The following is a 57,671-nucleotide window of genomic DNA, read 5'->3' on the forward strand; positions in this document are numbered from 1 at the left end:
TCACTCAGATCAAGGATGGCATTATCAAATGAAGAAATACCAACAAGCACTAAAAAAATACAAGGTTATCCAAAGTATGTCCCGTAAGGGAAACTGTTTGGACAATGCAGTCATAGAAAATTTCTTTGGCTTATTAAAGTCTGAATTACTCTACCTTAAAGAATTTGAAAGTATGGAACATTTTAAGGTAGAATTAGAGGATTATATTCATTATTACAACCACAAAAGAATTAAAGTAAAGTTAAATGGAATGAGTCCAGTACAATACCGGACTCATATCCAATCAGCCGCTTAATTTTTCTGTCTAACTTTTTGGGTTCATTTCAGTTTACAGTCGTCTTTTAGTTTGTCATAGACTGAACAATTGGTGATCCAACAATTATACTTTTTTCGTAATTAAAATTAACACATAAGTTTTTGTCTATGAAGAGAAACAAGAATAGAACTTTCTTCCTTGTTTATTCTCACTTCTTTATCACTCACAAAAACTCTTTTTGTTATGAAAACTGAATTTAAAATTTTCTTTTTTCGACCTACCGATAATTCAGGTTATGGTACGTTTGGCAAGTTATTTACTTCATGTGCAACCCGTATTCCCGATTCAATCGCCCCTTGCATCCATCCGTGGGTAAGTGTAGTATGTTCACCAGCAAAGTGCACTTTTCCTTCAGGCATAGTCATATATGGGTATAATTCTAATTCCTGCCCCGGTTCGAAAGCCGTGAAAGCTCCACAAGAGTAAGGATTTTGTCCCCAACTAAAGGAAGAACCTGATACGAATTCAAAATAGACTTGATTCCCGTAAATTTCCGCCAAATTCATCAAGGCGTATTGAATTCGCTCTTTTTCGGATAAGCTGTCCCATGTTAAAGCCTCATCTGCCCATGTATAACTTACCAAGACCATCGCATGCCCTTTTGTACCAATCCCATAACTTGGATAATAGGTAAATCGAATGGGTAGATCAGTGATAGATTTACCACCATATTGGCCTTCTCTTTCCCAAAACCTGCTCTTAAACTCGATTGCAATTTTTGTTGAGGCTATATAGTTAAGTTCCCGAATTGCTTTTCGCTTATTATAGGAAAAAGAATCAAACGGTTCGACTTTCACAAATCGTAAAGCTGAAAAAGGAATGGTTATGATGGCGAGATCACCTGTTATTGTGAAATACTCTGAGGTTTGTTTATGAATAGAATGGATGGTTACACTGTTTTTCTCCTGAACGATTTGTGTCATTTTTTGATGGAACCGTATATTTTCTTTTAATTGCGGTAGAAATGCTTGAGGTAATTGATCCGTGCCGCCCGTTATCTCATAAAAATGAGTTGTTGATGTGAAAAATATAGATTCCCGTAAAACTTCAATAAAGGACATTCCCATATACGCCTCCATATCAAGGAGTACACCAATCATATCAATTGCACCATCTGAAAAATAAGTGTTTAACACAAAACCCAACGAATAGGTTCTAAATTGTTTTTCTAAAAGAGACCAATTTTTCTCCGGATTTTGTTTAATAAAATCAATAAGGGGTTGCATGACTAAAAGCAACAGTTCCTCAGCTGTCTTCCCTCTTTCATTAGGGGCAACTGGATATTTTAAAATACTTGGACTGCGTTCAAATATGCCCAGGCGTGTTTGAATGCCATTTACGTAAATGATATCCATTGGAGTTCGATTAATAAATACATTTGTCGGCAACATAAACTTTTTAATATACTCTAAAGTTAAAGTATGTGTATTAGGAATTCGCATTGGTCCTGCGTTAAAGTATAACCCATCACTAAAGGGAGAGCGCAAGGTGTAAACACGCCCACCTATCCTATCATTCGCTTCAAGAATTGTGACTTTATGCCCAGTTCCTTTTAATAAAGAGGCAGCAACAAAACCAGCCATTCCCGCCCCAACAACAAGAATATGTTTAGGAGATTGCGAATTTACAAGACCATTTCTAATAATACGAATCATTCGCTCCGTTGTTAATGGATTGTTCACATTCTCAGGCATCTCTTCGCTCCTCTGCAAAAGTATTCCTTGCATTATATTCCTCCGTAGAGATGCCTATGTATTTTTAACATTTAATGTATATAATTCCTATTCATAGAACAAGAAATTCTTCTCACTATTCCAAAACAAAAGACGACCGAAAAAAATCAGTCGCCTTTTCTATTTATTATAGACACATATAGCAGTTTCAATTTGAGAATACAATCAAGAATCTTATTACTTCGCAGGTTTTCCTACATACGCCGAAATATCAACGTTTAATGCTTGCGCTAAGCGCATACCGTAATCACGGTCTGCACGGAAGAAGTTACAGATTGCAAGTAACTTCGTTTGTTCATGCACATCTTTTAAATCATTTGTTAAGTTTGCAAGTAAGTTATCTTGTTCTTCTTTAGAGAATGAACGGTAGCGCTCACCCGCTTGCTGGAAGTCGTTTGGTTTGTCAATTTTTTCACGAGATACATAACCTTCAAGCTTCATAGTTGAATCACGGTATGCCGGATCCTCAACTGGGTTTTCCACATGACGACTTGGCTCATAGTTAATTGTTGAAGGTTGTTGATTCATTTGCATTGCACCATCGCGTTGTTGATTGTGAACAGCTGCATATGGACAGTTTACAGGAATTTGTAAGTAGTTCGCACCAAGACGATAGCGCTGTGTATCTGGGTAAGAGAATAAACGCCCTTGTAATAATTTATCTTCAGACGGTTCAATACCAGGTACAGTTGCACTTGGTGAGAATGCTGCTTGTTCTACTTCTGCGAAGAAGTTTTGTGGATTACGATTCAACGTCATTGTCCCTACTTCCATTAGCGGGAAGCTATCTTCTGGCCATACTTTCGTTGGATCTAACGGATCAAAGTCTAAAGAATCCATTTCATCAAGTTGCATGACTTGTACGTGAAGATCCCATTTCGGATAATTTCCGTGCTTGATTGCATCAAATAAATCACGAGTAGCATGGTTGAAGTCTTTTCCTTGCACTTGTTCTACTTCTTTTGTATTTAAGTTACGCACGCCTTGCTGTGGTTTCCAGTGATATTTAATATAAACAATTTTGCCTTCTGCATTAATCCACTTAAACGAATGAACACCAAACCCTTCCATTTGACGGTAGTTTGCAGGAGTACCGTAATCAGAGAATACCCAAGTTAACATATGAGTAGATTCTGGTGATAACGTCATGAAATCCCAGTAACGATCTGGCGTTTGAATATTTGTATCCGGTGCTGGTTTTAAAGAGTGTACCATGTCAGGGAATTTAATTGCATCACGAATGAAGAAAACAGGTAAATGGTTACCAACGATATCATAGTTTCCTTCTTCTGTATAAAATTTCACAGCGAACCCACGTGGATCACGCGCTGTTTCTGGAGAACCTTGCCCATGAATAACCGTTGAGAAGCGAACGAATACAGGTGTTTCTGTTGCCGCATTTTGCAAAAATGCTGCTTTTGTATATTTTTTCATGCTATTTTTCGTTACGAAAACACCATGAGCACCCGCGCCACGCGCATGTACCACACGCTCTGGAATACGTTCACGATCAAAATGAGCAAGCTTTTCTACTAAATGATAATCTTCTAATAATACCGGCCCACGGCGACCAGCTGTACGAGAATTTTGGTTATCTCCTACTGGAGCACCTTGGTTTGTTGTTAAGCGATTATTTGGATTCATCAAAGGGGACCTCCTGTTTTTCATGATAATAATTACTTATTTAAAATTATTACAATCTAATTATTATTCAAATTTACTTTTTTGTCAATTATTTTATTCGCTATTTTGGAAACAATTTCTACTAGGCAATCAATAAATGAATCTTGCGCATTCGGCATAGATGCTCCGAAATAACGTACACCTAGTTCCTTTCTTCCACCGCATCTTCAATAAATGGAGCGATGCGCTTTAAGCCTAGATAGCATACAAATTCATATTCTAAAAAACGTCTATTCACTTCCTACGTTAATTTATCAGCTTGTTCCTTTGGAATTTTCGCAAGTGGCGAAATACCACTAATTACTTTATAGCCGTCAATTAGATCATCAAGCGCTCCTTGAAATCGCTTACGTCGGTAATGGATATGCGTATCATATGCTTCCACATCTGTTAATGACTCTGGGTCCTGTATACCATCACAAGTAAACCTATTTTCTTCTTAGTCATCTATATGCATTTCAATTTCGGAAATGAGAATCTTTTTCAAGAATATTCGTTTCCAGTATACCAATTGATAATAAGTTCGTCAAAATAATAATTATAAATAAGTATTATTTATAATATGATTTTTAATTTTATTTGATAATTTTTTCTACCATTGCTTTATATTCAGCGGTTCTGTTGCAAAATTGATTAAAGAATAAAAGAGTTCCGCCAAAAGCGCTTCCTTTTATGCCATCGTTAATAAATTTTGTAATTCATCGTAAATCAAAAAACCGAAATCTGGGTTCAGATTTCGGTTCCGTTTGTGTAAAATGTGCACCCTTCTTTATCGATTGCACGATATAGGTAACATCATTCTCCTTTAAATTTGATATAAGTCTCATCCAATTTCCAAGATAAATATACATGCTTATTTTCACAAAAGCTTAGGTTACCTTTAAAAAACTTCACAACGGGATCGTTGTCTGTTTAATCCATTGTAAGATGATTAAAGGTATCATTATTTTCTTGAAATCAAATGATAACTGAATTTGCTCTTCTAACTCTCCATGTATGCGCAATTGCTTTTGTAAGGCTAACATACACTCTGTAGTTTGGTCCTGTAACTTTTGATGCATAAATTCTTTTGAATGCTGAATGCTTTCGTTTTGGTTTATCATATATCCAATAGCTATAGATCCTTTTTTTTCACCTATTCCTGCTGTAAATTCTTGAATATTGATGTCTTTTAAATGAACAAAATAATCATTGTACAAATCTATTGAATAAGCACCCGGGTTAGATATACCGGTTACAATATTCGGTTGAAAAACAAATAAAATAGGTACCAAAGCTGTAAATGTTTGATCATGAAATGCTTCATATAGAATTTGCGCTAAGGTATTAATATGAATAAATGGTTGAGCTAGACTCATCGATTCTTTTTGCGATGCTTGTTTATTCAATGGGTGTTTGTAAACATGATATGGTAATACGCCATGTTCATTTGAAAAGGTTTTTAAATGATGATTGTTGTACCTACCAAGATCCAAATGATAATTTATATTGTTTATCATATCTATAGAATTTTTTGTCTCTAGCATCAGACTAACTCCCTCCTTGCGGTTTGGCTTTCTGTACCTAAAATATACTCGTTAATTTATGTTAATAACAATCAGTAAAATTCCATTAAAAATATCGTGAATTATTGTTTATTTTTTCTTCTTTTTTTACTAATAGAATAGCCAGTAATCTAATAACCCGTCTCACTGTATAGAGACAGTTCATTTTTTGTTCACCTATTTTGTTATATATGTATGTTTTTGATCCTAGTTTAGGCACACACTTTATTATTTTCCAGGAGGTAGAATATCATTATAGAAGATCGGAGTATCGTCGGCATTAGATTGGGAGATTGAATATTGCGGAGTAGTATCTGCATGAACTGCATTACCAAATAAAGAGAAACCAAAAAATGCCGTAGCCATAACCATAATTGAAAAGAATTTTTTAATGTTCATCATTGAACCTCCATTAATAGTTGTTTTGTTAATTCAAATACTACTAGAGGTTCAATGTTAAAAAATAGAAGTAAAAATTTTAGATTTATCAGTTAATTTTCCAAAGAAAAACAGTCAAAAATTTAACTAATCACATTAAACTTTTGATTTTTATAGATGGTTAGTGTAGTTAAATTGATATTTGAGGTATCAGTTATGAAACCTTAACATAAAAACAGGTGAATAATAAAATTCACCTGTTTTGTTATATATGTATTTTTTAATCCTAGTTTAGGCGCACACTTTATTATTTTCCAGGAGGTAGAATATCATTATAGAAGATTGGAGTATCGTCGGCATTAGATTGAGAGATTGAATATTGCGGAGTAGTATCTGCATGAACTGCATTACCAAATAAAGAGAAACCAGAAAATACAGTAGCCATAACCATAATTGAAAAGAATTTTTTAATGTTCATCATTGAACCTCCATTAATAGTTGTTTTGTTAATTCAAATACTACTAGAGGTTCAATGTTAAAAAATAGAAGTAAAAAATTCGAATTTATCAGTCAATTTTCCAAAGAGAAACAGTCAAAAATTTAACTAATCACATTAAACTTTTGATTTTTATAGATAATCAGTGTAGTTAAATTGATATTTGGGATATCAGTTATAAAATCTTATCCAAACAGAAACACTACTGACTAGAAATTTATATTAACAGCAAAATGATAGCTGCGCTACAGGTTGAGTTTTTGTAATTTGATAGAAATGATAATAAATTATGGGCTGTTTATATAGCGAATTTTCAAGTTTAATTTAGAGAATTTTCAACTGATATTTTTAAATACTTTGCTGACATTTTATAAGCACGATTATCATAAAAATGGTTCCCTAGTTCAGTAGAAAGTTCTCGAACTAACGTATATTGTTTTTTTTCTAACCCCATTTCAATAGCTTTTTGCATTTCTTTCTCATATCCATAATAATCACCACGTAATTTGAATATAGTCGCTTTGAAGCTATATAGCTGAACATGTGCGTAAGGGACATCTTGAACTGCTAAGATTTTAAATGCGTCATCCATAAGTCTATTAACCGTTTCCCAGTCTTTAAATTCTATGTAAATTTCTATTAAGCTACGTAATGTATAAACTTTGTCTGCTTCGTTAGGAAGAAACTCGCTAAGTTGTAAGCTTTTTTCATAATATTTTATCGCATTGGTATAGTCTTTTAAACCTTGATATATTTTCGCATAATTATATAAAATTATAGGGAAATACATGGAATTATTAATAGCTTCCGCTCCAAGTTCTGCCTGTTTCAAAGTTTCAAGTGCTTTATCATGTAGCTTATCTAAATGATATTGCAAGGCCAGAATTATTAGAACATCTATAACTCGGTCTTCCATATTTAATTTTTTATACAATTTGTATGCTTTGGTAGAGTACAAACGACTAATATTTTGATCTTGATAAAGACGTTGTTTTATTATACTTAAATTATAATATACATCAGCGTGTTGTACACTTTCTTCTCCACCTAGTAAACTCTCTATTTGAACATAAATTTCTTGGGCTGTAATATTATCTTGTTTGTTATAGTAATAAAGACCACGGGCCATTAAGTAGTATATGAAATCATCACTATGTTTGGTTTCGACTTGATTGGGAATTAATTGTGAAGCCCGTTCTACAATGGATTCTATATATGTTAAGTTATTATTTCGAGCATGATAGTATATTAAAGTACCATAAGCCTTAAGCAGTAAGGGAATTGAGGTTGTTTCACGAACATAAAGTTCTAATAATGATAAATCTTTTTCAGATATAATTTTTTCATTTTTATACTTTTCACATATATGAAGAAGTTTAGGTTCTACATCCTCATGATCCGCATCTACAAGAAATTTATAATCAACATCTAGCTTTTGAGCAATCTTTTCTAAAAAAGAAGTTGAAGGTTTAATTTGTCCATTTTCAATTCTACTTAAATAAGTTATAGAACATATCCCTGATACTAATTCTCCCTGCGTGAATTTTTTATGTATACGTATTTGTCTAATACGTTCACCTATGTTCATATCTATATCTTCACTCCTCTTTTCGCATAACCTGATCTGATTCTTTTCGGGCGCTATTATATGTGTCATTCATTATAATATATGCAGTGTTTTATCTGCAGATAGAGAAATAACATTATATATTTCCTTATACTTATCAGTCTAACTATGAAGGAAAGCTTGAATACAACGCAACTGTAACTAATTACTTTAATTATTAATACCTATTTGGATGTATATAGAATTCACATGCCCTATTTACTACCATCATTTCTCTCCCCCACTCATATTACTATATTATACCAATTTACTGATGCTCACGCCTAACAAAATTCATCTTCCACCAATCTAATTTTATATAATCATTGTTTTACTTGTTTAGGTTCTGTTGCAAAATTCCTTAACATCAAACTAGACGAGGAATTTGTGACTAACTATTATGCAACTATAAATATTTTTTCAATTCATTTAGCATCCTAAAATTACAATAAAATGAATAACAAATGAATAAAACTAATTTGTATTATATAAATTCATCGCAATATTCGACTTCACAAAGACCGCTTAAATGTTGATATACAATTAATGACGATACTCATTCAATTTGTTAGTATATAGAGGACTTAACCATGGATAAATAATAAATAATCTCATTTTTGAATTTATATTCATAACTAAGTATATCTCAACTATTTTCAGGAGGTTTTTTCGAATGAAGTTACATAAGGTGAAAAATTTGCTACCTATATCTGCTGCAACAATTACACTAGTATCTAATCAAGGAACGGCTGATGCCGCAACGATTTATACTGTTAAAAAAAATGACACTCTCTCGGATATTAGCATCCGCTATGGAGTTTCAGTTCAAGCAATTAAACAAGCTAATAATAAGATGAATGATCAAATTTATATTGGTGAACATTTAACTATCCCAGTCTCATCTCCATCAAGCGAGCCTACACCTCAAAAAGAGTTAGCAGCTTCAAATCATTCAGCTCAAGCTGTTTATCAGGTTCAACGGGGGGATACATTAGAAGCTATCGCAAAACGATACAATGTATCCGTACAATCAATTAGACAAGCTAACAATACAAACGGTGACCGAATTTATGCGGGTCAACACTTAATCATTACAACGGGCATTTCAGAACAAGAAGTAGACTTAATGGCTCGTTTAGTGACTGCAGAAGCAGGAGGGGAACCTTACGCTGGAAAAGTTGCAGTAGCAAAAGTTGTATTAAATCGTGTTGGTGCCACAGGATTTCCAAATACAATTACAGATGTTATTTATGAACCAATTAAATATGGCTATGCATTTACACCTGTTACAGATGGAAGAATTAATCAACCCGCAACTCACGAAGCGAAGATGGCGGTTGAAGAAGCAATTTCTACTAAAGGAACTAATTCTGATTGGCTTTATTTTTATAATCCAAAAACCTCTACTGATAAATGGATTACCACACGCCAAACTGTTGCAGTGATCGGTAATCATGTGTTTGCTAAGTAAAGAAATTTATTTTTCTAGATTTGGCGCAACAAATACATCATTTTAAATAGGAAATAGAAACTTCGTGCTGTGCATCACCAACATTCATCCCCTTCCTACCGCATGGACTATGTCCTGCATGCGCCCTAGGAAGGGGATTTCTGTTGGATTTCTGTTAAATTATTTTACCTCTACTGTATAATTCCCTGATCCACCACCAGATTTATATACACTTAAATAATATTTGCCTGGCTTCGCATTATAATTCCCGAGCAATTTATTTCCGTCACGTTTTGTTGGATAAGCGGCATAATTATTAAGATCTGACTCAGAATATAATACCCAGTTTAGCCCAATGTTTTGTTCATTCGTAACAGTAATCTGCAAGTCTTTCGGATCCTTTACATCAATAACAAACCGATCCGCTTGATCTTGATCACTTAGGCTACCTCGTAATACTGTGTTCAAAGATAGTGGATTCGCTGTATTAAATTCATTATTCGGTTCTTTTTCTACAGTAGTATCTTCTTCTGTATTCACTCCGCTAAACACAACGTCATATTCAAATTGTCCAGCGCTATTAACGCGGTAATTCACGAAATAAGCAGTCAATGTTTTGTATCCGCTCCACTCTTTTTCAGAAAGATGTTTCAGCATATCATTCGTTGCTTGATTCATCGTTTTCCAGTCCTCTATTTCTCCTTTTGACGCACTTCCTGTATATGTTCCTTGCAGTGTAAATGTATTAAAGAATTGTGATTTATTCTTTGTTACCTTCACATCTTTTAACTTCGCTTCATTTGTGATATCCGCTGTGACATCAGAAAGCGCTTTCGTTTTATGCTCCGCTAAATAATCATCTGATACTTGTGGAATTGTATACTTATCACGATTATCAATCAGCATTTGCATATAAGATTGGTAGTCTTCATTTAATTTACTATCTTTACTTAATGCAGAGCGGTACGCATCGTAATTTGTTACATCATTTGCACGAATTAAATCATGCACTTTATCGAACATCTCAGGGCGATTATTGTACATATAAGATTGCAATGCAAATGAATAGTTATAAAAATCCCATGTTCCATACTTCGCATTTAATGTTTGCTCTGCTGTGTATCGCTTAGCTGGATCATTAGATAATCCGCCAATTATACTTTTTCGTGGTACAACGCTATCTAATCGAGTTGAGCCTGCAAAGAACTCCGCATTTCCTTCTTCAAACCAAGTTAAGCGTTCATTTTGATACATATCACCTTGTCCCCATAATCCAGGAACTTCGTATCTTCCCTGTAAATAGTGTGTAAATTCATGACGGAATAATTCTTCTAAACTATAAATACTTTGCTGTGGTGTACGTTCATATGTAAAGAACGTTCCTGTTCCTTCAATGTAAATTCCACCATTATTCGTTTCATAGCCGTACAATTGACGGTTAAATTGATATTCGTCCGGACTATTGTAAATGACCATCGTTAACACATCATCAGCATGTCCGTTTTCAAGCGGCTTATCGCTACCAACTGTACGATAAAATTGAGAGCGTACTTCTTTTGCCGCCCAGTATAAACGTTTAATTTTCTCTTCACTAACTTTATCTCCCGCCTTAAAAACGATTGCCCCATCATCAAACGTATACGTTTTCGGTAAATATTTCTTCTTGCCATCTTCTCGAATTTGATCTAAATTTACTGTTTTTCCGTTCGCATCGACTCCGCCGTAATTTGTAGTAATTTGTTCTGCCGCAACAAAATATTGCTCCCCTAAATATGGATAAATCCGCATCGCTTCTGTAACAACTTGCTGTCCTTTTGCCTGTGTACTATGAAACTTTCCAAGCCGGCCAGCATAGTAAATTCCATTATTAATTAACCATCCGTTTTTGTCTGTTACCGTACCAATCAGTGCAAAGCGATTGATTTCATTAATAAAGTTATCGATGTTTCGATACCACATCGTATCTTTTGGTTCCTTGCCCGTAGCATACATATACGACTGAACTTCATAATCAATCCCTTTCATCAACTCATATACAGCATCGCCTTTTGTTCTATCTTCAATGAAAGTTGTAAGATTATCGTTATATTGTTTGAAGATTTCACCCGCATATTGAATAACTTCAACATCAGCTGATGCATTTCCAATCAGCTTTCCATACGATGAAATAACTTTGTTTTGTTCTGGTGTACCAAGTTTAAAATTCGGATTTTTTGCAATCGCTTTTAAAGCTGGTAAACATTTATCGTGATAGCTGCGCTCGTTTAGTTTGCTTAATTCATCATTATAAAAACCTAAATAAAATGCCGCACGTAGAGCTTCTGATAATGTCTCAATTCCTTTTGAATCATCTTTCGTATAAGCTTGTCCTTGTTCTGCTAGTTTATCAATGATCGCTTGCATCCGGCTATCATCTTGATAGAATTTCAAACTATCATTATTAAACTGAAATAATTCCGGAATTTGATACCATTTGATTGTCACAAGAAGGTCCGTTAATTCTTTGTTGCTTAATTGATTCAATTCAGCCATTGAATATTTTTTTTCTTCAACTAGTTGTTTAGCATTCTCTTTTGGCGCTGGCGGACGCTGCGATAAGTCTGCTGACTTTAATCGCTTTGTGAAAGATGCATTTTCCTGTATGTTCGAAGGATGTGCCAACTCATCAACGGATTTCTGTATTCCTACCGGCTCCATTTGTAATACATTCTTCATATTATTCTCTTTTGTTTCTGCTTGAATTTGCATTCCATTACAGGATATCGTAACAATCCCAACCCCAAGCATCAGTTTATAAAATTTCGAGTTTTTCGCCATACTATTGCCCCCTTTAATATTTTAAAAATTCAGTTTTTTTAGGATGAATCATTCAATCTGTCTATATTAAACAGTTTCCTATTAATACTAGTAAAAGTAGTGAGATAATGGTAAGTCACTTTTTTACTGTTAATAATACACCCTACTTATTTCTTAGAGCCCTTCCCCCTTCCTTACATTTAATACAAGCAAAAACTGTGCCAATGTTGTATCTTATGATTAGGAAACAATCCTTTATTAAGACTGTATAATAAATTATACACAAACAATTTAGTAATGTATAAATTGTTTGACATGAAATCCCCCTTTATAAGAACGCTTCTGATAAAAGATTCATTTTGTTTATATTCAAGTGAAATAATAGTGAAAAGCAGCTCACAAATTGTAAGCCGCTTTTCACTATTCCTTCATATTCCTGACTAAAAATCGGATCAATTCGTTATACTTCCCCTTGGATAGACTTCTTCTTTTAGAGGGCCTGTCCTCTATTAATTTGAATATAAATAACTCTATAGGGATATATCAAAAAGTAAGTGGTAATGAATCCTACAATAAAAATCACGCACTCTTATATTCTTCAACAATTTTATTTAGTTTTTCTATATCATTTATTAATTGATCTCTCAAGCCAGATTCCGCTGATTGCATAACGAGTTTTGATTGTACAGTTAGATCTTTTAATACTTCGCGGTCCTTTTCTTTTATGTTTTTGTTTCTGTATAATTCTTGTTTAATAGATTCCATTTTCTTATAGTATGCTTTCATACTATTAGATTCAGGAAACATTGAAGTAGCCTCTTTTAAAAGTCCTTGCATTTCAGCATCGAAAGCGTTAATTTGTTTTGATGTTTTTGAACATCCAGTAACAAATAAAATAGTAAACATGATTAACAATATTTTCTTCATTGTCATACCTCCGAAATTAACTAAAATAGTCTACTATACCCTTTTTGAAGAAATCATCTTCCAGTAATATGAACGACTAGTATTTAGTTATTGTTTACTCTTAACTTATATAACATGTTAGAAAAGTTGATTTTATATAAAGTAGATGCGAAAAAATGACCTTTCCAATCTATTGTACAAATCATTATGTTTGTTATCATTTTTTATCTGTATGCATGTCGATTTTTTCATAGCAGCCATGCTTGACAACTTGACGAGATTCTATTTCTTCATATCCTTTAAGTTGCAAATCCTCTGAGATATCGACAATAATTGTATTGTTCAGAACACTAACTACATATCCAGTAAATTTTAAAGAAGCATCATCGCGATACGAAAAATGAACAAACTCCCCTTTTTTTACTGTTACTACTTTATCCATAATAAAGCCTCCTTACTACCCTTCATCTATTGCATTAACATGAATCGTTTCATTTGTTATGTTATATACTACATGAAACTTACTCATATCTTCTACTACAAAGCCCCACCAAATTACTCTAGTTCTTTTTGCTATTTTTACATAATAAAACTCCCATATAATAGCACGTGAAAATTACTTTCCTGTAAGTATTATATTTTATTACTATAAAATTTATGGTATATTCTAAAGAAAAATAGTATTTTTAGAAAAAAATTCTATTTTTTAACTTTTATAAAAGAGGCGATCATTACAATATGGCATTCACAAATCGAGTAGATTTAGAATATATTTGCAATCTTATTTTCAATCTATATGAATTACCCGTTTTATTTATAGATAGCAAAAAAAAGCTAAAATTAGAATTCTCCACAAATTCATTAAGTCATCCGCTTTATTCTAGGAAAGAAGAATTATTGAATCAATTCTTCTCTGATCATGCTCCACACCAATTTCCAATTTTCCAAACCACAACTTCTCTGGAAAACTTCTTTTCAATAAACCTTTACACAGATAAGGGATTTAGCGGTGTAATCATTGTTGGTCCTTTCCTTTATTTCGAACTAACAGATAAATCAATTCATGGAATTCTTAATGACTTTAATATTTATAAAGGGAGAAACAAAATCGTTCAATACTATCATTCTTTACCTGTAGTAAGTAGAGTGAAGATGATAAATATGAGTGCAATCTTTTATTACATGCTTTATCATCAAAAATTAGACATAGTCGATATCCTACAACAAAATACATTACTTAAAGAAAGAAAAATTAGCCCTGAATCACCTGATATACGTATATCAGAAAATCAACAAAATAATGAAATGCCTGCTACTCCTTTACTAGAGAAAAAACTTCTGCAATTTATTAAGGAAGGAAAAAAAGATGAATTCATAAAAAATGCACAGGCACTATTTGAAAAAGGAGAACCGAGAATACTATCTAAAACGAGTCATTTAAGAAGTCGAAAAAACCTTGCCATCGCTGCTATATCACTTGGAGCAAGAGCCGCTATAGAAGGGGGTATTCCTCCCGAAACTGCCCACACCCTCAGCGATTTGTATATTCAAAACCTTGAAGAGCTGAAAGAGAGCACAGTTATTTATCAATTTGTGATACATGCTTTATGTGATCTAATAGAAAAGGTCGAAAAAGAGAATAAGCTCAAATACTCAAAAACAATCAATGCTTGCCGAAACTATATTTTCACACATCTTTATGAGGAAATTACTCTCTCACAATTAGCAGAGTTCGTCTCTATGCATCCCAACTATTTATCCGTCCTTTTTAAAAAAGAAGTTGGAGTATCACTACGTGAATATATCCAGCGTGAAAAGATTGAAGAAGCAAAAAAGTTAATATTCTATACAAAACATTCCATGTCCGAAATCTATACCTTATTACATTTTTATGATCAAAGTTATTTTATAAAAGTATTCAAAAAGTTCACAGGCATGACACCGAGACAGTTTAAAAACAAGGGAGTTAAAATGTAAACAAAACTTAAAATTCCTCATATCACAATATCCCACACAATTAGTCCATATAGACTGTAATAAGGTGCATATCCATTTCAAAAAAGAGAAACACATTTATTAAAAAGCGGCTCACAAGTTGTAAGCCGCTTTTCCCCTATTCTTTAATATTTACCCCATATTCCTTAAACCACACATGAATTTGCGCTAAATGTGCCAATAGCTGCGGTCCCGTCATCAGCTGGCCAAACCATGGTGTTTGAAATGCACTACCTCCTGATTGAGTTAATCCTTGCAGTTGTTCTTTATCAAATAACTCATGTAAAATAGAATTTCTATCTGTTAGTAAATCCTCCAACCACACAGTTATCGCTTTTGTATAATACGGGTTATGTGTTTTCGGATACGGACTTTTCTTTCGATATAATATGTCGTTTGGTAAGACTCCCTCTAACGCTTTACGCAATAGACCTTTTTCACGTTTTTTATACATTTTCATTTCCCAAGGAATATTCCACGCATATTCGACAAGACGGTGATCTGCAAATGGAACACGTACTTCTAGGCTTGCTCCCATACTCATCCGATCTTTTCTGTCTAATAATGTTGTCATAAACCAAACCATATTCAGATAAAATAATTGTCGTCTTTTTGCTTCAATTGCACTTTCTCCTTCTAAAATTGGTACTTCCTGTATAGACTCTTCATAGCGCTGCTGTACATATTCCCCTAGTTTCAACTTATTACGCCATTCTTTCTTCAGAAGTTGTTCACGTGCCTCTGTCGAACGCATCCACGGAAATGCACTTGATTGCAAATCATCCTCTCGATAAAACCACGGATAACCGCCAAAGATTTCATCAGCACATTCGCCTGACAAACCAACGACGAAATCTTGTTTAATTTCTCGGCAAAACCATAATAATGAAGAGTCGATATCAGCCATACCAGGTAAATCGCGAACGAGTACCGCTTCTGTTAAATATTCTGCTAACTGTTCATTGGAAATTATACAACGGTGATGAATCGTACCAAATGTTTCTGTCATCAAATCAATAAACGGTGCATCTGAGTTTGGTTGAAATGCATTTGCTTTAAAATATTTCTCATTATCTTCGTAATCAATCGAATACGTGTGTAGCTTCCCTTTTCCTTCTCTTTCATATGCTTTTGCTGCAAATGCGGTAATCGCGCTTGAATCTACCCCACCCGACAAAAATGTACATAACGGTACATCCGAAACCAATTGTCTTGTAATTGCATCCTTAAGCAAAAAACGCACTTGTTCTACTGTTTCTTCAAATGAGTGTTCATGTTTTTTACTCTCAACATTCCAATAGCGCCATATGCATAATCCATCTTTTGAAAATGTAAGAGCATGCCCCGGGCGAAGTTCTTGAATTCCCGCATAAATGCCATGCCCAGGCGTTCGAGATGGGCCTAATCCAAATACTTCTGACAGACCTTCTGTCGTTACTTCTGTCTTTACACCAGGATGGGCTAAAATAGCTTTTAACTCTGAAGCAAACAATAATCTTCCATTATCATATTTATAAAATAATGGTTTTACACCTAAGCGATCTCGCGCAATAAACACTTGTTCTTTTTTCTCATCCCAAACCGCAAAAGCATATATCCCATTTAAATGATTGACACATTCTTCTTTCCATTCAATATAAGACGCTAACAGTACTTCCGTATCAGAATGTCCTTTAAATGTATAACCTCTTTGCAGTAATTCTTTACGAATATCTTCTGTATTATAGAGTTCCCCATTATAACAAATGGTGTAGTTCCCTTCCTCTTTCATACATGTACATGTCATTGGCTGTTTCCCGCCTTCAGGATCAACTACAATTAAGCGTTTATGCCCGAAAGCAACGTGCCTTTTCACCCAAACATTTGTATCATCTGGCCCCCTCTTTGCAAGCGTTTCTGCCATCTTCGTAACCGTTTCTCTTTCATTTTCTAACGACCGCTTATAATCAATCCATCCTGTAATCCCGCACATACAAATCATCCTTCCTATCCTATATCCGTATAACTTTACTCCGTTCAAAACCCAAATAGAACCAAAAAGGCTGAGCTGAAACAACTGCGCGTAAAATCCTAATTGGTGAGCGCTAACGATCCAGACAGTCTTTCTCCTTCGGGATAAAAAATTCACTGTATGAAGCATGTGCTTATTCTATGCCCAACTTTCTTTAGGTGTTCCATAGTTATAAAGAACGACTGAACTGTCCATAACAATAATAACCACTTTGATAAAAGGAGAGGTCACGAATGAAACAACGCAAACATATTTTGTATAATCAACCACGTGCTCATACAATTGGGAATGTGGAATATATAAACAGTGAATGGGTATTCTTTGACGATGAAAATGATGAAGCATTTTTATTAGAGGATATCATTGAAGACGGATTTGAAGTTTTATATAACAATAATTGGCTACCGGCAAGATTCTACGAACAAAATATATTACAAATTGCCGATGAGCATCATCCACTTCAAAATGGTGAGATAATACGAATTCGTAAAAAATTGCTACTCAGTTATCATGAATGGTTAGAAGAACTACCTGATTCCGCTTTTGCATTCTTTGCGGAAACATTGCAGTCATTTAATTATTCTTTATATGACTGTATCTATTGTCATAATTTCTTATCGTTTCAGCCGAAAGACGGGCCTTGTGAAGGCGTAAACCTTCTATTATTTGATAACGAAGAAATGATTTGCTCATTGCATCATCATTATGTTCGTTTTTCTACTTGTAATAAAAATATATTTAAGTTTATAAAAGCAAATGGCGAAGAATTACATGTAGAATCTATGTGAATACAAATAGAAAAGCCACCTTATTTTTACTAAAAAAATAAGGTGGCTTTTCTTTACTAAAATAGGTCAAATCCCATCGGTAAACGTAATCCAAGATACAATACAATAACAAGCGCAATAATGAATTGACCCCAAAACGCCCCTGCTGGTTTATTCTTGCTTGTTTTTACAAGAACCATTTCCATTGCAGCAATAACCCAAACACCAACTAACATTTTTAGGCCATACCACATGTGAATGTTTCCTGTCGCAGTTTTCATAATGCTTTGATACAATAAGAAACCTGTTACAATAATGATAATATACACAAGACGAAGCCCCATATGTACGCCTTTACCTTTTCTTCCTGCCGTATACATGGAATACGCCACAAAGAATAAAATGAGCCCTAGTGCCCACGCTGTAATATGCATGTGTGTTGTCATGTTATCCCCCCTCTTCTTTTCACACTTTTTCACTTTATATGATACCATGTCTATTTCTTTTCAGGAAATGTTTCGCTTTTTCCAATTTAAATGATATAATATTTAGAGTATTTATAAACTTCTTGTAATAACAAAAGGGGGAACAATCATGATTCAAACAAAAGATATTATCGAACTAACAGACACATACGGTGCAAATAACTATCATCCACTTCCAATCGTTATTTCTAAAGCAGAAGGTGTTTGGGTAGAAGATCCTGAAGGAAATCGCTATATGGACTTACTTAGTGCATATTCTGCGGTAAACCAAGGACATCGCCATCCGAAAATTATTAATGCGTTAATCGATCAAGCAAACCGTGTTACGTTAACTTCTCGTGCTTTCCATAGCGATCAATTAGGTCCTTGGTACGAAAAAGTTGCGAAATTAACACATAAAAATATGGTACTCCCAATGAATACAGGTGCGGAAGCTGTTGAGACCGCAATCAAAACAGCTCGTCGCTGGGCATATGACGTGAAAAAGGTAGAAGAAAATAGAGCTGAAATTATCGTTTGTGAAGATAACTTCCATGGTCGTACAATGGGTGCTGTTTCTATGTCATCCAACGAAGAATACAAACGTGGATTCGGACCAATGCTTCCTGGTATTGTTGTGATTCCTTACGGTGATTTAGAAGCATTAAAAGCAGCGATTACACCAAATACAGCTGCATTTATTTTAGAGCCAATTCAAGGAGAAGCAGGTATTAACATTCCACCAGCTGGATTCTTAGAAGAAGCTTACAATGTATGTAAAAAAGAAAACGTTTTATTTGTAGCTGATGAAATCCAGACTGGTTTAGGTCGTACAGGTAAATTATTTGCATGTGATTGGGATAACGTAATTCCTGACATGTACATACTTGGTAAAGCACTTGGCGGCGGTGTATTCCCAATCTCTTGCGTTGCTGCAAACAGCGACATTTTAGGCGTATTCGAGCCAGGTTCTCACGGTTCTACGTTCGGTGGTAATCCACTTGCATGTGCTGTTTCTATCGCATCTCTTGACGTATTACTAGATGAGAAACTAACAGAGCGTTCTCTTCAATTAGGTGAAAAATTAGTAGGACAATTAAAAGAAATTGATAATCCGATGATCACAGAAATTCGAGGCAGAGGATTATTTATCGGAATCGAATTGAACGAGCCTGCTCGTCCATATTGCGAAAAGTTAAAAGCAGCTGGCCTTTTATGTAAAGAAACACATGAAAATGTAATCCGTATTGCACCACCTCTTGTAATCTCTGAAGAAGATTTAGAGTGGGCATTCCAAAAAATTAAAGCGGTATTATCTTAATCAAAACAAGCTGCCTTTTACGAGGCAGCTTGTTTTATGAAACAATCACTCTTGAGAAAAGTAATATCCCGACGATAACTGGAAATAGAAGCAACATACCTGCTATACAGGAGACAATCACATGTTTTAATTTCCACCAATCACTTCTTATCCCTTTCCGAAACCAAAACAATGAAAACGGTATAATGAATATTACTGCCGTTACCAATCCTGGAACATATCTTTCTGCCAAGATTGTTCCGCCAATGTGAAACAATCCATTCATAAATATCATTTCTTGTATAACGAGCAATGTATAAAGCGTAAATTTCTTTCTAACTATCAAATGAGCATATGCACATAAAAAAACAATACTTGTTAGTAAACATACTGCTATCAAAAAATGTTGTTTCTGCATCATATTTTCTTCCATATGAATCGGTTGGACATATTTCATTTCCGGGAAAAAATAATATTCCTCAGCATTATGAAATGCAAATAATATAGGGATGGGCCAAATGGATAAACGGTTATTTAACTTCGTTTTGAAGTGTTCCAATATGTTGTACTGTAACCGTTACTTCATCACCAGCATGTAAAAACTTGGGTGGTGTAAACCCCTTCCCAACTCCCGCTGGTGTTCCAGTCGCGATTATGTCCCCAGGCTCTAACGTCATCCCTTTACTTACAATAGAAATAATATCTTCTATTGTAAATATCATATTTGCTGTATTTGAAATTTGGCGAAATTCCCCGTTCACTTTTGTTTCAATGTTTAATTTGTTTGGATTTTCAATTGCATCCTTATGAACTAGATACGGCCCCATTGGGCAAAATGTATCAAAACTTTTCCCTAAGAAAAATTGTTTATGTTTTCTTTGAATATCTCGAGCAGTTACATCATTTACAATTGTATAACCAAAAACATGTTCAAGCGCCTTCTCTTTTGCGATTTGCTTTCCGCGTTTTCCAATTACAATTGCTAGTTCCCCTTCATAATCTAGTTCATTCGTTGCATGCGGATGACTGTGGATCTTTTCTTCATTCCCAATAACCGTCGTTGGTGCCTTGGTAAAAATCATAATATCCTTTGGAACAGATTCCTCTCCGCCCATTTCTATCGCATGTTCACGGTAATTTTTTCCGACGCAAAGAATATTTTTTCTCGGCCTTGGAATAGGTGCCAATAGCTTCACATCTTGTAGAGGGTAATACGCCGTTGTTTCATTCTCCTTTGCCCAGTTTACAATTTCTTTTACTTTTTCAATAAAAGCATTTCCCTTTTCGATACACTCTAACATTGTAATAGGAATTGTAATTTTTTCGCCTTTTTGTCGTTGCACTTCTCGAATATGCAGCACTGTTTCTTCATGCTCATCCACAATACCAACAAATACCTTCTCTTCCTTCTTCACTGTAACAAACCGCATTATTTCCACTCTCCATCCTAAAACTCATACAATGTAATTGTATTCGCATTCCTTTAAAAAAAACCTGCCAATACATTTTAATTTTTACAAAACTCCCTACTCTTCACACCGCTCAATGCTATTTTGGAATAAAATGTAGAATTTTTGCTTTTTTTATCGAAGTTGTTTCTTTTTTATGGAATTTTTGTATAATATGTACTACATATATAGTCAAAATTTATAAAGAGATGGAGCCGATTCTATGTTTGAGCAAGCGATTGAAAAAAAACGTGAAAAAATGATATACTTTGCTGAACGCTACGGAATAACTTCTCAAAAAACAGTGGATTGTAGCCAAGAACTGGACAGGCTCTTAAATGTTGTTTGGCTGATGAAAGTAAATTTCGTCCAAACGCATACTATAGACAGACACACACAATGAAGTGTGTGTCTTTTGTTTGAAAAAAGACACATTTTAATGAAAACGCCCATACAATAATAGAAAAGAATATTTATCCTGCCTTAAGGGGCAGTAAAACCTCCACCGATTAAAGTTTCACTTTATCGTTTCTTTAACAGCAAAAAAAATATTATCTATGAAAGGTGTTTGCTATGCCAGCAATGGTTGGACATATTCATATCGTTAACATTGGATCGAGTGGTATTTTTCATATTGGAGATGTATTTGCAATCAGGCCGATTAGTTACTCTCGTGCTTTTGCAGGAGCTGGTTCTTTTAATGTAGGAGAAAGTATCTCTGTATACAATTATCAAAATACAACAACCGTCAATGATACTGACGTGATTGATCAAGCTATAATCGGATCCAACTAAAGGAGGCGATTCGTAAGTGAACTTTTATGTACAACAAAGTATTATCATTAACAAAATAAGAATTGATAGTATTACAACATCATCCGTTTTTCAAATTGGAAGTTCCGGTAGCATTAAAGCATTATCTAAATTTTCTAATACCGGCGGATTTACAGCGCCACTTCGTCCCTTGAAATCAAAAGGACAAATTCTTTCTATTAAACCATGATGGGTTCTTCTTAGGCTCTTTATGTCATAAACATATAGAGCAAGCATACACATCCCTCCCTATTGAAAAGGAGGTTTCATACAGTGAATCAAGATATATACATTTACCTACAACAATTTCAACAAGTTCTTCAAAAACAACAAGAAACAATTTATGCATTAGAAGAACAAGTACGTAGACTAACAGAAGAACTTGATGAACTAAAAAGCCGGCCCTCCTCTTCTATAGGAAAAGTAGAATATAAATTCGATCAATTAAAAGTAGAAAACTTAAATGGTACGTTAAATATCGGCTTAAATCCATTCTCAACCAAAGGACAGCAAATTGAAGATTTTGAGGTAGATACAGAAACATTAAAAGTAAATCCAGAGACACAAACAAACCCTGATTTTTATCAAGATATTATTCAAGAGATGCATCGCTATTTAGACGAAGAAGCATATAGCAGAATCCTTCATTTTGAACAAGAACAGCGGACGCCGCTCGATGATATGTATCGACAAATGATGATTGATGATATAAAAAAGCAAATGGAACATCGTCTTCCTTATTATTTATCACAAGTACAGCCGTATGAGGACATTACATCAAACCCCGAGTATATGAAAGACGTAATTATTCAGGCTATGAAGCAAGATATCGATAAAGCGTTCCTTTCCTTTATTCAGCACATACCGAATAATTTTCGAAAGGAGTAAATTCATATGAATTTTACCGTTGTCAATCGTGAAATAAAAGTTGGGCAGGTTAAAACGAATGGGGTATCTTCAGCTGCACTTTTTTTAATCGGTGATGCGAATCTCCTAATTCTCTCTTCTATTCTCGATACACCTTTCGAGTCAGTGACTGAAGGTCCATTTGTACCTCTCGTAACTGCGGTGCCTTCTACTCCAGGTTAAGGAGGGGGCTTCATGCTTCGTCACATTTCAATTGTTCATCAACCCAAAGTTATTTCTATGGGGAATGCTGGTGTTTTTCAAGTTGGTGATGCGAACCAGATGGAATTAAAAACCCGAGCTCTTATCGTACACCGTGAAATTCCTTACTATTTTAAAAGTGAAGGAAGATTCGAGGATTTTAAAATCTTTACAGATGAGTACATTACAATTCCCAAAAGATCGACAGATGTCAAAATGAATATTATAAATGAATGCCCCTTTATTGAAGTAAATGATGTTACGATTCGTACCTTATTAAATTCTGGCTGCTTTCAAATCGGCTCAGTTGATTATGTATTTAGTAATTCACGTATTCACCAAATGCGCCAATATATTTCAGATGAACATTTCAACAAATAAATCATATAGTGATGTTAAAGAAGACTGCTGAAGTAGGTGAATAACATGCCCTCTGTCGTTGGGAACCTCGTTGTTCAAAATAGTAATGGCTCTTTTAACTTAGGTGATTTCTATAATGTATCTCCAAAAGAAAATACAAAGGCATATAACGGGTCAGGAGCATCAAATGTTGGTTTTGTAGTCAATACATTTAACGGTGTCAGTGCAACGAATACATTTGATTCAGATGTTGCGGATCAAGATCAAATTGGAACAGCTTAAAAAAAGTAGGAGAAAAGTCTCCTACTTTTTTCGTTCTATTGCTTTTCATGTTCTCACTTCAATAAGTGTAATCATTCTTATTGTTTAGTCTTTGAATGATAATCCATGTTCCTTCAAAGCAGTTCTAAGCTTAGGTAAAGATGCTGGTCCCATACCGTGCAGTTGTAAAATCTCTTTCTCACTATATTTTGAGAGCCGCTGCAAAGAAGTTATTTCCTTGTGTTGGAGCGCTCTTCTCGCTGGTGCCGAGAGAAGTGAAAGAAATCCACTTTCTGGTTTTCGTTCCTTCTCACAGATTGGGCAAGAAGGACAGTCGCTACTTTTATAGTATTGATGTCCACTGTCACAAGCCCTTAAACTTTTTTTGGATGCTACCATTTTACATAGCTCCTTTCTAAAGTTACATCTTTCCTCTTTTCACATTTATACTTTGCTGTATATTTCACTCACTTTTTTAATCAACATGTACTATGTGATTCCCATCAAAGAAGTATAAATATTTCCCCTTCACAGGATGATGTAAGCTTTTCTCTAGCGCTTTCGCATATAGATTAATTTGCACTTTATAACGGTCTTCTAAAATAGGTCGCGCTTGATCGTATCCACCCGGAAAACGCCCTTCAATTGTATCTGTTTTAAAATCAATTAATACAATCCCATCTTCCTCTTCTATCATACAATCAATAACCCCTTGGACAAGTATAGATTCTTTGCTCTGACCTTCCCACTCTTGATATGCCTCTTTTGCTGAAAGCATCATCGTAAAGGGCACTTCACGCTCTACACTCTTCGCAGCTAACACACGTTTACCAAGATCCGTATCAAAAAATGCTACAATTCGATCAATCGCAATTTCTTCTGCTTGCTCAAATGTTAGTAATTCTTTATTTACCATTTCCGCAATTTGTTCTTTGATTGTTTCTGGTGTAATCGTTTTTTGTAAATTAACATGCTGCATGACGGCGTGGACAGCTGTCCCTCGTTCAGCGTAGGTCAACCCCTTTTTCTCCATAAAGCGAGGTCGCGTTTTTATAGGAGCACGAAGTTTTTTAATAAAAGCATGATCACTTCCATCTTCTGACTGATAATTCCGCTTTATTTCCGTAACAGATTGCTTCGCCCGGTGCATTGTTGCACCTTCATGCGCATATTCCCATGTTAAACGAGCATACACTTCTTCTTTTCGTTCACTTTCTAGCGGCACAGTTTTTTTCTCACGAAGTGCTTCTAACAATTCTTGCTTCTCTTCTTGTACTGGTTCAGGTGCAAGTAAAGTGCTACCATCAACGACTTCCACTTTCCAGCTCGCATCGTATTCATAAATTTCATTTGGTATATTTCCTTGTCCAAGTTCAAGAAGCATTTCACTATTACGATGTCTATATAGTGACGGCGCAATCCAATCTAAGTAACAAGATGCACCCGCACGAAGATAATCTGGTAATAACCAATCTGTATGCTCTCTTGCATCAAGCCACTTTTCCATTTCTTTTGCTTTATCTTTCACTGTACCAATTAAAATTAACTTCTCTTTCGCACGCGTTAAAGCAACATATAATACGCGCATCTCTTCCGCAATAAGTTCCATCTTCATTTTACGTTTAATGGCCAATTGCGATAGCGTCGTATATTTAATTCGCTTACGAGGATCAATAAACTGTGATCCAAAACCGAAATCCTTGTGTAATAAGAATCGTTTCATTAAATCTTGTGTATTAAAACGGCGTCCAAGTCCCGCTACAAATACAACCGGGAACTCTAACCCCTTACTTTTATGAATCGTCATAATTCGCACAACATCTTCTTGCTCGCCAAGCGCTCTCGCTGTTCCCATATCATCCCCGCGCTCTAAAATCCGCTCAATAAAGCGAAGGAAACGGAATAACCCGCGGAAAGATGTTGCTTCATACTGCCTTGCCCGGTCGTATAATACGCGTAAGTTAGCCTGGCGCTGTTTTCCTGCTGGAAGACCACCAACAAAGTCATAATAACCTGTCTCACGATATACTTTCCAAATCAAATCAGAAAGTGATTGCTGGCGTGCAAATTCACGCCATCCTTGCAGAAGGTTATAGAACCATTGTAGTTTTCCGTGTAATTCCGCCTCTTCCTCAAGTGGCGCTCCTTGTAAGAAGGAACGCATTACTTCATAAAACGAACCTTTCTTTTCATGAGCACGAAGCATCGCAAGCTCCTCATCATGTAACCCAACAATTGGGGAACGTAGTACAGCGGCAAGCGGAATGTCTTGCATCGGATTATCGATTACGCGAAATACATTCATCATAACGGTCACTTCTGTTGCTTCAAAATAACCCGTTGCAAGCTCAGCGTAAACAGGAATACCTTGCAACTTTAATTCTTCCATAATTTGAGGAGCCCACGGCATCGAGCGAAGTAAAATAACAAAGTCACGATATTTCACCGGGCGCATGCTATCTGTTTTACGATCGTATACTTCATAACCCGAATCCACCATCGCTTTAATTCTCCCGGCCATTAAACGCGCTTCCAGCTGTGCTTTTTCTACTTCGACACCGTCTTCTCCCTCTGCCGATTCTTCACCCTCAGACTGATGAATACATAATAGCTCAGCCGCTACATCTTCCCCTTCTGGATAACTTGCACCTAACTTTAGTTCAGCATCGGCGTCATACTCAATTTCCCCGACCGTTTCGCCCATAATTTGTTTAAAAATAAAGTTCGTACCGGCTAACACTTCGTGACGACTACGGAAGTTTTTCGCTAAATCAATCTTCATACCGCCGTCTATTCCTTCAGCCGTAAAACGTTTATATTTCCCTAGGAAAAGGCCCGGTTCTGCTAGTCGGAATCGATAAATCGATTGTTTTACGTCGCCAACCATAAACAGATTACCTTCTTGCTCAGAGTCTTTCGTTACAAACTTAATAATCGACTCCTGGACAAAGTTTGTATCTTGATATTCGTCGACAAGTACTTCAGTAAATTTATTGCGATATTGAAGCGCAACCGGTGACGGACGAAGCTCACCATTTTCTGTACGTTCACTTAAAATTTGTAAGCAAAAATGCTCTAAATCTGTGAAATCAACCATTCCTTTATCACGCTTGATCGCTTGGAATCGCTCCGTAAATACTTTTACAATCTGAACAAGCTTTTCTAGTACAGGATGCATTTCCTTAAAATCACGTAAAAAACTTTCTGGTTTTCGGCTAAACAACTCTTCTTGTAACTTCTTCACTTCATCTTTTGCTTTATTTCGAAGTGAATCTACTTGTTTTACAATCTCTTCATTGTAGTCACTCTTCTTAATACGCTTTAGCGTTTGCCACGAAACATTTTGCATCGCTTCATAGACACTTGTCCAAGACTGATGTGCTGCACTAGATAACGTTCCGAGTAACACCAAATCTGCTTGTAATGTCTCCATACGGGGTGCTGGCCCATCTGGAAGCATAGTAAGTTCAATTGCTTTTTGAACATGCTTTTCGGCAGTTTCTAGCTGAAACTTCACATCTTCTAATAAGTAAGAAGCATACGTTAAATCCTCAATTGATTTTCCTTCCACATCATATGCTTCCACTAGCTTATCAAGCCATTTCTCTGGATCTGGATGTGCTCTTGATTCTGTATGAAGCGCTAAAATCATGCGCTGCAAGTCATCATCACTTCGGTCACTCGTATAGCGATCAACAAGCTCAAAGAAAATATCATTTCCCTCTGTGCCATATTCCTCTTCTAATATGTCATCTAATACTTCTTCTTTTAATAATTCATTTTCTGTCTGGTTTGCAATGCGAAAACGGGGATCAACGTCGAGCATATAGTAGTACGTTCGAATAACTTGTAAACAGAACGAGTGAATCGTTGAAATCGATGCTTTATTCAATAAGCTGAGCTGCTTACGAATATGCCCTGACCCTGGATCATCAATTAATACTTTTTCTAACGCTTCGCCAATTCTGTTCTTCATCTCTTGCGCTGCTGCATTTGTAAATGTTACGACAAGCAGACGATCTACATCAACTGGATTCTCAGCATTAATAATTTTGCGAATCATTCTTTCTACAAGTACAGCTGTCTTTCCTGACCCAGCTGCCGCCGCCACTAAAATATCACGGCCATCTCTGACAACTGCCTTCCATTGATCATCTGTCCATTGACTACCTTCAGGTTTCTGTGGCCAATTCTCTATCATTCGCCAACCTCCTCTCTCATTTTCTCCATCGCTTCACTATCTTTCATATCTTTTAACGTACGGAACTCATTATCTTCAAGCGATTCATCAAACTGACAAACAGAGCGGAAATTACAGAACGTACAAGCAGCCTTATTCCCCATTTTATACGGTGCAATATCAATCACACCTTCTGTAATGTCTTTCCCGATGTTTTCAAATGTATGATGCACATATTGCTGTAAAGTTGTAAATTCTTGTTCACTTGCAATGCTAGAACGCGCGCTAAAACTACCATCTTTTTTCAGACCAGCAGAAATAATGTCTGAACTTCCCGTACTTAACTTATTGTCCATCAATCGAACAACATCCGCATCTCCTAACACGAGACCTTTCATTTTAAATTTCTTTAAAATTTCTTTTTCAATTTCTTCTTCCGAAGCATCGCCTTTCATTTCCACAATCGGGTTATGAATATGGAAATATAGAACACCAGCAGGTGATGCCGCCTGTCCCTTTTTCATCCACGTATTTGCATTTGAAATGACAACGTCTAAATACGTTAACATTTGAAGTGCTAAACCATAATATACTTCTGTTAAATCTAACGCTTTCGTGCTTGATTTATAATCAATAATCCGCAGGAACGTACCGTTTTCATCTTCCGCTTTATCTACGCGGTCAATCCGGCCAACAACTTCCATTTTCACACCGTTTGCGAGTGTAAACTCCATCGGCGGAAGTGAACCTGTCCCGCCCATACCGAATGGAACCTCTAAGTCAACTGGCACGAATCCACTAGACTTCGCATGTTCACGAAGGATAAGTGACGTACGGAAAATAATTTGCTGCAGTTTTTGTTTTAAATAATGATTCCGATTTGAACTTAATAAAATTTGCCTTTGCAGAAGCGGTGCGATTTCTTCAATTACTGCCGCAGACAAATGCTCACACTCTTTAATCGATAAATCAGCCCAAGTGCGATTTTCCCTAAGTAACTTATCTGCAATTTTCTTTAGTGCCGCATGGAATAATTCACCGATATCCGGTGCATCTAATTTGAAAATATCACGCTCTCTTAGTGATAATCCATGCTGTGCAAAATGAGCATACGCGCAGCGATTAAATAGTTCCATACGAGAGACGCTTCCTTTAATTGTATCTCCGTATAGATTTCTACTTACAACTGGGCTGAGTTTCTGTGCACGGTTTCGATAAAATAAACTAGATAATACCCGACTACTTTTTTGCTTCCACTCGGGCGATGTAACATAGAAGTTATATACATCCCACCAAAAATCAAGATTTCCTTCAAAACCGTATCGTTTCCAGTTTTGTAATTGTTGCGTTACATATGACAAGGTAACTTCTGGCGTTGCTACATACGAAATTTGCGCCTGACGAGACAAGTCATTCACATCATTCGTTACAAATACTTCTTTAATAGAAGGGAACATTCTTTTCACTTTCTTAATAAAGCTAGATGAAAGTAACGTTTTTCCTTCTTCATCCGCGAGTGGACAAGAAATGTATAGCTTCTCAGAAGCACGAGTTACTGTTTGATAAATCACAAATTGCTCTTCTAATAAAGTCTGCCTTGTTGTCGGCGCTAATTCTACACCAGCTGTGGTGAGAAGCTCTCTTTCTTCATCTGATAACATGCCTTCATCTGAAGGGGCTGCTGGAATGATTCCTTCATTCGCACCAATTACAAAAGTTGCACGAACATTCGATAACCTTGATCGATCAATATTTGCAATAAGCACTTGGTCTAAAGAAGGCGGGATATTTGCAAATTGAAGTGCCTCAAGCCCAGTTGTCATTACATCGATAAACATCGAAAGAGACATCTTTTCTTCACCAAGCATCTCTACAAATGTATCAAGAAGGTTCATGACTTCTTCCCAAACTTGATCATGGTCACTTGCAAATAAGAAATTCCCCTCTGCCTCAGCACGCATACGCAAATCTTCTAGTTTTTTAGGAACATCTAATTCTTCTAAAAACAAATATACCGCTTCACACATCTGTACAATTGAACCGGAACGTTTTAAGCGTTTCTGCAAACGAATAATCGGTGTTCGTACCACATCACGAAGGCGGTTTATTTTCTCTTCCATTTCACGTTCACTATCTGTTTGCGCTCCAAATGCCCCATCTAACGAACGATAACGGCGATATGTCCACGGTTCATCTGCCGTCCATCTCTTTCCTTGTACGCCATATGCTAAACAGTAATTTTCAAACGCGTCCATTTCTTCACGCATTGATTCTTTTCTTACATCTAACGGATATAGCAGTTCCGTTTTTATACAGCGGAATATCGCATCATAACGCCAATTTCCGCTAATAATTTCTAGCGTAGAACGAATACATTCAATTAATGGGTGATGTGACATCGGGCGCTTCTCATCGATAAAATGCGGAATATCATAATCCGTAAACAATGTTTTCATTACATCATAATAGCTTTCTCCGTTTCGAAGAAGAACCGCAATATCTCTGTAGCGATACTCCCCTTCCGCAACAAGTCTGCGAATTTCTCTAGCTACACCTTCAACTTCTGCTCGCAAGTTTGCCGCTGTATATAATGTAATATCTGGTTCACCTTGAAACTTTTTAGCAGGACGAGATTCAAACTCAGCTTCTAAATGTGCTAGTGCTGGTGAGCAAAAACGCGGCTGTTCTCTCAGCGAAATCGTATTTTCAATTGCAATTTTCTCCTCACGTGCTAACTGTTTCACTTTTTCATACGTAAGCACGGTTTGATAAAACAAATCTAATTCACTTACTGGCTGTGCTAACGTTTTTTCATCTACTGTTAACGTAACTGTAATTCTTGCTCCGCAAAGCATAAGCCTTCTAATAATTTCTAATTCCCCAGGTGAAAAGGAATGGAACCCATCTATATAAATTTCTGCACCTTTTACATAGTCCGAACCAGGAAGCTTTTCTACAAGTAACTGTAAATAATCTTCTGAATCTAAATATTTACCAATTAAAGCCCGTTCAAAATCATCATATAAAAGCTGAAGATCGTACATTTTATTTGCTAATAATTTTTGTTCATCACCACTTGAATGAGTATCTAATTGTTGCCACATCTCATATACATTCGATGGCGTTACATTATAGCGTTTAAACTCGGAAATCATACTGCCTAAGTGTTCAAAAAAGCCATTTTGTTCTGCTGCTTTTTGAAACACATATAATCCTTCCTTACGCGATTCTACAATTTTGCGCAGTAGCATATGTACGCCTGCCTCATCAATATGAAGACGGCTTGCGCCACCAACTTCTTGCAGAACCTTCCACGCTAACCTTGAAAAACTAAACACTTGCGCCCTGATCGAGCCGCTAACTTCTTCATTTCCTATTAATGCTTGCTGCGTTTGGAACGTCATTTGTTCCGGTACAAGATATAAAATGGTTTCGCCTCTTGGACGCTGTCTTAATTCTTCTTGTACTTCGTGTAAACAAAATGTACTTTTTCCACTTCCAGCCCGTCCAATCACAAATCGTAGCGACATGTAATCCCCACCTTCCATTGACATAACGAACGTTAGTTTGATATCATCCTTGTATTATAGCACAAAAAAAGACAAACACCCTTTGTTTGTCTTTCACATTCCTTTCTTATAAAAACTTTCCATTACCCCTTTGAAAAGTTCGTTTGTACTTCTTTAATTGGCCAATAGCGTAAATCTACTTTCCCGACCACAGTATCTGCTTTCACAAAGCCAAAATGTCTACTATCCCAGCTGCCGAGACGATTATCACCAATTACAAAAATATGCCCCTTTGGAACGACCTTTTCTCTCGTTAATTCTTCTAATTTAAAGTCACCCGTCAGCTGTCTTCCTTCCGCTTGCCTCTTATATGTTTCTAAATAAGGCTCATCAATAAATTGACCGTTTATATACAATTTGTCATGCTTATACTCGATGTGATCTCCTGGTAAACCGATAATTCGCTTTACATAGTCTTCTTTTTTATTCGCATGAAACACGACAACATCAAATCGGTTTAAATCCCCAACTTGATAGCTAACCTTATTCACAACAAGCATGTTCCCATCTTGAAGTGTCGGCATCATTGACTTCCCCTCTACAACATACGTGGAAAAGAAAAACGTTCGAAAAAAAACTGCCAATAGCACACCTATAAAGATTGTTCTCATCCATTCTAGGCCTTCTTTTTTCAAAGCACGCTTCATCTGCCTCTCCCCTCACCCTTCTCTATAATAGAGCCTTACTCACAGCGAAGACTAGTCTCAATGTAGTTCAAGTTTTACTTCAATTTTCTTACCGACATACCATAAAGTAAAAATGACACCTATGACAATAATTGTTTTTACAGGCTTATGGATAAAAGAAGTTAAATCAGATCCGATATAACTTAAAATAAAAATCATAACTAATTTTCCAAGCGCTAACGCTAACACAAACTGTCTTATACTAATGCGGGATAAACCGGCCACAACATTAATCAGTGCAGACGGCGTAAAAGGAAAACAAAATAAGATAAAAATAGGTGCAAATCCTTTCCTTTCAATCCATCCCATCGCTTTGCGTACTTTCGGATGTTTATTCACAAACGAGAAGAATCGACTCCTTCCAAAACGTCGAATAACCGAAAATACAATTAATGCACCAAGAACCGACCCAATCCATGAATACAAAAAACCAAACCATAACCCGAAGGCAACTGCATTCGCCATCACAAACACAATAAGTGGCAATGCCGGGATCAGTGCCTCCACCATCGGCAGGCCAATACCAAGGAGCGGCCCAAATGCCCGATAACTTTCTACAAGTTGATTCATATTTTCCGCAGAAAAATACTCTTTGATTGTTTGAAAATCCATTCTACAAATTACCCCTTTACTATATTCCTACCTCTACTTTATCATCGCTTATTGTAAAGAGGAAATGGTAGATACGACATATGGAGATGTATTTATTAAAGTTCCATAGTTTTATGTAAAAATCCTTCATTATTATTGTATGATAATCTATCAATATTTGACAGGATACTACATATTGAGAAATAAAAAAGGATGGTTGTCCCATCCTTTCTGCTTATCAGTCATTATTCATTTATGTCCTCTTCTTTCACAAGATACGCTTGTTCATATGCAGGCTTTAATTTAGATTCATCTTCTTTATCCACTTGCTTAAAATGAAGCTTTCCTTGTTTATTCTTACGATCCTCGTACTCTGTTCGCAGCTTTGCAGTTCGATTTTGCTGATTCTCAAAACTGCTCCTTGACATTTCTAGTTTCACTGCGAAACCGTTAATGAATCGAATAATTAAGTTACCATCTGCTAACTCTTTATTGTTTGCAATGTGAAAATGAGACAACCAGGCACATTCTTTTCTAGAATAAGAATACGTAGGAAAAAAGTAAAGCTGATCTGTTGGGCTAATTGCAATGGGTGCTTTATGCGTAATCTTTGTTAACTCTTTTGTACCGTCTTTTCTGCCTAAAAAACTAGATCCGTTCTTACGGCAACTACGCTCTACAATATCAAGAGGCTTTTGAAACATGAAAAAAGAGTCTTCTACTTCAACCACTCGCGTTACAATACGTTTTTCACCTAAAATAATCGGAAGTAAGGCCATAGTATTCTTGTTTACGACATAACTTTCAACATAGCGTTCTGCTTGTTCCCCCATCCTACACTCTCTCCTTCATCATTTTTTTACAATTTATAACAGCAGCTGCATGGATAATTGTAGCACTTAAAAAAACAAAACTGTTTACATTTTCAAATATTTTACATTTTCTTATAAAACTTTAAAGTTTCATAATATTCCTTCATATAAATATCTATATGAAATCTTCATATTTCTCTACCATAAAAGATGTATCGTTATAGAAAAATAAACTTTTTCCTTTTTGAAATATTTGTAACATAGAAAGTGTATAATTCGTTCAACATACATACTTTCATAAATTATGTATCCGACATATATACTTACATTCATTTCATGCACCTTTTTTCGTATATTTCATATTGTAAACATGAAAAGGTGTGTGTAGTGGTTGCTTTTAATTCATATAAAACAGCACTTACTAATCATTGAACTCCCCCACCTTCACTCCGTTTAGAGTAGGAAGGCTTCTCGGTTAAAATGATAAATATTCTACCTACAAATTTCATATTAAGGAGAATCATAAATGAATATAGTTTGGAATAGAATGCATACTCCTCATTTGATATATCACCCTGGATATAGCAGCTTTCCAGTTTCCTATACCTATCATATAAAACCGATTTACTTTCAATATTCTCCACCAGCTTCTACTTCTCACCATTACCCGCTACATCCAGTTTATCCGACACATTCCACACAGCATTCATATCCCGGTAATAACATATATAAAACTCCCTTTTTTAAACATTTTAATCATATAGTGAAGGCACAAACGTGGGAAAGTTAAGAAATTAGAAAGCAAATTTACTACGTTTCTATGTCCCATGTCTCGGGATATGAAACAAGAAGGCTAGCAGGAAATCAACAGAATTTCTCTCACACGAAGTATTTTTTATCCATATAAAAAAGAAGAAGCTGTCTCCAAAAGGTCATTCAAAACGACCTTTTGGGACAGCTTCTTTCTTATCACATACTATAAAATTATAGTTTTACAACGTTTTTAGCTTGAGGTCCGCGGTTGCCATCTTCGATTTCGAAGCTAACTTTTTCGCCTTCTTCTAAAGATTTGAAACCTTCAGTTGTGATTGCAGAGAAGTGAACGAATACGTCGTTTCCGCCTGGAACTTCGATGAAACCGAAACCTTTTTCATTGTTAAACCATTTTACTTGTCCTGTTACTGTCATAATTATTTCCTCCTAAGAAAATAGAAATTTTTTTAGTTTTCATACATAAAAAAAGAATCCACACATTATCAAATACGAAACATAAAACAGTTCTCACATACTTTTTCTCGTTCGTTTTCAGCACTTGATAATATATGGATTGCTTGATTTAGTTATTCAACTAGATTCATCATAGCATACTTAAAATAGAATGTACAATATTTTTCAGGAATATTTTTTCTAATTTTTGGTATCCCTCATGAATGAAGCAATTATCATAAGTTTTACTTCATATAAAGTGAAACTTTCTTACTCCATCGCTGATAAACAACTTTCAGCCCTTAATATACATCCAAAATAAAAGCGGGTGCCCTTAAAGGACAACCGCTTTCACACTTATTTCGTAAACTGCGCCTCTTCTGTAGATCCTTTCAGCGCTGTTGTAGAAGATGTTCCGCCTGTAATCACTTGCGCTACTTCATCAAAGTAACCCGTTCCAACTTCACGTTGATGGCGCGTTGCAGAGTAACCGTGCTCTTCTGCCGCAAACTCTGCTTGTTGCAGTTCAGAATATGCTGCCATGCCGCGCTCTTTATAACCACGTGCGAGTTCAAACATACCGTAGTTTAGCGCATGGAATCCTGCTAGTGTTACGAATTGGAACTTGTATCCGTATGAAGCAATTTCTTTTTGGAAGGTTGCAATTGTTTTTTCATCTAGTTTTTGTTTCCAGTTAAAAGATGGTGAGCAGTTATACGCTAGTAATTTCCCTGGATATTTCTCATGAATCGCTTCTGCAAAACGCTTCGCATCTTCTAAATTCGGTTCAGATGTTTCACACCAAACAAGATCTGCATATGGCGCATACGCTAAACCGCGCGCAATTGCTTGATCAAGTCCTGCTTTTGTACGGTAGAAACCTTCTGGTGTTCTTTCTCCTGTAATAAATTCTTGATCAACTGGATCAATATCACTCGTAATTAAATCAGCAGCGTCTGCATCTGTTCTTGCTACAATAATTGTCGGCACACCCATTACATCCGCAGCAAGTCTAGCAGAAATTAAATTACGCACCGCTGTTTGCGTTGGTAGTAATACTTTTCCGCCTAAATGTCCGCATTTCTTTTCTGAAGATAACTGGTCTTCAAAGTGTACGCCGGATGCACCTGCCTCAATCATACCTTTCATTAATTCAAACACGTTTAATTGCCCGCCAAATCCCGCTTCAGCATCCGCCACGATCGGTACAAAATAATCTGTATCACCGCTACCTTCCATATGCTGAATTTGATCCGCACGTTGCAGCGTTTGATTAATCCGTTTTACAACAGCCGGTACACTGTTCGCTGGATATAAACTTTGGTCTGGATACATGTGCCCGGATAAATTGGCATCCGCTGCCACTTGCCAACCGCTTAAATAAATTGCTTTTAATCCTGCTTTCACCTGCTGCATCGCTTGGTTTCCTGTTAACGCACCGAGCGCATTAATATAGTCTTCTGTATGAAGCGATTGCCAAAGTTTCTCCGCCCCGCGGTGTGCTAATGTATGTTCAATATCAATTGACCCGCGAAGACGAATTACATCCTCAGCAGAATATGGACGCGTTACCCCTTTCCAACGTTCGTTTAACTCCCAGCTTTCTTGTAATTTTTGTACTCTTTCGTTTGTCATCTCTTCCATCCCCTTTTCTTTTTTATAAAATTTCATAACCCGGTAATGTTAAAAATGTTTCAAATTCATCATTACGCACCAAATTAGTAAAAAGCTTTGTTGCTTCTACGAATCTACCTTTCTCAAATGCCTCTTTGCCAATCTCCTGTTCTATTTTCGTTAGTTCTTCCGCCTTGAACTCTTCTACTAAAGCAAATGTAATCTTTCGTCCGTCATTTAGCTTTCCGCCTTCATGACGAATCCATTGCCACACTTGCGCCCTTGAAATTTCTGCCGTTGCTGCATCTTCCATTAAATTATAAATCGGTGCTGCCCCGCGGCCGCTTAACCAAGATGCAATATATTGAATACCGACGCTAATATTCATACGAAGCCCTTCTTCTGTAATCGTTCCCACTGGTACTTCTAACAAATCCTTTTCTGTTACATAAATTTCTTCACGTTTTCTAAAAATTTGATTCGGCGTTTTCATAACGTGATTAAACACTTCCATCGCAACCGGTACAAGTCCCGGATGGGCAACCCAAGTCCCATCATGGCCGTCTAAAGCCTCACGTTCTTTATCCATGCGAACCTTTTCAAAAGCAACCTCATTTGCTTCCGGATTATTTTTAATCGGAATTTGTGCTGCCATGCCGCCAATTGCTGGTGCATTCCGGCGATGGCACGTTTGAATTACTTTTAAAGAATACGCACGCATAAACGGAGCCGTCATCGTAACTTGCGCCCTATCTGGAAGTAGAAATTCATTATGATTACGAAAGCTTTTTAAGAAACTAAAAATATAATCCCATCGCCCGCAATTAAGCCCCGCTGAGTGATCACGGAGTTCATATAAAATTTCATCCATTTCAAAAGAAGCGTGGATTGTTTCTAATAACACTGTTGCTTTAATTGTTCCATTTGGAATCCCAATATATTTCTGCGCAAAAATAAACACATCATTCCACAATCGTGCTTCTAAATAGCTCTCCATTTTCGGTAAGTAAAAATATGGCCCGCTTCCTTTTTCTAATAACGTTTTTGCATTATGGAAAAAGTACAAACCAAAGTCAACAAGACTACCTGACATCTTTTCTCCATCAACTAGCATATGTTTTTCTTCTAAATGCCAGCCTCGCGGACGCACAATAAGGACAGCGGTTTTATCACCTAAACGATATTCCTTACCACTAGGATTCTTATATGAAATCGTTCCCTTCACTGCATCTCTTAAATTAATTTGACCATCCATCGCATTATGCCACGTTGGCGAATTAGAATCTTCAAAGTCTGCCATAAAGAGATGTGCACCCGAATTTAAAGCATTAATCACCATCTTACGATCTACTGGACCTGTAATCTCCACACGACGATCTTCTAAATCTTTTGGAAGCGGAGCAATCGTCCAATCTCCAGCACGTATATGTGCTGTTTCTGGTAAAAAACTTGGAAACTCCCCTGCATCAATCCTTTTTTGTTTTTCCACACGTTTTTGTAACAACTCTTTACGGCGTGTATTAAAATTCTCATGCAGCTCTTTCAAAAAAGTGAGCGCTTCCGGTGTCAAAATTTCTCCATACGCCGGTAATACTTCTAGAGCGAGTGTAACCCGTGAAGTTTGCGTCGACATATTAGCATCTCCCTCTTCAACTGTTTTATAACAGATTTGATTTTATGTTTTATATTATATAACAAATTTTCGAAAAAGGAAGATTTTTTTGAAAATTTATCCTTTTTTCCATAACATCCATCTATTCAAAACCCGCACTTTTCTTACTAGTAAATGAGGTATCATCGTATTTTGCGGCATATTTAAAGCTCTCATCTGTTACCCTTTACTAAAACAAAACGAGCGTGATTGTTATATAACAATCACGCTCGTTTTGTTGATTATGCTTTACTTTCACTTCCACTTTCTTCTAATACTACTGTCTTTGTTTTGGATTTTTGAAAAGTAAGTACCATTCCAGCAAAAATGAGGATAATCCCTACTGTCTGCATGATAGTCGGGCGAAATCCTGTAAATACTGTGTCTAATAGAATTGCTACACCCGGATCCAAAAAGACTAATACAGAAATGAGTCTTGTTGGTAAATCTCGTAAGCTATCAAAGAATAAATAGTAAACAAAACCAGTATGGATCAGTCCTGTTGCGGTAATCGCAATCCAGTTACTCTCTGTTAACCCTTGAAACGCTCCAAAGTCTACAAATGGTAGTAATAGAAATATCCCTAAAAAAGTTTGTAAAAATGTCATCGCATACGCACTGGTTTGTTTAATCCCTTTCCCTAACAAGGTGGTAAATGCATAAAATAATGCCGCAAGAAGTGCCCAAACCATCCCTGAAGACATCAGCTTTTCTATAGATACACTTCCATCTATACCCGCGACTAACACAGTGCCTACAAAACAAATCAAAATCGAAATAATAGACAGTACTGTTAATCTTTCCTTAAACACAACACTCCCAATCATTAATACGATAATGGGCGCAAGATGGTATACAGAAATGGCAATCGTCACTGACATAACTTCAAAAGCTTTAAATAAGAATACCCAGTTAAAAACAAGAAATACACCGCAAGCTAGTATTTGCAGCACTTCTTTTTTATTCCACTTTTCTTCTTTAAATTGACCTGTCGCAATCCAGCATAATGTTAAGAAGATCGTGGCACAAATGCAACGAACAAACACCAATTCAAATGAAGGTAAATTTGTTTTCACTGAGAAAAATCCGATGGAACCGAAAATAGACATTGATACTATCATTTTTATTGCTGGTAATGATTTTGCTTGAAATAGTACATTTGTAGCACTTTTTTGAAACAATAAAAACAACCCCCATTAATCTGAAACACACATTCACATGCGGAATTTCATAATCTTCTAAATTTTAAACCTACACGTAAGTCGTTTCTTATGAAGTAGCATTGGCAATACGTATTCCTCTTACCATATACAATATCATTTTGCCAAATATAGCAACAATGGAAATAATAGAAATACTCGTTTTCCCTGTTATAGCTACCTTTATATTTTACCATATTTTACATGAAGATACTTTTTTCTAACAATCTATTTTGATTTTCTAATATACACATCACGGTCCTGCAAACAAAAAAGTTCTTTTCTCTATTATTTCGTGCAGCATAAGGCGTCTACAGCACATGGACAGAGCCTGTTGTAGATTTAGAATTGACATGAAGTTAGATTAAAGTTAAACTGTCAGTAACATATTACTGTTAACGACAGTATAATGTTATTAACAGTGTATTGCTGTTATGATAACAAAACTATTTTTAACATTTCATTAAGGAGGTTAGATGTTTTATGAAACACACAGGAAGACATACAGGTGCATTTCTTTTGCTGTTTTTAACAGAGGGAGATAGTTATGGAGGGAAACTTCTGCAGAAATGTGAGGAAGAGCTTCCCATCAATCCAATTGATAGTGCCATCATATATCGTACACTCAAAAAACTAGAGGTAGAAGGTGCTGTTGAGTCTTATTTGGATACATCTGATCAAGATAAGCCGATAAAAATGTACAAAATTACTACAGTTGGAAAAGAAAAATTAGACGATTTTCAAATAGATATTGAAGAAAAAATTAAAAACTTATCATTTTTCTTAGACAAATATAAAGACTGGAAAGAATCGAATCATGATTAATGGCGCTCTCCTTTACTCTTTAGCCATTATTCTTGTCAGTATTTCTTTTGTAAAGGATCGAAGTAAAACAAAAGAGGCTCTATTAAAGTCATGGAAAATGTTTCGTAATCTAATACCTTCCATGCTATCAATTATGCTTTTCGTTGGACTATCACTATCTATATTAACACCTTCCTTCATTTCTTCTATCATTGGAGAAAAATCTGGGTTCATCGGTATTATTTATTCAGCAATAATTGGCTCCGTTGCACTCATTCCAAGCTTTATTGTGTTTCCTCTTGGAAATACATTAGTCCAAAATGGTGCTGGCCTTCCTCAAGTTGCGGCATTAATGTCTACATTAATGTCAGTAGGAATCACAACTTTACCGATGGAACAAAAAATATTTGGGCGAAGTTTTGCTTATTCTCGTAATGCATCTGCATTGTTAATGTCTCTCCTATTCTCGTATATTATTTGGGTGGTGATGGGATGAATGAATTAAGAAGATATCGTTTCTTTTTCATTTTACTACTCGGGCTCACTATATTGACTTTTATAAACCAATCGCTCGGATGGAGTGCATTTCAATTAACAGGAAAAAGCATTTTAGATATGCTTTTTCTACTGCCTCCTGTTTTAATATTCGTAGGGTTGCTTGACCAGTGGGTGAAGAAAGAAACATTAATTAAATATATGGGGAAAAAGTCTGGTATCTATGGCATCTTGTTTTCCCTATTATTAGGAGGAATTGCAGCCGGTCCCCTCTATGTTGCTTTTCCAATCGCAGCGCTTTTATTAAAAAAAGGAGCGAGCATACGATACATTGTATTTTTTCTAGGAGTCTGGACAACTGCAAAGTTACCAGTTATGGTGTATGAATTTGCTTCATTTGGAGCTAAATTTACACTCATTCACATTTGTTTTGGTCTATTATTTTTCTATTTAATGGGTATTATTTATGAGAAGTTTTATGACCAACGACAATTGTTGAAATATGATATAACAAAAGAAATATAGATCTTGAGGAACGATTTTTTAATTCTCCCATCCTAGCCCCTTTTGAGTTTGATCAAAAAAACTTTATAAAGGAGCAGCGTCCCCGCTGCTCCTCATTTTCTTTCTTTCTCATACTGTTCAAACGCATGAATTCTTTCAAAAATTGGCGGATGTGTATACAAGAAAAACTTCACTAACGCCGGTGGATTCACTTGACTTAAACTTGTTTTCGATAAATACTGGAACGTCTTCACACCGGACTTTCCATCCTTTGTCATATCTAAAGCATACTGATCTGCCGCCCGTTCTTCTATACGTGATACATAGTTTGATAGTGGGCTTACTGCAAAAGATAACACAGAGGAAATAAGAAAAAATAATGGGATAATCGATAAACACGCCATCCTTGATAGGCGCAATGTATCACCCCATTTTCTGAGGCACATATTGATAATACGGCTAATTAAATACATCCCTACAAACGTCAACACAATATAACTCGCCACACCCCAATATATATGTTTCATCACGTAATGTCCCATTTCATGCGCCATAATAAATAAAATCTCTTTATCTTTTAACTGCTGGAGCGTTGTATTCCACAATACAATTCGAGAATTCAATCCAATGCCTGTTACATATGCGTTTAACGCGTTCGTTTTTTCAGACATGTTCACTTCATATACATGATTGGCTGGAATATCTGCCTGATCAGCGAGTGATAAAATTTTCTCCTCTAACTCTTTATTTTGTAATGTGGAAAAATCATTGTATAACGGATCAATTACAACGGGCTGTACAAATGTTAAAAAAATTGTAAATGGTACAGATAACGCCCATCCCGCTAACCACCACCGCTTCGGAAATTTATGAATCAGCCCTAAAAGGACAGAGACGGCGAGAAACATCATAATATAATTTACCCAAAAATCAATCACATGATCTTTTATCCAGCTCGCTGTGGATTGCGTTGAAATACCGTAATCAATTGAGATTTGATGCCCCATCCATTGCAGAGGTAATGCAAGAGCGGTTGTAAGCAATGATAAATAAAAGAGATAGATAGCAACTTGAATAACTCGTACTTTCGTCGTTTCTTTTGACCATTTTTCAAAGCGATTTGATATACCTAAAACAAGGACGAACAATAAAACAATCCATTCAAGGGGCGTTGCTAAAAAAAAGAGTAAATTTTTCACACGCGAATAATCTTGGCTTAATGTAAGTTCCTTTGCGTCCATAAATGTCTGTGGATCAGCACTCGTTCCTTTATACATATCTGGAATAATTTCATGATTCCATCCAAATAAATACCAATATATAAATAATGCAAAACCAACGTACAAAAAAAGTGACCACTTCACAACCTTCTTCACGGTATCTCCTCCTCTATGCTGCCTGTCTCTTATTATTGTAAGTTCGTTCCTTCTAAAATAGAACAAGCTAATACATCGAATTGTCATGCAATTTTCAATCCCTCCTCATGAATTTTTGGATTTTTCTTATAAAATAAAACTGGAAGGGAGAGAGAAAAATGAAAAAAATTTATATTACGTTTACATTAAGTTTAGTCATCGTAATCGGAATTGGAATTTACTATTTTACAGATTATCGTAAAGCTTCTGCTGAAATACCAAGTGGAATCGTTATGGAGGATGTAAATGGTACAACGCTATCTTTTGATCAATTACCAAAAAAGCTTAAACTTGTAGAATTTATATACACAAAATGCCCTGATATTTGTCCTGTTACTACATACAAAATGAAACATTTACGAGACGAATTAGAGAAAGAGAAACTGTTTGGAACAAAGGTTGAATTTATAACAATTACCATTGATCCTAAGTTCGACACAAAAGAAGTATTAACTACATATTCCAATACATTTGAAATGAAAAAAACAAAAGGATGGCACTTACTACGTGGTGATGAAGATGAAACAAAAAAACTAGCAGACACATTTAACTTTCAGTACCGCGATCCCGGAAGCGGACTCTATATTCATACTTCTAACTCCTATCTACTCGATGAAAATGATCGTTTAATTGAAGTGTTTGGTATGGGAGAACGTGGGTTTAACAGTAACAAAGTACTTGAGAAAATTAAAAATGCATTATAAAACCTCTTCATCATTCGAAGAGGTTTTTCACACATATTATTCTATATAAACTATGCTGCAAAAATTAAATACTATCTCTCTGTATGTTTCTTCGGCTCATATGTTGGAATAAGAAATGCACTCCCAATCCAACAAATAAGGCCGAAACCACTTAGATATTTCCCATATTCATAATCGTTTACATACACTTTCCCTACAATAATTAAGATAAATCCAAGTAAAACAACTGCATAGCCAACTTGTTTTTTCGACAACATAACTCAACATCCTTATTGAAAAATATTAATGAAAAAATTTAAGTCCCGAAAAGAAATGGAGCTATATTTCATAATTCCTTGTACAGCTAGAAGTATTATAAGACCAAGCACGCATATATAATTAATTCCATCTTCACTTCTTTTCTCAACTACAATTCCGCCCCCAATGCATAGTAGGCCTAGAAGATGAAGTGCTAAATAGACAAAAAAGTATGCTTCCTCCCAGCGAAACCCTACATTCACTGTCGTAATCACAATTAAACTCACCATGATCACATAAAACAATTTATTTGATCGAATCGTTTCATTCATAGAATCATATTCATTCCTTTCTATATAAATCTTGTTTGATTTTCCAGCATATAAATCACTCCTATGCATGGACGGATGCTCTCTCCGTTCTAAGAAAGGAGGCATCACTTTTTCAATTCTTTATATTCTGATTATTTAACGGATAATACGTTTCCTATAACTCTCTCATTTTATTTGTATATACTACCGGCACCTCTTTATTTATATAACGGCGATTCATGAACAAAAAGATGAGTACAAAATTTAATCCAATGATAAAAATAATAAGTCCTGTAAAAAATGGAGTTTGATTAGAAAAATCCGCAAAGCTTATCATTTCTTCCTTGCTGAACATAAAAGATGTAATAAGTACAATTGCATTATTTAACATATGAATACTAATCGGCATCAGTAAGCTTTTCGTACGAATGTATACAATTGATAGTACAATACTAAATATAACCGCACTGAGGAAATCAATGTGAAAACATCCGAAAAGAATCGCTACAATAACCATCGCTTTTCCCGTTCCCCATTTCGCCGCAAAGCGCTGAAATAGAAATCCCCTAAATATAAATTCACATACAATAGGAGCTACTAGTACGATTATGATAAATTGATAAATGTATCCCCCCGCACTCCCTATAATCGGTTCATGTAATATATTTATAATATAATCTGGTGTAATCCATACAAAGCTATACATATACAATACAAGATATCCATAACTAAAAAGGCATAGCATTCCCGTAATCATTAAAACTTGTAAAAGATTAAATGATTCTCTTCTATTCACAAATAAAGTAAATGGAACACGATGGCGCTTACATTGACAGCATAGCCAAAGTGATGGAATGATGTAGAGTACAAGTATGCTTACAAAAGAAGAAATTGATATATGAAATGTATTCTCTAGCAATTGTTTACTAACACGTTCAATCAAAACAAGTAGTGTAAATACAATTAAAAAATATCTGGCTCGCATCGCACAAAACGGATTCACAACCCTCTCCTCCCCTATGTTACATTTATCATATCATTCGAATCTTATTTTTAAGCAAAGAAAACCTTAAATTTTCCTTAAAAATTCCATAACTTACAAGAAAATGTTATGATATTCGATGAAAATAGGGGGCGATTCAAATTGTATACTGCAAATATTTTACTTGTTGATGATGAAACGGCTATTTTACAACTATTAACTACTATTCTACAAAAAGAAGGATTTTCTCATATTACAACTGCTACATCTGCAGAAGAAGCTTTACTATTCGTAGAACAAAATCGTTATGATTTAATGATTCTAGACGTCATGCTTCCTGGACAATCTGGTTTTGACATTTGTCCAATCATTCGCCAAAAAACAGATTGCCCAATTTTCTTCCTAACAGCAAAATCATCTGATTTAGATAAAGTATCTGGCTTCTTATATGGAGCAGACGACTATATTACAAAACCATTCAATCCACTAGAAGTTGTCGCTCGTATGAAAGCGCAACTTCGAAGACACATGAAACAAATATCACAACCTACGAAAGAAACACACTTTATTTCATTTGGAAGATTTCAAGTCGATAAACATGCAGCCGAATTACAAGTAGACGGAAAGGTTGTTGAATGTTCAGCTCAGCTCTTTCAACTACTACTTTTTTTCTGTGAACATCCGAATTACGTATTTTCAAAAGAAGAAATATACGAAAAAGTATGGGGGGCACCCGCCTATAATGGAGATGACAACACAGTTATGGTTCATATTCGAAAACTACGTGAAAAAATTGAGCTTGATCCAAGTAACCCACAATACATAAAAACCGTTCGCGGACTTGGCTATAAATTCATCGCAAAGTAGGTACCAACTATGAATTTAAGTAGAAGGATTATTATCCAATTTATTATACAGCATATTTTCGTTTTGTTTACTTTACTAATTGCAGTCATCATTGCCTTTGGCTATTTAGTTTATCTTTTCAATACGAGCCTTTATGAACCAAACGTTCCCGAACTTGATAACTTCACTATTTCTCAAAACGTTTCTTCAGAAAACGGGCGTATAACATTAAGTTCTGAGGTAAAAGAAATGATTGAGAAAAAAAATGATTGGCTTCAAATTGTTGATGAAAGCGGAAAGGTACTGTATGACTTTAATTCTCCTGAAGATGTTCCTGGTTCTTATACGAAAACATCCCTAGTTGCTTATTTACAGCATGATATACAAAATCCTTACAAATTGACGTATTGGAACATTGAATTAGAGGAAAAAACAGCAATTATGATTTATGGCGGGAAGCTAAAAAGTAATACATTACTTCAAGAATTAAAACAAGAACACGGTTCACCATTATCAGCTGCATTTTCTTTAACAGAAAAAGAAAAGAAACGGCTTACCGCAGAAGGTGCTACGCTGCAAATATTTAACGCACAAGGAGAAGAGATTTTTGCTTATCCTGAAACAAAAAGAAAATCCTTTTCAGCCATTCAAGCTGTACTTTCCGAAAAAGAGCCTTGGAATCACAAAGAAAATGTCTCAAGTTTGTATAATCCAGAGGACCAAACCTTATTTACCATAACAGTACAGAATGAATATTACTATCCATCTGATATGAATGAAGATATATTCGCAAAAAAATTCTTAATGGGATTTGGCGTTATTATTTTAATTGCGTTTGTCTACTTAGTTATTCTTTCTATTTGGTACGGAAGAAAATTTGGTAAACCGTTATTACATACAATGCGCTGGCTCAAAAATATCGCTGGTGGAACATACGAAGAACCAGTCAGTAAAAAAGGAAAAACAGTCCGTTTTCGGCGCTCGGGTAAAGAAAAGTGGTCATTCCGTCTTTTTAAAGATGTGACAAATGCTCTAGAGCACCTTTCTATTACACTCAAAAAAAATGAGTCCATACGACAAGTTATTCAACAAACACGAGAGGAATGGATTACTGGTCTCACTCATGATTTAAAAACACCGCTCAGTTCTATTTACGGGTATTCTCTATTACTAGAATCGAAACAATATAAATGGGACGATAAAGACATTCAAGAGTTTGGACGTGTCATGCGAGAAAAATCTCAATATATGACAACATTAATTGACGACTTAAGCTTAACGTATCAATTAAAAAACAATGCGATTCCCACTCACCATGTCGAAGTTGAGATTAATCAATTTGTCCAAAAAGTCTTATTACAATTTATTAACAACCCGACACTTCAAAATCAAAACATAGAATTTGTTCCTAGCTCTAGTAACATTCATTATTCTATTGAAGAAAAATGGTTCCAGCGTATCATTGAGAACTTATTAGCAAATGCAGTCAAACATAATAATGAAACAACCAATGTCATTGTAAGTCTTGGACAGAACAAACACGCTTTCACACTTTCTATTTCTGATAATGGAAAAGGCATGGATGAACAAACGAAAGAACTTCTATTCGAAAGATATTACCGCGGTACAAATACGGAAGAAAATAATGCTGGAACAGGCCTTGGCTTAGCGATTACAAAACAACTTGTTCTCGCACATCACGGTACGATTTCTATTGAAAGTGAGCTTAGGAATGGGACAACCATTAATATGGTATTCCCTTTCTCGCCTAATAACAAAAGAACTTCCTAGTCTAAAAGTCTAGGAAGTTCTTTTATATTTATTTAATACTGGTAAATGTTCTTTGAAGACTTACATCCTGAATCTAGTCAATAAGCCATAGATAAGTCGAAATATAGTTGTTCCTTCCCAACATATTTTAGAAACTAGGAGGGGAGGAAGATTGCGTTTCTATAGAAGAATTAAATATTATACGTCATCTTCCTCTAATCGTTTTTTTTGTAAATAGTAAACAAAAGAAAAAGGAATGAGAAAACAAACAAAAACCACACTGCCTACAAGTAGGGCTTGACTGTTATTACTGTGATCTGGACCGAATTTTGCTAGGAGTGCTAAAGCAGTACCAACCAATGCAGAAAGAATTACAATTCGGTAATAAGGACGGGGCTTTTTCTGTTCATTTGCATTATCATACACATCAAGGGAAATTTTGAGATTCAGCCAACTTAAAACAACCACAGTAAGCATAAATACTAACCATAATGGATTATCTCTAGCCTCCATAACCCCTTCTGTAATCGCCTCATAAAGTAAAATGGCAAGTATCCCTATCGTTTGGACCATAAAGGCAATACGAATATTTTTCAAACTTTGCATTTGTAATCGTTCATCTTTAATTATCTTCATATATCTGCTCCTCCTCGCTAATCCAAAATATTTCATCCAACGTCTTATTCACTGCATAACAAATCTCCAAGCACAATTTTAGTGTAGGGTTATATGCACCTTTTTCAATCAAGCTAATGGTTTGCCGCGTGACGCCAACTTTCTGTGCCAGTTGTTGTTGCGTTAAGTCTACTTGAACACGAGCTATCTTTACTTTATTTCTCACCTATATTATCCCTCCTTAACCGAATTGTAACATATATATTACATAATTCAATATATATGTTACATAATAGGCGCTAAAATTATCGCTATGTAATTTTATAATACGATTAACCTTAAATCTCATACAAAAAAGTTTCCTAGAATCTAGGAAACTTTCTTCTCTTCTTATTGTTGTTTCTTCTGCACTGGCAGCCAAATCTCAACTTGCGCAAACTCACTCTTATCTTCATGGCTACGCTCATCATATAACTCGAACTCTGTAACGCCCGCATGTTCATAGCCTGAGTGCGGGAACCATTCTGAAAAAATACTCTTCCATGTTTGTTGGAGAGACGATACCATGTCTTTATGAGGTACTTTTGGTGTTGTAAATACAGCATATGTTGCTTCTGGGAACGTACGCTGCGCTAATTCATTTGATACCCCATCAAAACTTGTAACTTCCATTCCAATAATATAAGTGAAGTCCCCTGCTTCTAAATTAAAATCCGTGCACATTCCAAGCTCTACATACTGATCTGTATGTTTACGGTTTGTAATGTTACTTGCAAGATTGTTTTGTAAATAACGATCCCAGAATACCGGAATATCTTTAAGGTTTTTTCCTTCTTTATTAGACGTCTTCATCTCATATCCAGCTACATGAAACGCTGGTTTTTTTTCAATACGAAATTCCATTTGTATTCCCCCTAAATATGGATTGAACTTTCGCTGCTTCACATTTGCTTTATAATACATCGGTGTCTTAATCCCTTGCTTTCGGTAGCTACTTGGCGTCATCTGAAACAACTTTTTAAAGGCTCGAATGAACGTTTCATGAGATTGAAAGCCATGTTCTAATGCGATATCAAGGATTTTTTCTTCCGTATGAGAAAGCTGATAAGCTGCCCGGGCTAGCCTCCTCTTACGAACATACTCCATGACAGTATCGCCTACTAGCGCTTGGAATACGCGATGAAAATGATATTCCGAGAACCCTGCAATACGAGCCAAATTACTTAATGTTTGTTTTTCCATTACATCTACTTCAATGTAATCAATTGCTTTTTGAATTTGTGTTTCATAGCTTTCCATCTCTGTTCACCCGCCTTATATGTATTATGATAAAAGAGAAGAGGATTCTTTTCTTGACGTTTCTTGCTTTTATTTTACAGAAATTTGTAACTTTTTCATATTACATTCGTTGTTATAAGTGAAGGGAGGAATATCCGTGAAAAAACAAACACTTGAGGAAATTTATAAACAGCATATGCATGACCTTTTTCGCTATCTTCTCTCCCTAACAGGACATTTCCACTCGGCAGAGGATTTGATGCAAGAAACCTTTTATCGGATGCTCGTCCACATTGACTATTACAAAGGTGAAGAAGTTAGGAATTGGTTATTTACAATCGCCTACCACGCCTTTATTGATTGGCACCGAAAAGAAGCAAAATATAAAACAACAACACTAGAAGATTTTCATTTACCTGATGTTCCAAGTACAGAAAATGCCTATTTCACAAAGTATGAAATTACAGAGTGGTTACATCGCCTCTCTTCCCTTCCTATCGTCAGGCGAAATATTCTCTTACTGCGAGATTACTATGGATTCTCCTATAAAGAAATCACCAAGATGACTGGACTGACACTAGCAAAAGTCAAAATTGAACTGCACCGTGGCCGAAAAGAAATGCGATCAGCAAAGGAGTGATATCAATGACTTGCATGCAATACAAAGAGCTTTGGAAAAAATATGAACAAGGTACGATTACAGCTGAAGAACAAGAAAAGCTAGAAAACCATATTGAGACTTGTACGATATGTGAAACCCATTTAGATAGACTGCTTACAGAAACAGAAAATATAAAGAAAAAACTCCCGCCAGTCTCTAATATTCAAGTGCCTTTTCGAAAGATTAAATGGAAACATCGTTTGCAAACTCTTGCTTTTCTACTTGCAGTTTGTATGGTTCTATATATGATCGGCGGCGTCCTATCTTCAATCTATTTTCAAGTGAACAATGAACAAAAGCTAAAAGAAGTTATGGACGTCCCTGCACTGGCACTAGAAGCAACAATCCCAAATAGCCGAGTTACCGGCGGAGGGACGAATGTAGAAGCCTTCTTGCGTACACACGGTAATATCCGCTTAGTCAAAACAGTTGGTAAAGGGGAGTTTAAACTTGGCACCGTCCAAATTGACAGTTTTCTTTCATCTGTAAAGGTTGAACAAACATGGGCTGACACAGCATATCAACAAAATCTCTTCTTTGTTCATCCAAAAACGAAAGAGATGACAAATTTCCAGGAAGATACAAAAAAAGTGTGGGAGACACTGCAAAAAATACCTGATGGAACCGTAACAGAACTCGCTATTTCTTTTGATAAATCTTACACATTGCAAGAATTAGAACCTATTCTTTATAGTGTATTTGAGGCGCAAGAAATGCCACCAACTCCTGTATGGTACGCTTTAGATACAGGGTTAGAAGCAGCAAGTGACGACCACCCTCGTATATCTAGTTTTGAAGCTTTCGGATTCCCAGAACATATACATTTTGGCAACCTTGAAACAAAACAGGTGAAAACAAAGGAAGAAGAGGTACTAGAAATGATGCGCATTTTATCACAGCATGAAGAAATCGTAAAACAAGTTATCCAGCGTAGCAGTAAAGAATTAAACCTACAAAAACAATATCAATATGTGAAAAAACATGGTATCAAAGTTTACGGTATTGTCATTACTGGCCCATCGAAAGAATTATTAAAATTACAAAATTCTCCTCATGTTCGTGACGCTACTCTTGGAGATATTGAATTTTGGAATTGGTTTGACCGTCCAAGTGGTTCTCGTCACTAAAAATGAAACAACCACTCAAAGCTGAATGGTTGTTTCATTTTTATCTCAATTAAAAGTCACATCGACCTGAATGACTTCCGACCGGCTTCCAAGTCTAAGCGGCGGACCCCAAAATCCGAATCCTGAAGAAACAATCGCATGAAATGTTTCCTTTTGTAAATATCCCCAGTCTAGTTCATACATTCTTCTCGTAATCAAATGATTCGGTGCCATTTGTCCTCTATGCGTATGGCCCGATAGTAATAAATCAACGCCAGATTCCGCTGCCTGTTTTAATTCAAACGGCTGATGATCCATCGCGATAACGGGAAGCGATTTATCTACAGTGCTCATTAGCGCTTCGAAACTTTGACGATCTCGCTCTGTTTTATCCCTTCTACCAACAAGATAAAAACTATCTTCAACTTTGATAACTTCATCTAACATGATATGGATATCAATTTTATCCATCTCTTGCAGAAACTCCGGAATTGCTCGTCCATAATATTCATGATTTCCAAGCACTCCATACACACCAAGAGGTGCCTGCATCTCTTTCATCACATGCCCCATGTTTTTCTTAATGAATTCTCCAGGATGATCATCGATAATATCTCCTGGTAACAAGATGATATCAGGCTTCATTTCATTTACATGGTGCACGAGTCTTTTCAAATGAGAAACACCTGACAACTTACCAAAATGCATATCAGAAGCCATTGCAATGCGAAGTGTTTTACGCTCCCTCGCTTCTTTTGGTATGTGAATCTCATACTTTCGAACAACCGGACTATACGCATTAAATGTTCCATAGCCAAAAATGAAAATAAACATACTAAGCGTAACAATCCCCGTCCACATAATGGCTGTATCTATCGGAACTGATAACTGCAGGATAAATACCGCTATATCAGCAAGTGGTAACAATATAAGAGCATATTGTATCACCGCAAACCAATAAGAACCAATCGTCCGTAAGAAAGGCATGAATTTGAAAACCTGGACAATTAAATACGCATACGAGAGCAACCCAACTACTGCAGCGTAATACCCCCAAGATTCCCAACCAAACATGGTTTGAAGCCAAACCCATCCGTTCCATCCAATGTAAAACATCAGTAATGTATATATAAGAAAAATAGTAACTATATTGAAATATCGACTAATCTTCACAATATGCCTCCTTTTCTATTTCTTTTATTATAACCTGCAATCTTTTCATACTGTGAATCATATGTACTGCCAAGGATTATAAAAATAAAAAAGCACGAAACAATTTGTCTAGTGCTGCTTATTTCCCTATATTTAAGATTGCAATTGTACTTTTATCTTTGTCTACAACTAACATTTATTTAACAATAAAAATATAATTATAATAAATAAAAATTTATTGTAAAACGATAAATGGTATGTTAAATTCAAATTTACAATAAATAAGTGAGGTGCTTTTTATGAAACAAGTATCAACACTCTTTTTAAAGATCGCTGTTATGCTTATTGGAATTCCAATTCTTGCTTTATGTATATTTAGCTTACCTTGGTTAGCTAATAATCCAGTAAATCCAGATTATGCTCATATACTATATCCCGTTTTAATCATTATGTATGTATCAGTGCTACCATTTTTCATTGCATTGTATCAGGCGTTCCGACTTCTAATTTACATTGACAAGAGCAAAGCTTTCTCGGAATTATCTGTCCGAGCTTTAAAAAATATCAAATACTGTGCAATCACAATCAGTGTCTTGTATGCGGTAGGCATGCCATTCTTTTATTTCATAGCGGAGATAGACGACGCTCCAGGTATCATATTAATTGGCTTAGTCGTTATTTTTGCTTCAATGGTAATTGCAGTGTTTGCTGCTGTTCTTCAAAAACTGTTAAAAGAAGCGATTGATATAAAATCAGAAAATGACTTAACGGTCTGAGGTGATGAACATGGCAATAATAATCAATATTGATGTGATGTTAGCTAAAAGGAAAATGAGCGTAACAGAGCTTTCAGAAAGGGTTGGAATAACAATGGCTAACCTTTCTATATTGAAAAATGGAAAGGCAAAAGCAATTAGATTTTCTACTTTAGAGGCTATTTGTAAAGCATTGGAATGCCAACCTGGAGACATTTTAGAATACAAAAATGACGAAGACAATCAAGATTAATAAAGTGAGGCACAAACCATGAGAGCTCTAAAACAACTCGTTCATTTTGGCTGGGAGCAGGCCCTATCGTGCTTGTTTCCTGTCGTTATTTTTGCCTCTTTGGCTTTTACACAAATCATGCCACTTCCCTTCCTACCACGGTATGACTGGCTGCTCATCATCTGTCTTCTGATGCAGTGGTGGATGGTGCGTTCTGGGCTTGAAACACGTGATGAACTAAAGGTTATCACGTTGTTCCATCTTATTGGACTTGCTCTTGAACTTTTTAAGGTACATATGGGCTCCTGGTCTTATCCCGAGGCAGGCCATTTTAAAATTTTTGGAGTGCCTTTATATAGCGGATTCATGTATGCAAGTGTAGCGAGTTATCTTTGCCAGGCTTGGAGAAGATTGAAAGTTGAATTAGTTAAGTGGCCACCGTTTTTAGTAGTTGTCCCTCTTGCAACTGCGATTTATTTAAACTTTTTCATCCACCATTATTGGATTGACGTTCGTTGGTGGTTATCTGGACTTGTAATCATCGTTTTTTGGCAATCATGGGTCACATACGAAGTTGATGGAACTCGTTATCGTATGCCAATCGCACTTTCTTTTGTGCTCATCGGATTTTTTATATGGATAGCTGAAAATATCGCAACGTTCTTTGGAGCTTGGAAGTATCCAAACCAAACCGATGCATGGAATCTCGTTCATTTAGGAAAAGTGAGTTCATGGCTTTTATTAGTGATTATTAGCTTTCTTATAATAGCGACGTTAAAGCAAGTTAAGGAAAAAAACTCCACCCAGGTAGATACTAGTCAATTTTTATAACAGATAAGAACTCTCTTAAAAAAATCATATCCCTAGGACTTTTTAGTGTACAAAATTCCGAATCAGATACATTGGAAAAAGCCTTGGATAATATTGCAGAAATACATGTATTAAATTAGCTTGTAAAACTATTCATTTAAACTATAAGGGGCTAATATTCAATAAAAAATACCGTAGTATGATTAAACAATTTCATACAAATTCCATCTACATTTAAAACTATAGAATCCATTTTGATTGTTTTTTTCAAAATGGATTCTTTGAGTTTTCCATAAAATGCAGGTTTCTGCTTTATTTTTGATCATACTTTAGTCCGAAGCTACCGCATGTTAATTAAAAAACATTATACATTTAACGCCTTTTCCCTCAGCGCTCTTCTCAAGAGTTTACCTGTCGTATTCTTCGGCAACTCTTCCAAAAACTCTATACTCTTTGGCACCTTATATTTTGCAAGATGTAAAGAACAGTAATGCGTTAACTCTTCTTCTGTTACCGCACCATTCTTCAGAACAACATAGGCGCGCACTGCTTCTCCTAAGTTTTCATCTGGGACACCAATTGCGACAACTTCTGCAACTGCTTCGTGCTGGTATAATACTTCCTCTACTTCACGAGGATATACGTTATAACCACCTACAAGGACAATATCCTTTTTACGATCAACAATATAGATGTAGCCTTCGTCATCCATTCTTGCTAAGTCCCCTGTATACAGCCATCCATCACGAAGCGTTGCCGCTGTATCTTCTGGTGCATTATAATATCCCTTCATCACATTTGGACCGCGGACAATTAATTCACCAACTTCATCCACAGGCACTTCTTCTCCAAGCTCATTGACAATTTTATTTTCTACATGCCAAATATTCGTTCCAATTGAACCTGGTTTACGCGGACGATCTAGCGGATTAAAACAAGTAACTGGTGAAGCCTCTGATAATCCATATCCCTCTGAAACAATAACATTAAAGCGATTTTCAAAGTTTTTCAAAAGCGCAACAGGCATAGAAGCTCCACCCGAAATACAGAGACGAAGCGTCTTAACATCCTCTGCACTTGCTTCTTCATATAAATATAAATAATTGTACATCGTCGGTACTCCAGCAAAGATTGTTGGTTCATATGTACGACAAATACGAAATACTTCTTTCGGACTAAACTTCGGCAACATTAAAATCGTCGCACCGTTAACAATTGGAGCATTCACAGCTACCGTTAAACAAAATACATGGAACATTGGAAGCGCAGCAACAACGCGATCATCTGCAGTATATTGTAAATACGATGCTACATCGCTAGCATTACTATATAAATTTTTATGTGTTAACATAGCACCCTTTGGTTTTCCAGTTGTTCCTGAAGTGTACAAAATAACAGCTACATCTTCTTCATCTAGCTCCGGACCTTCATAGGATAGGTCACCGTTTCCTATAAGACTAGTAAACGTTTTCATTTTTTCGGTTTCTGTATGATTGAAATCTGTTGAGGTTTCACATATGATGATATGTTCAAGAGAAGGAAGTCTTGTTGTAAGAGATTGTATAACAGGTAGAAGAACGTCGAGTGTGATGATTGTTTTTACATCTCCATTTTGTAAAATATAATGCATTTCGTCTGCTGTATAAATTGGGTTAATTGGAATGACAGTTGCTCCGGCTTTCATCGTCCCATATAAACCAACTAAAAAATGCGGTGAATTACCAACAATTAATGCGACATTGTCCCCTTTTCCAATGCCCATTTTTGCTAAACTACCAGAAAACTTTGTGACCGTTTTGTTTAATTGGTCATACGAGACCGACTGATCCATAAATATATACGCCGGTTTCTCCCCTTTCTTTTTTGCTGTTTCAGCCAAAGATTGAACGAGATTCACATAAACCCCACCTTTATAAAATTTAGAAAATTTAAAAATTCTAAATACATTATATTAAAAGAAAATTAAACTAGCAAGTAAAATCCAAATACTTGCATATAAATGAGCATTCATTCATTTTTCAATGAGAGGATCTATCCCTTGTTTTTATACGCTTTTTTGCAACAAAATAAAAAACAGTCATACGGATACTATGACTGTTTTTACGAGTTAAAAGAATAATGCTAAGAAATCTTCTTTTGTTATATTACCAAAGTAGCGTTTGACATCTACATCTTCTAACGCCTTAGCAAAAGCTTCTTTATCAAACTGTACCCCTATTAAACGCTCTTCAATATCATGAACATCTAGTGCGCCGAAGAAATCACCGTATACTTTACACTCTGTTACCGTTCCTTTTGTCACCTCTAAGCGAACATCAACTTGTCCAACTGGGAAACGGTATGAATGTTGTAAGTTGAACTTAGGAGACTTTCCGTAGTTCCAATCCCAATTACGGTAGCGCTCTTCAGAAATTTTATAGATTTCTTTCCAATCTTCTTCTGTTAACTCATATGTTGGAATTTCTGTTTCCCCTTCAAAAATCGTCGCTAGAAGAAGTTGTTTAAACTCTTCTGTTGTCATCTTTTCATTTAAAAATTCCGTAATGTTCGCTACGCGGCTACGGATTGACTTAATTCCTTTTGATTGAATCTTGTCCATTTTTACTTTTAGTGCAGATACAACATGTTCAATTTCAGAATCAAATAGTAATGTACCGTGACTAAACATACGACCTTTCGTTGAGAACTGCGCATTACCTGAGATTTTTCTACCTTCCGCTAAAATATCATTACGGCCACTAAGCTCTGCATTTACGCCTAATTTTCCAAGCGCTTTCGTAACAGGCTCTGTGAACTTTTTAAAGTTATGAAAACTATCCCCATCATCCTTCGTAATAAAACTGAAGTTTAAGTTTCCTAAATCATGATATACAGCGCCACCACCTGATAAGCGACGTACAACATGAATCCCTTTTTCTTTTACATAATCCGCATTAATTTCTTCTACTGTGTTTTGGTTTTTTCCAATAATAATGGAAGGTTCATTAATGTAGAATAAAAGGTACGTTTCATTAATATCTAAATTTTTCACGCAATATTCTTCAATCGCTAAGTTAATCGTAGGATCTGTAATCCCTTTATTATCAATAAATAACATCTAATCACCTCATGAGTTCCAAACGTAACCGCTATGCGCAAGCACAATAGGGCCACTGAAAATTTGTTTTGCTTCTTCTACTAAATCAGATGGGTTTCCTGTATGCGGCAAGTGCGTTAATAGAAGTTCCTTAACATTTGAATGTTTTGCAATATCCGCTACTTCTGTACTATTCATATGTCCTGCCTTAGCAGCTTCTTGATGTGCATACATATTACATTCACAAATAAATAAATCCGCATCTTTTGTAAATGGAATAAATTCAGGAATGTAACTGGAATCAGCACTATATACAACAACTTTATCCCCTACTGTAATCCGCATCGCATAGCAGATAACGGGATGAACTGTTTTTAAAAAGGAAATAGAAAATGGTCCAATCTGCACCGTTTCTTCCGGATTGTACACAATCCCTTTCGTATACGGTTCATGTGTTAAGGAAGAAAATCCTTGCACATCAAATCCATGTCCATAAATCAGTAATTGTGGTAATTGCCCTTTTACCATGCTTGAAATTAATCTTGCATATTGCAACACTCCAATATCCGCAACATGATCGTGATGATAATGTGACAACAGAACTGCATCTATATCAGATGGTGTTATATATTTTTGAAGCTGTGCTAGTACACCACTGCCACAGTCAACAAGTAAACGAAAACCATCGTGTTCAAACAAATACCCCGACGTTGCTTCTCCCACTTCTGGAAAGCCACCCCAAAAGCCAACAACAGTCATTTTCATATGTATCCATCCTTTCTAAACCGCTAGAAATGCAGTATTCTTCCATCTATTGAGAAAGATTTTTACTTACACTCTACAGTTTTAACTATAATCCATTTCCTAAACTTTTTCATTATTTTTCACTTTGTTATAAAACAGTTGTTGACATTTGTTTTTTGTACTAATACAATGATACTAAGAAATGGAGGGATTTACATGATCGATCAACCGA

58 protein-coding genes and 1 pseudogene (1 of these 59 running past the window's edge) are annotated in these 57,671 nt (G+C 35.8%); 24 read left to right on the plus strand and 35 right to left on the minus strand.

All coding sequences use genetic code 11. The features are described from left to right. A partial coding sequence (locus tag BLV40_RS20460) for an IS3 family transposase (protein WP_139265586.1) occupies nucleotides 1–295 on the plus strand: 295 nt, incomplete at its 5' end. Nucleotides 296–549: 254 nt separating this feature from the next. On the opposite strand, the gene BLV40_RS20465 is transcribed toward BLV40_RS20460, so the two are convergent. The 7 genes and pseudogenes from BLV40_RS20465 to BLV40_RS20485 all read right to left on the minus strand — a co-directional run bounded on the left by BLV40_RS20465 (nucleotide 550) and on the right by BLV40_RS20485 (nucleotide 7,738). After that, nucleotides 550–2,010 (minus strand): flavin monoamine oxidase family protein, encoded by a 1,461-nt coding sequence (locus BLV40_RS20465; RefSeq protein ID WP_090693544.1) that lies wholly within the window; start codon nucleotides 2,008–2,010, stop codon nucleotides 550–552. A gap of 216 nt (nucleotides 2,011–2,226) precedes the next feature. Further along, nucleotides 2,227–3,693, minus strand: a complete 1,467-nt coding sequence (locus BLV40_RS20470) for a catalase (RefSeq protein ID WP_090693374.1) — start codon at nucleotides 3,691–3,693, stop codon at nucleotides 2,227–2,229. Nucleotides 3,694–3,883: 190 nt separating this feature from the next. Then, a pseudogene (locus tag BLV40_RS20475) lies at nucleotides 3,884–4,179 on the minus strand (ferrochelatase); the annotation flags it as partial. A gap of 443 nt (nucleotides 4,180–4,622) precedes the next feature. Then, nucleotides 4,623–5,258 carry a hypothetical protein gene (locus BLV40_RS20480; RefSeq protein WP_090693375.1) on the minus strand — a complete coding sequence of 212 codons (636 nt, stop codon included), beginning with the start codon at nucleotides 5,256–5,258 and terminating at the stop codon, nucleotides 4,623–4,625. A 246-nt stretch (nucleotides 5,259–5,504) separates the two neighbouring features. Further along, complete coding sequence (locus BLV40_RS28680) at nucleotides 5,505–5,648, minus strand: hypothetical protein (RefSeq protein WP_176527715.1); 144 nt, start codon at nucleotides 5,646–5,648, stop codon at nucleotides 5,505–5,507. A 313-nt stretch (nucleotides 5,649–5,961) separates the two neighbouring features. Then, the gene (locus tag BLV40_RS28685; RefSeq protein WP_176527716.1) at nucleotides 5,962–6,105 is read right to left on the minus strand and encodes a hypothetical protein; all 144 of its coding nucleotides are present in this window, start codon (nucleotides 6,103–6,105) and stop codon (nucleotides 5,962–5,964) included. A 364-nt stretch (nucleotides 6,106–6,469) separates the two neighbouring features. Next, on the minus strand, nucleotides 6,470–7,738 hold the full coding sequence (locus tag BLV40_RS20485; protein WP_090693379.1) for a helix-turn-helix domain-containing protein: 1,269 nt from the start codon (nucleotides 7,736–7,738) through the stop codon (nucleotides 6,470–6,472). Nucleotides 7,739–8,429: 691 nt separating this feature from the next. Between BLV40_RS20485 and BLV40_RS20490 the strand changes: the two genes are divergently transcribed. Beyond that, nucleotides 8,430–9,227 carry a LysM peptidoglycan-binding domain-containing protein gene (locus BLV40_RS20490; protein ID WP_090693382.1) on the plus strand — a complete coding sequence of 266 codons (798 nt, stop codon included), beginning with the start codon at nucleotides 8,430–8,432 and terminating at the stop codon, nucleotides 9,225–9,227. 159 nt (nucleotides 9,228–9,386) lie between these two features. Here BLV40_RS20490 and colA read toward each other — a convergent pair whose 3' ends face one another. The 3 genes from colA to BLV40_RS20505 form a co-directional block, all read right to left on the minus strand. Further along, nucleotides 9,387–12,023 (minus strand): collagenase ColA, encoded by a 2,637-nt coding sequence (colA, locus tag BLV40_RS20495; RefSeq protein ID WP_090693385.1) that lies wholly within the window; start codon nucleotides 12,021–12,023, stop codon nucleotides 9,387–9,389. Between the two features lie 558 nt (nucleotides 12,024–12,581). Further along, nucleotides 12,582–12,929 (minus strand): hypothetical protein, encoded by a 348-nt coding sequence (locus BLV40_RS20500; protein WP_026590483.1) that lies wholly within the window; start codon nucleotides 12,927–12,929, stop codon nucleotides 12,582–12,584. A 196-nt stretch (nucleotides 12,930–13,125) separates the two neighbouring features. Beyond that, nucleotides 13,126–13,350 carry a DUF2187 family protein gene (locus BLV40_RS20505; RefSeq protein WP_026590484.1) on the minus strand — a complete coding sequence of 75 codons (225 nt, stop codon included), beginning with the start codon at nucleotides 13,348–13,350 and terminating at the stop codon, nucleotides 13,126–13,128. A gap of 296 nt (nucleotides 13,351–13,646) precedes the next feature. Between BLV40_RS20505 and BLV40_RS20510 the strand changes: the two genes are divergently transcribed. Beyond that, nucleotides 13,647–14,885, plus strand: coding sequence for a helix-turn-helix domain-containing protein (locus BLV40_RS20510; RefSeq protein ID WP_090693389.1), 1,239 nt, complete (start codon nucleotides 13,647–13,649; stop codon nucleotides 14,883–14,885). A gap of 136 nt (nucleotides 14,886–15,021) precedes the next feature. Here the strand turns inward: BLV40_RS20510 and asnB are convergent, their stop codons facing one another. After that, the gene (gene asnB, locus BLV40_RS20515; protein ID WP_090693393.1) at nucleotides 15,022–16,875 is read right to left on the minus strand and encodes an asparagine synthase (glutamine-hydrolyzing); all 1,854 of its coding nucleotides are present in this window, start codon (nucleotides 16,873–16,875) and stop codon (nucleotides 15,022–15,024) included. A 272-nt stretch (nucleotides 16,876–17,147) separates the two neighbouring features. Here asnB and BLV40_RS20520 point away from each other — a divergent pair, with 272 nt between their 5' ends. Beyond that, a complete protein-coding gene (locus BLV40_RS20520; protein ID WP_026590487.1) occupies nucleotides 17,148–17,702 on the plus strand; it encodes a DUF2777 domain-containing protein in 555 nt (184 codons plus the stop codon). Nucleotides 17,703–17,758: 56 nt separating this feature from the next. Here BLV40_RS20520 and BLV40_RS20525 read toward each other — a convergent pair whose 3' ends face one another. Then, complete coding sequence (locus BLV40_RS20525; protein WP_026590488.1) at nucleotides 17,759–18,127, minus strand: YisL family protein; 369 nt, start codon at nucleotides 18,125–18,127, stop codon at nucleotides 17,759–17,761. Between the two features lie 148 nt (nucleotides 18,128–18,275). Here BLV40_RS20525 and rocD point away from each other — a divergent pair, with 148 nt between their 5' ends. Beyond that, the gene (gene rocD / locus BLV40_RS20530; RefSeq protein WP_026590489.1) at nucleotides 18,276–19,466 is read left to right on the plus strand and encodes an ornithine aminotransferase; all 1,191 of its coding nucleotides are present in this window, start codon (nucleotides 18,276–18,278) and stop codon (nucleotides 19,464–19,466) included. 34 nt (nucleotides 19,467–19,500) lie between these two features. Here rocD and BLV40_RS20535 read toward each other — a convergent pair whose 3' ends face one another. Then, on the minus strand, nucleotides 19,501–20,004 hold the full coding sequence (locus BLV40_RS20535; RefSeq protein WP_280138937.1) for an HXXEE domain-containing protein: 504 nt from the start codon (nucleotides 20,002–20,004) through the stop codon (nucleotides 19,501–19,503). Further along, a complete protein-coding gene (locus BLV40_RS20540; protein ID WP_139265587.1) occupies nucleotides 19,976–20,875 on the minus strand; it encodes a fumarylacetoacetate hydrolase family protein in 900 nt (299 codons plus the stop codon). Before BLV40_RS20540 ends, BLV40_RS20535 begins: the two co-directional genes overlap by 29 nt. Before the next feature lie 241 nt (nucleotides 20,876–21,116). Between BLV40_RS20540 and BLV40_RS20545 the strand changes: the two genes are divergently transcribed. From BLV40_RS20545 to gerPF, 7 genes are all read left to right on the plus strand, one after another. Next, entirely contained in the window at nucleotides 21,117–21,296 is a 180-nt protein-coding gene (locus BLV40_RS20545) for an aspartyl-phosphate phosphatase Spo0E family protein (RefSeq protein ID WP_090693404.1), read from the plus strand. Nucleotides 21,297–21,466: 170 nt separating this feature from the next. After that, a complete protein-coding gene (locus BLV40_RS20550) occupies nucleotides 21,467–21,688 on the plus strand; it encodes a spore germination protein (protein WP_026590493.1) in 222 nt (73 codons plus the stop codon). Between the two features lie 16 nt (nucleotides 21,689–21,704). Next, complete coding sequence (locus tag BLV40_RS20555; protein WP_026590494.1) at nucleotides 21,705–21,896, plus strand: spore germination protein GerPB; 192 nt, start codon at nucleotides 21,705–21,707, stop codon at nucleotides 21,894–21,896. An 83-nt stretch (nucleotides 21,897–21,979) separates the two neighbouring features. Further along, on the plus strand, nucleotides 21,980–22,594 hold the full coding sequence (locus BLV40_RS20560) for a spore germination protein GerPC (protein ID WP_026590495.1): 615 nt from the start codon (nucleotides 21,980–21,982) through the stop codon (nucleotides 22,592–22,594). Nucleotides 22,595–22,600: 6 nt separating this feature from the next. Next, nucleotides 22,601–22,795, plus strand: coding sequence for a spore gernimation protein GerPD (locus tag BLV40_RS20565; protein ID WP_090693406.1), 195 nt, complete (start codon nucleotides 22,601–22,603; stop codon nucleotides 22,793–22,795). A gap of 12 nt (nucleotides 22,796–22,807) precedes the next feature. Further along, nucleotides 22,808–23,194, plus strand: a complete 387-nt coding sequence (locus tag BLV40_RS20570; protein WP_026590497.1) for a spore germination protein GerPE — start codon at nucleotides 22,808–22,810, stop codon at nucleotides 23,192–23,194. A 45-nt stretch (nucleotides 23,195–23,239) separates the two neighbouring features. Further along, nucleotides 23,240–23,455: a spore germination protein GerPF gene (gene gerPF, locus BLV40_RS20575; protein WP_001141566.1), complete on the plus strand. Its 216-nt coding sequence runs from the start codon at nucleotides 23,240–23,242 to the stop codon at nucleotides 23,453–23,455. Nucleotides 23,456–23,539: 84 nt separating this feature from the next. Here gerPF and BLV40_RS20580 read toward each other — a convergent pair whose 3' ends face one another. The 10 genes from BLV40_RS20580 to BLV40_RS20630 form a co-directional block, all read right to left on the minus strand. After that, nucleotides 23,540–23,833 (minus strand): RNA polymerase alpha subunit C-terminal domain-containing protein, encoded by a 294-nt coding sequence (locus BLV40_RS20580; protein ID WP_090693410.1) that lies wholly within the window; start codon nucleotides 23,831–23,833, stop codon nucleotides 23,540–23,542. A 76-nt stretch (nucleotides 23,834–23,909) separates the two neighbouring features. After that, on the minus strand, nucleotides 23,910–27,635 hold the full coding sequence (gene addA / locus BLV40_RS20585) for a helicase-exonuclease AddAB subunit AddA (RefSeq protein WP_090693412.1): 3,726 nt from the start codon (nucleotides 27,633–27,635) through the stop codon (nucleotides 23,910–23,912). Continuing rightward, nucleotides 27,632–31,144 (minus strand): helicase-exonuclease AddAB subunit AddB, encoded by a 3,513-nt coding sequence (gene addB, locus BLV40_RS20590; RefSeq protein ID WP_090693415.1) that lies wholly within the window; start codon nucleotides 31,142–31,144, stop codon nucleotides 27,632–27,634. The genes addA and addB overlap by 4 nt, the downstream gene beginning before the upstream one ends. 122 nt (nucleotides 31,145–31,266) lie before the next feature. Next, the gene (gene lepB / locus BLV40_RS20595; RefSeq protein ID WP_026590501.1) at nucleotides 31,267–31,830 is read right to left on the minus strand and encodes a signal peptidase I; all 564 of its coding nucleotides are present in this window, start codon (nucleotides 31,828–31,830) and stop codon (nucleotides 31,267–31,269) included. Nucleotides 31,831–31,887: 57 nt separating this feature from the next. Continuing rightward, entirely contained in the window at nucleotides 31,888–32,481 is a 594-nt protein-coding gene (locus BLV40_RS20600) for a TVP38/TMEM64 family protein (protein ID WP_026590502.1), read from the minus strand. A gap of 224 nt (nucleotides 32,482–32,705) precedes the next feature. Then, the gene (locus BLV40_RS20605; protein ID WP_090693418.1) at nucleotides 32,706–33,293 is read right to left on the minus strand and encodes a competence protein ComK; all 588 of its coding nucleotides are present in this window, start codon (nucleotides 33,291–33,293) and stop codon (nucleotides 32,706–32,708) included. A 963-nt stretch (nucleotides 33,294–34,256) separates the two neighbouring features. Then, nucleotides 34,257–34,460, minus strand: a complete 204-nt coding sequence (locus BLV40_RS20615; RefSeq protein ID WP_003195857.1) for a cold-shock protein — start codon at nucleotides 34,458–34,460, stop codon at nucleotides 34,257–34,259. A gap of 375 nt (nucleotides 34,461–34,835) precedes the next feature. Beyond that, nucleotides 34,836–36,113 (minus strand): isocitrate lyase, encoded by a 1,278-nt coding sequence (gene aceA, locus BLV40_RS20620; RefSeq protein WP_026590505.1) that lies wholly within the window; start codon nucleotides 36,111–36,113, stop codon nucleotides 34,836–34,838. Nucleotides 36,114–36,135: 22 nt separating this feature from the next. Next, nucleotides 36,136–37,725, minus strand: coding sequence for a malate synthase A (gene aceB, locus BLV40_RS20625; RefSeq protein ID WP_026590506.1), 1,590 nt, complete (start codon nucleotides 37,723–37,725; stop codon nucleotides 36,136–36,138). A gap of 260 nt (nucleotides 37,726–37,985) precedes the next feature. Further along, entirely contained in the window at nucleotides 37,986–38,864 is an 879-nt protein-coding gene (locus BLV40_RS20630) for a DMT family transporter (RefSeq protein WP_090693548.1), read from the minus strand. 561 nt (nucleotides 38,865–39,425) lie between these two features. On the opposite strand from BLV40_RS20630, the gene BLV40_RS20635 reads away from it, so the two are divergent. The 3 genes from BLV40_RS20635 to BLV40_RS20645 are packed head-to-tail and all read left to right on the plus strand — an operon-like array spanning nucleotide 39,426 to nucleotide 40,766. Next, entirely contained in the window at nucleotides 39,426–39,767 is a 342-nt protein-coding gene (locus BLV40_RS20635) for a PadR family transcriptional regulator (RefSeq protein WP_026590508.1), read from the plus strand. Further along, the gene (locus BLV40_RS20640; protein ID WP_026590509.1) at nucleotides 39,760–40,242 is read left to right on the plus strand and encodes a hypothetical protein; all 483 of its coding nucleotides are present in this window, start codon (nucleotides 39,760–39,762) and stop codon (nucleotides 40,240–40,242) included. Before BLV40_RS20635 ends, BLV40_RS20640 begins: the two co-directional genes overlap by 8 nt. Further along, nucleotides 40,239–40,766, plus strand: coding sequence for a permease (locus tag BLV40_RS20645; RefSeq protein ID WP_139265588.1), 528 nt, complete (start codon nucleotides 40,239–40,241; stop codon nucleotides 40,764–40,766). The genes BLV40_RS20640 and BLV40_RS20645 overlap by 4 nt, the downstream gene beginning before the upstream one ends. Before the next feature lie 92 nt (nucleotides 40,767–40,858). On the opposite strand, the gene BLV40_RS20650 is transcribed toward BLV40_RS20645, so the two are convergent. Beyond that, complete coding sequence (locus tag BLV40_RS20650) at nucleotides 40,859–42,121, minus strand: M48 family metallopeptidase (protein ID WP_090693427.1); 1,263 nt, start codon at nucleotides 42,119–42,121, stop codon at nucleotides 40,859–40,861. A gap of 158 nt (nucleotides 42,122–42,279) precedes the next feature. Here BLV40_RS20650 and BLV40_RS20655 point away from each other — a divergent pair, with 158 nt between their 5' ends. Continuing rightward, the gene (locus BLV40_RS20655) at nucleotides 42,280–42,864 is read left to right on the plus strand and encodes an SCO family protein (RefSeq protein ID WP_026590517.1); all 585 of its coding nucleotides are present in this window, start codon (nucleotides 42,280–42,282) and stop codon (nucleotides 42,862–42,864) included. A gap of 71 nt (nucleotides 42,865–42,935) precedes the next feature. Here the strand turns inward: BLV40_RS20655 and BLV40_RS20660 are convergent, their stop codons facing one another. The 3 genes from BLV40_RS20660 to BLV40_RS20670 form a co-directional block, all read right to left on the minus strand. Continuing rightward, nucleotides 42,936–43,121: a hypothetical protein gene (locus BLV40_RS20660; protein WP_090693431.1), complete on the minus strand. Its 186-nt coding sequence runs from the start codon at nucleotides 43,119–43,121 to the stop codon at nucleotides 42,936–42,938. A 12-nt stretch (nucleotides 43,122–43,133) separates the two neighbouring features. Further along, a complete protein-coding gene (locus tag BLV40_RS20665) occupies nucleotides 43,134–43,433 on the minus strand; it encodes a hypothetical protein (protein WP_026590519.1) in 300 nt (99 codons plus the stop codon). A 154-nt stretch (nucleotides 43,434–43,587) separates the two neighbouring features. Beyond that, nucleotides 43,588–44,415, minus strand: coding sequence for a CPBP family intramembrane glutamic endopeptidase (locus BLV40_RS20670; protein ID WP_026590520.1), 828 nt, complete (start codon nucleotides 44,413–44,415; stop codon nucleotides 43,588–43,590). Between the two features lie 141 nt (nucleotides 44,416–44,556). Here BLV40_RS20670 and BLV40_RS20675 point away from each other — a divergent pair, with 141 nt between their 5' ends. Further along, the gene (locus BLV40_RS20675; protein WP_026590521.1) at nucleotides 44,557–45,261 is read left to right on the plus strand and encodes a response regulator transcription factor; all 705 of its coding nucleotides are present in this window, start codon (nucleotides 44,557–44,559) and stop codon (nucleotides 45,259–45,261) included. Between the two features lie 9 nt (nucleotides 45,262–45,270). Then, a complete protein-coding gene (locus tag BLV40_RS20680; protein ID WP_090693435.1) occupies nucleotides 45,271–47,031 on the plus strand; it encodes a sensor histidine kinase in 1,761 nt (586 codons plus the stop codon). A 177-nt stretch (nucleotides 47,032–47,208) separates the two neighbouring features. Here BLV40_RS20680 and BLV40_RS20685 read toward each other — a convergent pair whose 3' ends face one another. The 3 genes from BLV40_RS20685 to BLV40_RS20695 form a co-directional block, all read right to left on the minus strand. Continuing rightward, complete coding sequence (locus BLV40_RS20685; protein WP_026590523.1) at nucleotides 47,209–47,646, minus strand: hypothetical protein; 438 nt, start codon at nucleotides 47,644–47,646, stop codon at nucleotides 47,209–47,211. Beyond that, nucleotides 47,633–47,851 (minus strand): helix-turn-helix transcriptional regulator, encoded by a 219-nt coding sequence (locus BLV40_RS20690; protein ID WP_026590524.1) that lies wholly within the window; start codon nucleotides 47,849–47,851, stop codon nucleotides 47,633–47,635. Before BLV40_RS20690 ends, BLV40_RS20685 begins: the two co-directional genes overlap by 14 nt. 164 nt (nucleotides 47,852–48,015) lie before the next feature. Next, the gene (locus tag BLV40_RS20695) at nucleotides 48,016–48,924 is read right to left on the minus strand and encodes an AraC family transcriptional regulator (RefSeq protein WP_090693439.1); all 909 of its coding nucleotides are present in this window, start codon (nucleotides 48,922–48,924) and stop codon (nucleotides 48,016–48,018) included. Between the two features lie 118 nt (nucleotides 48,925–49,042). On the opposite strand from BLV40_RS20695, the gene BLV40_RS20700 reads away from it, so the two are divergent. Beyond that, entirely contained in the window at nucleotides 49,043–49,543 is a 501-nt protein-coding gene (locus BLV40_RS20700) for an RNA polymerase sigma factor (RefSeq protein WP_090693443.1), read from the plus strand. A 5-nt stretch (nucleotides 49,544–49,548) separates the two neighbouring features. Then, complete coding sequence (locus tag BLV40_RS20705) at nucleotides 49,549–50,691, plus strand: anti-sigma factor (protein ID WP_090693447.1); 1,143 nt, start codon at nucleotides 49,549–49,551, stop codon at nucleotides 50,689–50,691. Nucleotides 50,692–50,736: 45 nt separating this feature from the next. Here BLV40_RS20705 and BLV40_RS20710 read toward each other — a convergent pair whose 3' ends face one another. Further along, nucleotides 50,737–51,843 carry a metallophosphoesterase gene (locus BLV40_RS20710; protein ID WP_090693450.1) on the minus strand — a complete coding sequence of 369 codons (1,107 nt, stop codon included), beginning with the start codon at nucleotides 51,841–51,843 and terminating at the stop codon, nucleotides 50,737–50,739. A gap of 278 nt (nucleotides 51,844–52,121) precedes the next feature. On the opposite strand from BLV40_RS20710, the gene BLV40_RS20715 reads away from it, so the two are divergent. Genes BLV40_RS20715 through BLV40_RS20725 form a run of 3 tightly spaced genes read left to right on the plus strand, consistent with a single transcriptional unit; the run spans nucleotide 52,122 to nucleotide 53,640 of the window. After that, complete coding sequence (locus BLV40_RS20715; RefSeq protein WP_026590529.1) at nucleotides 52,122–52,598, plus strand: DUF2975 domain-containing protein; 477 nt, start codon at nucleotides 52,122–52,124, stop codon at nucleotides 52,596–52,598. 10 nt (nucleotides 52,599–52,608) lie between these two features. Further along, the gene (locus BLV40_RS20720; RefSeq protein WP_026590530.1) at nucleotides 52,609–52,830 is read left to right on the plus strand and encodes a helix-turn-helix domain-containing protein; all 222 of its coding nucleotides are present in this window, start codon (nucleotides 52,609–52,611) and stop codon (nucleotides 52,828–52,830) included. An 18-nt stretch (nucleotides 52,831–52,848) separates the two neighbouring features. Further along, nucleotides 52,849–53,640 (plus strand): DUF817 domain-containing protein, encoded by a 792-nt coding sequence (locus tag BLV40_RS20725; protein ID WP_090693453.1) that lies wholly within the window; start codon nucleotides 52,849–52,851, stop codon nucleotides 53,638–53,640. Between the two features lie 343 nt (nucleotides 53,641–53,983). Here BLV40_RS20725 and BLV40_RS20730 read toward each other — a convergent pair whose 3' ends face one another. The 3 genes from BLV40_RS20730 to BLV40_RS20740 all read right to left on the minus strand — a co-directional run bounded on the left by BLV40_RS20730 (nucleotide 53,984) and on the right by BLV40_RS20740 (nucleotide 57,460). Continuing rightward, on the minus strand, nucleotides 53,984–55,516 hold the full coding sequence (locus tag BLV40_RS20730) for a fatty acid--CoA ligase family protein (RefSeq protein WP_090693455.1): 1,533 nt from the start codon (nucleotides 55,514–55,516) through the stop codon (nucleotides 53,984–53,986). 210 nt (nucleotides 55,517–55,726) lie between these two features. Continuing rightward, complete coding sequence (locus tag BLV40_RS20735; protein WP_090693458.1) at nucleotides 55,727–56,716, minus strand: lipoate--protein ligase; 990 nt, start codon at nucleotides 56,714–56,716, stop codon at nucleotides 55,727–55,729. A gap of 9 nt (nucleotides 56,717–56,725) precedes the next feature. Beyond that, nucleotides 56,726–57,460: an MBL fold metallo-hydrolase gene (locus BLV40_RS20740; protein WP_090693460.1), complete on the minus strand. Its 735-nt coding sequence runs from the start codon at nucleotides 57,458–57,460 to the stop codon at nucleotides 56,726–56,728. Between the two features lie 195 nt (nucleotides 57,461–57,655). Between BLV40_RS20740 and yhfH the strand changes: the two genes are divergently transcribed. After that, on the plus strand, nucleotides 57,656–57,671 hold the start of the coding sequence (gene yhfH, locus BLV40_RS20745; RefSeq protein ID WP_000567010.1) for a protein YhfH. The gene runs 113 nt beyond the window's last position; only the first 16 of its 129 coding nucleotides appear in the window; the start codon lies at nucleotides 57,656–57,658; its stop codon lies beyond the right edge, outside the window.

The organism is Bacillus sp. 166amftsu, from assembly GCF_900107445.1.
Lineage (GTDB): Bacteria > Bacillota > Bacilli > Bacillales > Bacillaceae_G > Bacillus_A > Bacillus_A arachidis.

Bases quoted from the DNA above. Each gene is read 5' to 3' on its own strand.
- BLV40_RS20465 (WP_090693544.1), bottom strand. From the start codon at position 2,010: ATGCCTGAGAATGTGAACAATCCATTAACAACGGAGCGAATGATTCGT.
- BLV40_RS20470 (WP_090693374.1), bottom strand. From the start codon at position 3,693: ATGAATCCAAATAATCGCTTAACAACAAACCAAGGTGCTCCAGTAGGA.
- BLV40_RS20480 (WP_090693375.1), bottom strand. From the start codon at position 5,258: ATGCTAGAGACAAAAAATTCTATAGATATGATAAACAATATAAATTAT.
- BLV40_RS28680 (WP_176527715.1), bottom strand. From the start codon at position 5,648: ATGGTTATGGCTACGGCATTTTTTGGTTTCTCTTTATTTGGTAATGCA.
- BLV40_RS28685 (WP_176527716.1), bottom strand. From the start codon at position 6,105: ATGGTTATGGCTACTGTATTTTCTGGTTTCTCTTTATTTGGTAATGCA.
- BLV40_RS20485 (WP_090693379.1), bottom strand. From the start codon at position 7,738: ATGAACATAGGTGAACGTATTAGACAAATACGTATACATAAAAAATTC.
- BLV40_RS20490 (WP_090693382.1), top strand. From the start codon at position 8,430: ATGAAGTTACATAAGGTGAAAAATTTGCTACCTATATCTGCTGCAACA.
- colA (WP_090693385.1), bottom strand. From the start codon at position 12,023: ATGGCGAAAAACTCGAAATTTTATAAACTGATGCTTGGGGTTGGGATT.
- BLV40_RS20500 (WP_026590483.1), bottom strand. From the start codon at position 12,929: ATGAAGAAAATATTGTTAATCATGTTTACTATTTTATTTGTTACTGGA.
- BLV40_RS20505 (WP_026590484.1), bottom strand. From the start codon at position 13,350: ATGGATAAAGTAGTAACAGTAAAAAAAGGGGAGTTTGTTCATTTTTCG.
- BLV40_RS20510 (WP_090693389.1), top strand. From the start codon at position 13,647: ATGGCATTCACAAATCGAGTAGATTTAGAATATATTTGCAATCTTATT.
- asnB (WP_090693393.1), bottom strand. From the start codon at position 16,875: ATGTGCGGGATTACAGGATGGATTGATTATAAGCGGTCGTTAGAAAAT.
- BLV40_RS20520 (WP_026590487.1), top strand. From the start codon at position 17,148: ATGAAACAACGCAAACATATTTTGTATAATCAACCACGTGCTCATACA.
- BLV40_RS20525 (WP_026590488.1), bottom strand. From the start codon at position 18,127: ATGACAACACACATGCATATTACAGCGTGGGCACTAGGGCTCATTTTA.
- rocD (WP_026590489.1), top strand. From the start codon at position 18,276: ATGATTCAAACAAAAGATATTATCGAACTAACAGACACATACGGTGCA.
- BLV40_RS20540 (WP_139265587.1), bottom strand. From the start codon at position 20,875: ATGCGGTTTGTTACAGTGAAGAAGGAAGAGAAGGTATTTGTTGGTATT.
- BLV40_RS20545 (WP_090693404.1), top strand. From the start codon at position 21,117: ATGTTTGAGCAAGCGATTGAAAAAAAACGTGAAAAAATGATATACTTT.
- BLV40_RS20550 (WP_026590493.1), top strand. From the start codon at position 21,467: ATGCCAGCAATGGTTGGACATATTCATATCGTTAACATTGGATCGAGT.
- BLV40_RS20565 (WP_090693406.1), top strand. From the start codon at position 22,601: ATGAATTTTACCGTTGTCAATCGTGAAATAAAAGTTGGGCAGGTTAAA.
- BLV40_RS20570 (WP_026590497.1), top strand. From the start codon at position 22,808: ATGCTTCGTCACATTTCAATTGTTCATCAACCCAAAGTTATTTCTATG.
- gerPF (WP_001141566.1), top strand. From the start codon at position 23,240: ATGCCCTCTGTCGTTGGGAACCTCGTTGTTCAAAATAGTAATGGCTCT.
- BLV40_RS20580 (WP_090693410.1), bottom strand. From the start codon at position 23,833: ATGGTAGCATCCAAAAAAAGTTTAAGGGCTTGTGACAGTGGACATCAA.
- addA (WP_090693412.1), bottom strand. From the start codon at position 27,635: ATGATAGAGAATTGGCCACAGAAACCTGAAGGTAGTCAATGGACAGAT.
- addB (WP_090693415.1), bottom strand. From the start codon at position 31,144: ATGTCGCTACGATTTGTGATTGGACGGGCTGGAAGTGGAAAAAGTACA.
- lepB (WP_026590501.1), bottom strand. From the start codon at position 31,830: ATGAAGCGTGCTTTGAAAAAAGAAGGCCTAGAATGGATGAGAACAATC.
- BLV40_RS20600 (WP_026590502.1), bottom strand. From the start codon at position 32,481: ATGGATTTTCAAACAATCAAAGAGTATTTTTCTGCGGAAAATATGAAT.
- BLV40_RS20605 (WP_090693418.1), bottom strand. From the start codon at position 33,293: ATGGGGGAACAAGCAGAACGCTATGTTGAAAGTTATGTCGTAAACAAG.
- BLV40_RS20615 (WP_003195857.1), bottom strand. From the start codon at position 34,460: ATGACAGTAACAGGACAAGTAAAATGGTTTAACAATGAAAAAGGTTTC.
- aceA (WP_026590505.1), bottom strand. From the start codon at position 36,113: ATGACAAACGAAAGAGTACAAAAATTACAAGAAAGCTGGGAGTTAAAC.
- aceB (WP_026590506.1), bottom strand. From the start codon at position 37,725: ATGTCGACGCAAACTTCACGGGTTACACTCGCTCTAGAAGTATTACCG.
- BLV40_RS20630 (WP_090693548.1), bottom strand. From the start codon at position 38,864: ATGATAGTATCAATGTCTATTTTCGGTTCCATCGGATTTTTCTCAGTG.
- BLV40_RS20635 (WP_026590508.1), top strand. From the start codon at position 39,426: ATGAAACACACAGGAAGACATACAGGTGCATTTCTTTTGCTGTTTTTA.
- BLV40_RS20640 (WP_026590509.1), top strand. From the start codon at position 39,760: ATGATTAATGGCGCTCTCCTTTACTCTTTAGCCATTATTCTTGTCAGT.
- BLV40_RS20645 (WP_139265588.1), top strand. From the start codon at position 40,239: ATGAATGAATTAAGAAGATATCGTTTCTTTTTCATTTTACTACTCGGG.
- BLV40_RS20655 (WP_026590517.1), top strand. From the start codon at position 42,280: ATGAAAAAAATTTATATTACGTTTACATTAAGTTTAGTCATCGTAATC.
- BLV40_RS20660 (WP_090693431.1), bottom strand. From the start codon at position 43,121: ATGTTGTCGAAAAAACAAGTTGGCTATGCAGTTGTTTTACTTGGATTT.
- BLV40_RS20665 (WP_026590519.1), bottom strand. From the start codon at position 43,433: ATGAATGAAACGATTCGATCAAATAAATTGTTTTATGTGATCATGGTG.
- BLV40_RS20680 (WP_090693435.1), top strand. From the start codon at position 45,271: ATGAATTTAAGTAGAAGGATTATTATCCAATTTATTATACAGCATATT.
- BLV40_RS20685 (WP_026590523.1), bottom strand. From the start codon at position 47,646: ATGAAGATAATTAAAGATGAACGATTACAAATGCAAAGTTTGAAAAAT.
- BLV40_RS20695 (WP_090693439.1), bottom strand. From the start codon at position 48,924: ATGGAAAGCTATGAAACACAAATTCAAAAAGCAATTGATTACATTGAA.
- BLV40_RS20705 (WP_090693447.1), top strand. From the start codon at position 49,549: ATGACTTGCATGCAATACAAAGAGCTTTGGAAAAAATATGAACAAGGT.
- BLV40_RS20715 (WP_026590529.1), top strand. From the start codon at position 52,122: ATGAAACAAGTATCAACACTCTTTTTAAAGATCGCTGTTATGCTTATT.
- BLV40_RS20720 (WP_026590530.1), top strand. From the start codon at position 52,609: ATGGCAATAATAATCAATATTGATGTGATGTTAGCTAAAAGGAAAATG.
- BLV40_RS20725 (WP_090693453.1), top strand. From the start codon at position 52,849: ATGAGAGCTCTAAAACAACTCGTTCATTTTGGCTGGGAGCAGGCCCTA.
- BLV40_RS20735 (WP_090693458.1), bottom strand. From the start codon at position 56,716: ATGTTATTTATTGATAATAAAGGGATTACAGATCCTACGATTAACTTA.
- BLV40_RS20740 (WP_090693460.1), bottom strand. From the start codon at position 57,460: ATGAAAATGACTGTTGTTGGCTTTTGGGGTGGCTTTCCAGAAGTGGGA.